General features: G+C 44.4%; 61 protein-coding genes, 1 riboswitch and 1 other annotated feature (2 of these 63 running past the window's edge). Of the genes, 19 read left to right on the forward strand and 42 right to left on the reverse strand.

Annotated elements, in window-relative coordinates; genetic code table 11:
• The 4 genes from bioA to AC0C66_RS07760 all read right to left on the reverse strand — a co-directional run.
• A protein-coding gene (gene bioA / locus AC0C66_RS07745) for an adenosylmethionine--8-amino-7-oxononanoate transaminase (protein ID WP_461845662.1) crosses the window boundary here: on the reverse strand, nt 1–1,291 show its 5' portion. 56 nt of this gene lie to the left of the window's left edge; only the first 1,291 of its 1,347 coding nucleotides appear in the window; the start codon lies at nt 1,289–1,291; the stop codon falls past the left edge of the window.
• Entirely contained in the window at nt 1,281–2,057 is a 777-nt protein-coding gene (bioW, locus tag AC0C66_RS07750) for a 6-carboxyhexanoate--CoA ligase (RefSeq protein ID WP_461845663.1), read from the reverse strand. Before bioW ends, bioA begins: the two co-directional genes overlap by 11 nt.
• 199 nt (nt 2,058–2,256) lie before the next feature.
• Nucleotides 2,257–2,757, reverse strand: coding sequence for a hypothetical protein (locus tag AC0C66_RS07755; protein WP_072181987.1), 501 nt, complete (start codon nt 2,755–2,757; stop codon nt 2,257–2,259).
• Between the two features lie 54 nt (nt 2,758–2,811).
• The gene (locus tag AC0C66_RS07760; RefSeq protein ID WP_461845664.1) at nt 2,812–3,711 is read right to left on the reverse strand and encodes a dienelactone hydrolase family protein; all 900 of its coding nucleotides are present in this window, start codon (nt 3,709–3,711) and stop codon (nt 2,812–2,814) included.
• A gap of 217 nt (nt 3,712–3,928) precedes the next feature.
• On the opposite strand from AC0C66_RS07760, the gene AC0C66_RS07765 reads away from it, so the two are divergent.
• From AC0C66_RS07765 to melA, 5 genes are read left to right on the forward strand one after another with little or no spacing between them, the layout of a single operon-like run.
• Entirely contained in the window at nt 3,929–4,963 is a 1,035-nt protein-coding gene (locus AC0C66_RS07765; protein WP_461845665.1) for a LacI family DNA-binding transcriptional regulator, read from the forward strand.
• 33 nt (nt 4,964–4,996) lie between these two features.
• On the forward strand, nt 4,997–6,274 hold the full coding sequence (locus AC0C66_RS07770; RefSeq protein WP_088679918.1) for an ABC transporter substrate-binding protein: 1,278 nt from the start codon (nt 4,997–4,999) through the stop codon (nt 6,272–6,274).
• Nucleotides 6,271–7,182, forward strand: a complete 912-nt coding sequence (locus AC0C66_RS07775) for a carbohydrate ABC transporter permease (RefSeq protein ID WP_088679917.1) — start codon at nt 6,271–6,273, stop codon at nt 7,180–7,182. The genes AC0C66_RS07770 and AC0C66_RS07775 overlap by 4 nt, the downstream gene beginning before the upstream one ends.
• Nucleotides 7,179–8,009: a carbohydrate ABC transporter permease gene (locus tag AC0C66_RS07780; protein WP_014114845.1), complete on the forward strand. Its 831-nt coding sequence runs from the start codon at nt 7,179–7,181 to the stop codon at nt 8,007–8,009. Before AC0C66_RS07775 ends, AC0C66_RS07780 begins: the two co-directional genes overlap by 4 nt.
• A gap of 19 nt (nt 8,010–8,028) precedes the next feature.
• On the forward strand, nt 8,029–9,327 hold the full coding sequence (gene melA / locus AC0C66_RS07785) for an alpha-galactosidase MelA (protein ID WP_088679916.1): 1,299 nt from the start codon (nt 8,029–8,031) through the stop codon (nt 9,325–9,327).
• A 21-nt stretch (nt 9,328–9,348) separates the two neighbouring features.
• On the opposite strand, the gene AC0C66_RS07790 is transcribed toward melA, so the two are convergent.
• The 3 genes from AC0C66_RS07790 to AC0C66_RS07800 form a co-directional block, all read right to left on the reverse strand.
• Nucleotides 9,349–9,660 (reverse strand): rhodanese-like domain-containing protein, encoded by a 312-nt coding sequence (locus AC0C66_RS07790; protein WP_088679915.1) that lies wholly within the window; start codon nt 9,658–9,660, stop codon nt 9,349–9,351.
• Between the two features lie 115 nt (nt 9,661–9,775).
• Nucleotides 9,776–12,190, reverse strand: a complete 2,415-nt coding sequence (leuS, locus tag AC0C66_RS07795) for a leucine--tRNA ligase (protein ID WP_472973523.1) — start codon at nt 12,188–12,190, stop codon at nt 9,776–9,778.
• Nucleotides 12,191–12,299: 109 nt separating this feature from the next.
• Nucleotides 12,300–12,514, reverse strand: a binding site (T-box leader).
• 103 nt (nt 12,515–12,617) lie between these two features.
• A complete protein-coding gene (locus AC0C66_RS07800) occupies nt 12,618–12,953 on the reverse strand; it encodes a DUF4257 domain-containing protein (RefSeq protein ID WP_003223352.1) in 336 nt (111 codons plus the stop codon).
• 392 nt (nt 12,954–13,345) lie between these two features.
• Between AC0C66_RS07800 and ytvA the strand changes: the two genes are divergently transcribed.
• Nucleotides 13,346–14,131: a YtvA family blue-light photoreceptor gene (gene ytvA / locus AC0C66_RS07805; protein WP_014114852.1), complete on the forward strand. Its 786-nt coding sequence runs from the start codon at nt 13,346–13,348 to the stop codon at nt 14,129–14,131.
• 30 nt (nt 14,132–14,161) lie between these two features.
• On the opposite strand, the gene AC0C66_RS07810 is transcribed toward ytvA, so the two are convergent.
• Nucleotides 14,162–15,355 carry an MDR family MFS transporter gene (locus AC0C66_RS07810; RefSeq protein WP_072181979.1) on the reverse strand — a complete coding sequence of 398 codons (1,194 nt, stop codon included), beginning with the start codon at nt 15,353–15,355 and terminating at the stop codon, nt 14,162–14,164.
• A 188-nt stretch (nt 15,356–15,543) separates the two neighbouring features.
• Here AC0C66_RS07810 and AC0C66_RS07815 point away from each other — a divergent pair, with 188 nt between their 5' ends.
• Nucleotides 15,544–16,290: an LMBR1 domain-containing protein gene (locus AC0C66_RS07815; protein WP_472973524.1), complete on the forward strand. Its 747-nt coding sequence runs from the start codon at nt 15,544–15,546 to the stop codon at nt 16,288–16,290.
• A 36-nt stretch (nt 16,291–16,326) separates the two neighbouring features.
• Here AC0C66_RS07815 and bceB read toward each other — a convergent pair whose 3' ends face one another.
• The 12 genes from bceB to AC0C66_RS07875 form a co-directional block, all read right to left on the reverse strand.
• A complete protein-coding gene (bceB, locus tag AC0C66_RS07820; RefSeq protein WP_072181977.1) occupies nt 16,327–18,267 on the reverse strand; it encodes a bacitracin ABC transporter permease BceB in 1,941 nt (646 codons plus the stop codon).
• Complete coding sequence (gene bceA / locus AC0C66_RS07825) at nt 18,257–19,018, reverse strand: bacitracin ABC transporter ATP-binding protein BceA (RefSeq protein ID WP_003223342.1); 762 nt, start codon at nt 19,016–19,018, stop codon at nt 18,257–18,259. Before bceA ends, bceB begins: the two co-directional genes overlap by 11 nt.
• 101 nt (nt 19,019–19,119) lie before the next feature.
• Nucleotides 19,120–20,124 (reverse strand): two-component sensor histidine kinase BceS, encoded by a 1,005-nt coding sequence (gene bceS / locus AC0C66_RS07830; RefSeq protein ID WP_014114857.1) that lies wholly within the window; start codon nt 20,122–20,124, stop codon nt 19,120–19,122.
• Nucleotides 20,117–20,812 carry a two-component response regulator BceR gene (gene bceR / locus AC0C66_RS07835; protein WP_014114858.1) on the reverse strand — a complete coding sequence of 232 codons (696 nt, stop codon included), beginning with the start codon at nt 20,810–20,812 and terminating at the stop codon, nt 20,117–20,119. Before bceR ends, bceS begins: the two co-directional genes overlap by 8 nt.
• A gap of 96 nt (nt 20,813–20,908) precedes the next feature.
• On the reverse strand, nt 20,909–22,219 hold the full coding sequence (ytrF, locus tag AC0C66_RS07840; protein WP_014114859.1) for an ABC transporter permease YtrF: 1,311 nt from the start codon (nt 22,217–22,219) through the stop codon (nt 20,909–20,911).
• Nucleotides 22,209–22,904: an ABC transporter ATP-binding protein YtrE gene (gene ytrE / locus AC0C66_RS07845; protein ID WP_014114860.1), complete on the reverse strand. Its 696-nt coding sequence runs from the start codon at nt 22,902–22,904 to the stop codon at nt 22,209–22,211. Before ytrE ends, ytrF begins: the two co-directional genes overlap by 11 nt.
• A 14-nt stretch (nt 22,905–22,918) precedes the next feature.
• Nucleotides 22,919–23,896 (reverse strand): cation-translocating P-type ATPase, encoded by a 978-nt coding sequence (locus tag AC0C66_RS07850; protein ID WP_072181976.1) that lies wholly within the window; start codon nt 23,894–23,896, stop codon nt 22,919–22,921.
• Between the two features lie 29 nt (nt 23,897–23,925).
• On the reverse strand, nt 23,926–24,912 hold the full coding sequence (gene ytrC, locus AC0C66_RS07855; protein ID WP_072181975.1) for an ABC transporter permease YtrC: 987 nt from the start codon (nt 24,910–24,912) through the stop codon (nt 23,926–23,928).
• Nucleotides 24,906–25,784, reverse strand: coding sequence for an ABC transporter ATP-binding protein YtrB (gene ytrB / locus AC0C66_RS07860; RefSeq protein WP_014114863.1), 879 nt, complete (start codon nt 25,782–25,784; stop codon nt 24,906–24,908). The genes ytrC and ytrB overlap by 7 nt, the downstream gene beginning before the upstream one ends.
• Nucleotides 25,777–26,169, reverse strand: a complete 393-nt coding sequence (ytrA, locus tag AC0C66_RS07865) for a GntR family transcriptional regulator YtrA (protein WP_003223328.1) — start codon at nt 26,167–26,169, stop codon at nt 25,777–25,779. Before ytrA ends, ytrB begins: the two co-directional genes overlap by 8 nt.
• Before the next feature lie 32 nt (nt 26,170–26,201).
• On the reverse strand, nt 26,202–26,339 hold the full coding sequence (locus AC0C66_RS07870; RefSeq protein ID WP_014114864.1) for a hypothetical protein: 138 nt from the start codon (nt 26,337–26,339) through the stop codon (nt 26,202–26,204).
• Between the two features lie 154 nt (nt 26,340–26,493).
• Nucleotides 26,494–26,766 carry a YtzC family protein gene (locus AC0C66_RS07875; RefSeq protein WP_003223324.1) on the reverse strand — a complete coding sequence of 91 codons (273 nt, stop codon included), beginning with the start codon at nt 26,764–26,766 and terminating at the stop codon, nt 26,494–26,496.
• Nucleotides 26,767–26,927: 161 nt separating this feature from the next.
• On the opposite strand from AC0C66_RS07875, the gene mnmL reads away from it, so the two are divergent.
• The gene (gene mnmL, locus AC0C66_RS07880; protein ID WP_072181974.1) at nt 26,928–27,896 is read left to right on the forward strand and encodes a tRNA modification radical SAM protein MnmL/YtqA; all 969 of its coding nucleotides are present in this window, start codon (nt 26,928–26,930) and stop codon (nt 27,894–27,896) included.
• Nucleotides 27,893–28,477 (forward strand): tRNA 5-(aminomethyl)-2-thiouridylate-methyltransferase MnmM, encoded by a 585-nt coding sequence (mnmM, locus tag AC0C66_RS07885; protein ID WP_014114866.1) that lies wholly within the window; start codon nt 27,893–27,895, stop codon nt 28,475–28,477. The genes mnmL and mnmM overlap by 4 nt, the downstream gene beginning before the upstream one ends.
• On the opposite strand, the gene tbcS is transcribed toward mnmM, so the two are convergent.
• Both tbcS and ytpA read right to left on the reverse strand, forming a co-directional pair.
• Nucleotides 28,467–29,573 carry a tetraprenyl-beta-curcumene synthase gene (tbcS, locus tag AC0C66_RS07890; protein ID WP_003223318.1) on the reverse strand — a complete coding sequence of 369 codons (1,107 nt, stop codon included), beginning with the start codon at nt 29,571–29,573 and terminating at the stop codon, nt 28,467–28,469. The genes mnmM and tbcS overlap by 11 nt on opposite strands.
• A gap of 20 nt (nt 29,574–29,593) precedes the next feature.
• Nucleotides 29,594–30,373, reverse strand: a complete 780-nt coding sequence (ytpA, locus tag AC0C66_RS07895) for a phospholipase YtpA (RefSeq protein WP_041521047.1) — start codon at nt 30,371–30,373, stop codon at nt 29,594–29,596.
• Between the two features lie 48 nt (nt 30,374–30,421).
• Between ytpA and AC0C66_RS07900 the strand changes: the two genes are divergently transcribed.
• Nucleotides 30,422–30,937, forward strand: a complete 516-nt coding sequence (locus AC0C66_RS07900) for a gamma carbonic anhydrase (RefSeq protein WP_041905866.1) — start codon at nt 30,422–30,424, stop codon at nt 30,935–30,937.
• Between the two features lie 259 nt (nt 30,938–31,196).
• Here AC0C66_RS07900 and alaP read toward each other — a convergent pair whose 3' ends face one another.
• From alaP to metK, 3 genes are all read right to left on the reverse strand, one after another.
• Complete coding sequence (gene alaP / locus AC0C66_RS07905) at nt 31,197–32,588, reverse strand: alanine permease AlaP (protein ID WP_014114870.1); 1,392 nt, start codon at nt 32,586–32,588, stop codon at nt 31,197–31,199.
• Nucleotides 32,589–32,724: 136 nt separating this feature from the next.
• The gene (asnB, locus tag AC0C66_RS07910; protein WP_014114871.1) at nt 32,725–34,623 is read right to left on the reverse strand and encodes an asparagine synthase (glutamine-hydrolyzing); all 1,899 of its coding nucleotides are present in this window, start codon (nt 34,621–34,623) and stop codon (nt 32,725–32,727) included.
• Nucleotides 34,624–34,771: 148 nt separating this feature from the next.
• Nucleotides 34,772–35,974: a methionine adenosyltransferase gene (gene metK / locus AC0C66_RS07915; protein WP_003229102.1), complete on the reverse strand. Its 1,203-nt coding sequence runs from the start codon at nt 35,972–35,974 to the stop codon at nt 34,772–34,774.
• 167 nt (nt 35,975–36,141) lie between these two features.
• Nucleotides 36,142–36,280: riboswitch (SAM riboswitch) on the reverse strand.
• A gap of 197 nt (nt 36,281–36,477) precedes the next feature.
• On the opposite strand from metK, the gene pckA reads away from it, so the two are divergent.
• Nucleotides 36,478–38,061 carry a phosphoenolpyruvate carboxykinase (ATP) gene (gene pckA, locus AC0C66_RS07920; protein ID WP_072181973.1) on the forward strand — a complete coding sequence of 528 codons (1,584 nt, stop codon included), beginning with the start codon at nt 36,478–36,480 and terminating at the stop codon, nt 38,059–38,061.
• Nucleotides 38,062–38,099: 38 nt separating this feature from the next.
• Here the strand turns inward: pckA and AC0C66_RS07925 are convergent, their stop codons facing one another.
• Together AC0C66_RS07925 and AC0C66_RS07930 are read right to left on the reverse strand one after the other, a co-directional pair.
• Nucleotides 38,100–38,342: a DUF2584 domain-containing protein gene (locus tag AC0C66_RS07925; RefSeq protein WP_014114873.1), complete on the reverse strand. Its 243-nt coding sequence runs from the start codon at nt 38,340–38,342 to the stop codon at nt 38,100–38,102.
• A gap of 51 nt (nt 38,343–38,393) precedes the next feature.
• Entirely contained in the window at nt 38,394–39,167 is a 774-nt protein-coding gene (locus tag AC0C66_RS07930; RefSeq protein ID WP_072181972.1) for an alpha/beta hydrolase family protein, read from the reverse strand.
• A gap of 149 nt (nt 39,168–39,316) precedes the next feature.
• On the opposite strand from AC0C66_RS07930, the gene AC0C66_RS07935 reads away from it, so the two are divergent.
• From AC0C66_RS07935 to AC0C66_RS07945, 3 genes are read left to right on the forward strand one after another with little or no spacing between them, the layout of a single operon-like run.
• Nucleotides 39,317–40,321: an ABC transporter substrate-binding protein gene (locus tag AC0C66_RS07935; RefSeq protein ID WP_014114875.1), complete on the forward strand. Its 1,005-nt coding sequence runs from the start codon at nt 39,317–39,319 to the stop codon at nt 40,319–40,321.
• Nucleotides 40,322–40,333: 12 nt separating this feature from the next.
• Nucleotides 40,334–41,116: an ABC transporter ATP-binding protein gene (locus AC0C66_RS07940; protein WP_327816326.1), complete on the forward strand. Its 783-nt coding sequence runs from the start codon at nt 40,334–40,336 to the stop codon at nt 41,114–41,116.
• On the forward strand, nt 41,091–41,903 hold the full coding sequence (locus AC0C66_RS07945; protein WP_079288141.1) for an ABC transporter permease: 813 nt from the start codon (nt 41,091–41,093) through the stop codon (nt 41,901–41,903). Before AC0C66_RS07940 ends, AC0C66_RS07945 begins: the two co-directional genes overlap by 26 nt.
• Before the next feature lie 25 nt (nt 41,904–41,928).
• Here the strand turns inward: AC0C66_RS07945 and ytkD are convergent, their stop codons facing one another.
• The 3 genes from ytkD to AC0C66_RS07960 all read right to left on the reverse strand — a co-directional run bounded on the left by ytkD (nt 41,929) and on the right by AC0C66_RS07960 (nt 43,627).
• Nucleotides 41,929–42,405, reverse strand: a complete 477-nt coding sequence (gene ytkD, locus AC0C66_RS07950) for an RNA deprotection pyrophosphohydrolase (protein ID WP_014114878.1) — start codon at nt 42,403–42,405, stop codon at nt 41,929–41,931.
• A gap of 211 nt (nt 42,406–42,616) precedes the next feature.
• Nucleotides 42,617–43,021 carry a phage holin family protein gene (locus AC0C66_RS07955; protein ID WP_090558270.1) on the reverse strand — a complete coding sequence of 135 codons (405 nt, stop codon included), beginning with the start codon at nt 43,019–43,021 and terminating at the stop codon, nt 42,617–42,619.
• A gap of 168 nt (nt 43,022–43,189) precedes the next feature.
• Nucleotides 43,190–43,627 (reverse strand): Dps family protein, encoded by a 438-nt coding sequence (locus AC0C66_RS07960; RefSeq protein ID WP_003219364.1) that lies wholly within the window; start codon nt 43,625–43,627, stop codon nt 43,190–43,192.
• A gap of 130 nt (nt 43,628–43,757) precedes the next feature.
• Between AC0C66_RS07960 and ytzI the strand changes: the two genes are divergently transcribed.
• On the forward strand, nt 43,758–43,898 hold the full coding sequence (gene ytzI, locus AC0C66_RS07965) for a YtzI protein (protein ID WP_003219363.1): 141 nt from the start codon (nt 43,758–43,760) through the stop codon (nt 43,896–43,898).
• Here ytzI and AC0C66_RS07970 read toward each other — a convergent pair.
• Nucleotides 43,892–44,332, reverse strand: a complete 441-nt coding sequence (locus tag AC0C66_RS07970; protein WP_327816325.1) for a FixH family protein — start codon at nt 44,330–44,332, stop codon at nt 43,892–43,894. The two genes, ytzI and AC0C66_RS07970, sit on opposite strands and share 7 nt — an antisense overlap.
• A 119-nt stretch (nt 44,333–44,451) precedes the next feature.
• Nucleotides 44,452–44,925, reverse strand: a complete 474-nt coding sequence (locus tag AC0C66_RS07975) for an S-ribosylhomocysteine lyase (protein ID WP_014114882.1) — start codon at nt 44,923–44,925, stop codon at nt 44,452–44,454.
• A 127-nt stretch (nt 44,926–45,052) separates the two neighbouring features.
• Between AC0C66_RS07975 and yidD the strand changes: the two genes are divergently transcribed.
• A complete protein-coding gene (yidD, locus tag AC0C66_RS07980; protein ID WP_014114883.1) occupies nt 45,053–45,280 on the forward strand; it encodes a membrane protein insertion efficiency factor YidD in 228 nt (75 codons plus the stop codon).
• Here yidD and AC0C66_RS07985 read toward each other — a convergent pair.
• Both AC0C66_RS07985 and AC0C66_RS07990 read right to left on the reverse strand, forming a co-directional pair.
• On the reverse strand, nt 45,277–45,840 hold the full coding sequence (locus tag AC0C66_RS07985) for a beta-class carbonic anhydrase (protein WP_061187207.1): 564 nt from the start codon (nt 45,838–45,840) through the stop codon (nt 45,277–45,279). The genes yidD and AC0C66_RS07985 overlap by 4 nt on opposite strands.
• 117 nt (nt 45,841–45,957) lie before the next feature.
• A complete protein-coding gene (locus AC0C66_RS07990; RefSeq protein WP_003219346.1) occupies nt 45,958–46,206 on the reverse strand; it encodes a type B 50S ribosomal protein L31 in 249 nt (82 codons plus the stop codon).
• A gap of 205 nt (nt 46,207–46,411) precedes the next feature.
• On the opposite strand from AC0C66_RS07990, the gene AC0C66_RS07995 reads away from it, so the two are divergent.
• The 3 genes from AC0C66_RS07995 to AC0C66_RS08005 are packed head-to-tail and all read left to right on the forward strand — an operon-like array spanning nt 46,412 to nt 49,038.
• Nucleotides 46,412–47,743, forward strand: a complete 1,332-nt coding sequence (locus AC0C66_RS07995; RefSeq protein ID WP_014114886.1) for a cytochrome ubiquinol oxidase subunit I — start codon at nt 46,412–46,414, stop codon at nt 47,741–47,743.
• 42 nt (nt 47,744–47,785) lie between these two features.
• Nucleotides 47,786–48,826, forward strand: a complete 1,041-nt coding sequence (locus AC0C66_RS08000; RefSeq protein ID WP_003219339.1) for a cytochrome d ubiquinol oxidase subunit II — start codon at nt 47,786–47,788, stop codon at nt 48,824–48,826.
• Between the two features lie 53 nt (nt 48,827–48,879).
• Nucleotides 48,880–49,038 carry a DUF1540 domain-containing protein gene (locus AC0C66_RS08005; protein WP_003219337.1) on the forward strand — a complete coding sequence of 53 codons (159 nt, stop codon included), beginning with the start codon at nt 48,880–48,882 and terminating at the stop codon, nt 49,036–49,038.
• An 18-nt stretch (nt 49,039–49,056) separates the two neighbouring features.
• Here the strand turns inward: AC0C66_RS08005 and mntD are convergent, their stop codons facing one another.
• The 8 genes from mntD to menH form a co-directional block, all read right to left on the reverse strand.
• Nucleotides 49,057–49,944, reverse strand: a complete 888-nt coding sequence (gene mntD / locus AC0C66_RS08010) for a manganese ABC transporter permease MntD (RefSeq protein WP_072182022.1) — start codon at nt 49,942–49,944, stop codon at nt 49,057–49,059.
• On the reverse strand, nt 49,934–51,241 hold the full coding sequence (locus tag AC0C66_RS08015) for a metal ABC transporter permease (RefSeq protein ID WP_014114889.1): 1,308 nt from the start codon (nt 51,239–51,241) through the stop codon (nt 49,934–49,936). The genes mntD and AC0C66_RS08015 overlap by 11 nt, the downstream gene beginning before the upstream one ends.
• Nucleotides 51,242–51,246: 5 nt before the next feature.
• On the reverse strand, nt 51,247–51,999 hold the full coding sequence (mntB, locus tag AC0C66_RS08020; RefSeq protein ID WP_014114890.1) for a manganese ABC transporter ATP-binding protein MntB: 753 nt from the start codon (nt 51,997–51,999) through the stop codon (nt 51,247–51,249).
• 18 nt (nt 52,000–52,017) lie between these two features.
• Nucleotides 52,018–52,938, reverse strand: coding sequence for a manganese ABC transporter substrate-binding protein/adhesin MntA (gene mntA / locus AC0C66_RS08025; protein WP_014114891.1), 921 nt, complete (start codon nt 52,936–52,938; stop codon nt 52,018–52,020).
• A 280-nt stretch (nt 52,939–53,218) separates the two neighbouring features.
• A complete protein-coding gene (gene menC / locus AC0C66_RS08030) occupies nt 53,219–54,334 on the reverse strand; it encodes an o-succinylbenzoate synthase (protein ID WP_087987971.1) in 1,116 nt (371 codons plus the stop codon).
• Nucleotides 54,331–55,791, reverse strand: a complete 1,461-nt coding sequence (locus AC0C66_RS08035; RefSeq protein WP_327816324.1) for an o-succinylbenzoate--CoA ligase — start codon at nt 55,789–55,791, stop codon at nt 54,331–54,333. Before AC0C66_RS08035 ends, menC begins: the two co-directional genes overlap by 4 nt.
• Before the next feature lie 90 nt (nt 55,792–55,881).
• The gene (menB, locus tag AC0C66_RS08040; protein WP_010329489.1) at nt 55,882–56,700 is read right to left on the reverse strand and encodes a 1,4-dihydroxy-2-naphthoyl-CoA synthase; all 819 of its coding nucleotides are present in this window, start codon (nt 56,698–56,700) and stop codon (nt 55,882–55,884) included.
• 31 nt (nt 56,701–56,731) lie between these two features.
• Nucleotides 56,732–57,148, reverse strand: the 3' portion of a protein-coding gene (menH, locus tag AC0C66_RS08045; RefSeq protein WP_088679904.1) for a 2-succinyl-6-hydroxy-2,4-cyclohexadiene-1-carboxylate synthase. It continues 408 nt past the right edge of the window; the window shows 417 of its 825 coding nt (coding positions 409–825); its start codon lies off the right edge, out of view; it ends in the stop codon at nt 56,732–56,734.

A 57,148-nucleotide genomic window follows, 5' to 3' on the forward strand; every position in this document is an offset into this window, starting at 1 on the left:
CCGCGAGCTCTTCAGCTGTGCTGGCGAGAGGAGGCAGAAATGCAATCACGTCCCCCAGCGGCCTTGTCAGCATGCCAAGCTCTCTCATTTTTAAGGAAACTTTGTAGCCAACCCGCCGATCAGCAGGGTAAGGCTTTTTGGTCTCCTTTGACTGAACAAGCTCTGCACCGCACATAAAGCCCAGCTGCCGAATATCTCCCACGTGAGGAAGAGTGTACAGATCTTGAAGAAGGAAATGGAGTTTTTCACTTTTTTGCGCGACTTGTTCCACAATGTTTTCAGATTCAAATAATCTCAGATTTTCAAGTGCAACCGCACAGCCGAGCTGATTTCCTGTGTAGGAATGACCGTGGAAAAAGGTTTTTTGGTTTTCATAATCATCATAGAATGCCTTATAGATGTCTTCAGTGGCAAACGTAACGGCGATTGGCAAATAGCCTCCTGTAATGCCTTTGCCGGCAGCCATCAGATCAGGCTGGACATTCTCGTGCTCACACGCAAACATTTTCCCGGTACGGCCAAAGCCTGTGGCGACTTCATCAACGATCATTAAGACATCGTATTTAGTACATAGCTCGCGCACGCCTGCCAAATACCCTTTGGGCATCACAATCATCCCGGACGCTCCTTGAACCATTGATTCAATGGAAAGTGCGGCAATGTCCTCATGATGTTCTTCGAGCAGCTGTTCAAGTTCTCGCAGGCACTCATCACGGCACTCATCAGGATCGCCGCTTTCAGAGCGATACACATAAGGAATCGGAGCTTTGTAACTATCAAACATTAACGGGCCGTATACGTGGTGGAACAGTTCAATTGAACCGACACTGACGGCGCCAATCGTATCACCGTGATAGCCATTTTTCATTGCGATAAATTTTTGTTTCTCAGGCTTTCCGATGTTCTTCCAATACTGAAACGCCATTTTTAGGGCTATTTCCATCGCTTCTGCACCGCTGTCTGAATAAAAGACTCGCGTGAGCTTATTTGGGCTGATGTCGATTAATGCTTCGGCAAGCTGGGTTGCTGGAACGTTGGTCATGCCCAATAACGTGGAGTGCGCAATTTTTCCGAGCTGCTTTTTTATCGCGTCATCTAATTCCTTTTTGCGGTGCCCGTGGACATTAAGCCAAACAGAAGAAAAACCGTCATAGTATTGCTTGCCGTTTATGTCTTTGACTTTGATTCCAGTGCCGCTTTCGATGATTAAGGGGTTTTCATCATAATCTTTCATTTGGGTAAACGGCAGCCAGAGGTGCTTTTTACTGTTTTCTATCAAATCATGAGTCATGCTCTTCCTCCCACTCTATCAAAATAGGCTGCTTCTCCAGATCATGTATGTACGTGTTTACATCTTCGGAGCCATCAATAAAAAAGATCCGGCAGCCCTCTTCAATCCCGTATTCTTTCATTGCTGTAATACGCTGATAGCCCATTTTCTTACCTGCTACGTAGCCTGTTATGTAATCAGGGTCATCTGACCAGCATAATTCTGCAACGGCTGCCAGGTGCCGGCTAACCTTTGAAGCGAGCGCAAGTGCCTCTTTTATTCTAGAATGTGCCGGCACGTGACAACGAAGCGCCCATTTTTCAAAATTAGCGTCCGGCCAATCCATTCTGGAGACACGCACCCCTTTTTCTTTTGTTTGATCAATCCGCTTGCCTGAGTGAATATCAAACAAAACAGCTCCCCTGACACCCGACCATGAAGGGATTTGTTCATATGCTTTTGCAATCACTTCTCGTGAAACGCCTTCTCTTTCCAACAACAATCGGGCAAGCTTTTGTCCCTCTTCCGGGGAGCTCACTTCGTTCGTATGCACTGGCAATGGCTGTATGGTTTTTATCGGTTCATGAACCTCTTCAAATTGAATTTGCATAAAATCAGGCTTTCCTCTTGAATGGGATAACCCTTTTTCTAATAAGGCATTGACTGTACGCTGCATCTCATGGAAAGGAATAAGCCGTTCTCCGCCAGATATATGCTTTCCGCCGTCTTCATGAGATCCATTCATAGATGCCCTCATTCTGACACTATAAAATGTTTCTTCTTGCATCCATTCTCGCCCTTTCACTAATAACTGAAGAACGTATATCACATCCTATTCTAATTGTTAACCAATTATAAATTAAAGTTAACAATTAGAATATTATTATTCACATACGATTCTGTCAATATAGGAAATCTTCATTTTGTTTTGGGGCTGGTCCTTGAAACGAGCAAAAAGACCGTTTTACAGTTAAACGGTCCTAGCCTTAGATGTCTATTCCTCTGCGTTTTTTTCGATTTCTATACTTGATGAACAAGCCGATCCCATTTACCATCATCAGCCCAAAAATCGTATTGCCTAACGGTGCCCAGCCATTCTCACCTGTGAAAAATAAGGACAGGGCCACCTTCCCAACAAGTGTCACATTCAATAGGATTAAACCAAATACAAGCGACCGCTTCCAGAAAGCAGCCAAAATAAAACCGAGAAAAACCATCATGAAAGCAATTGTTAAAACAGCCGAGACCGGACTGCTTAAAAGCATTTGCTCGAATTCCAGCACTTTTTTCATTTGCAGATCAATCTTCTTAGGTTCCGGAAACCAGACCATACTGCTCATCATCAATACAAAAGTGATGATGATGCCTTTCCAGCTGCGCTTATACGCAGCATAAACCAATACTAATAAAAAGAGGGGTCGGATATACCAGCTTAATGGATTGAGATGCCGCCGGAAAGCCCAATCCAAAATGTCTTGTAATTCCATTGGTTCCACTTCCTTCGCTCAAATCTGCGCCTTTCTGCCAGTTTCCTGTAACCGTCACAGCCACTTTTGCAAAAACCGGACAGCTTCATGCCTCATGACTGCTGTTTCGAAATGCCCTGAAGCGGAACGGACCACCCGATAGCACTCAGAAGCTCCCTGTCCAGCATACACAGCTGTCAATTCTTTTTCGATTTTGTTCACACCCTCAGCCGGCGTTAACCGGTCGTGTACACCAACAAGGCTAAGGTGCGGGCGCGGCGCGATCATGCTTTGGATCTCTGAGGCAGAAAAATGCTTAGCAAGCGACGGGACGTAATAATAAAAGCCGTGCCGGTCAAGGTTCTGTGTTTTCATCAGCACGTGATGATCTACCTGGCTGCATAAATCCACACACACCTTAATCCGGTCATCGAGCGCCGCTGTCCACCACGCCATCAACCCTCCCATAGACATGCCGATGGTCCCGATTCTGTCAGGCTGAACATCAGGGCGAGACTGCATATAATCTAACGCTCTTAAACTGTCATAAATCATCATGCCCCACATCACTCTTCCGGCAAGAAGCATTTCTTTAAAAATCTCGCTTTCCGTTTTTCCCCGCCGATCTCCAAATCCCCAATGATCAATCGCAAGCACGCTGTACCCAAGAGAAGTCAGCTCACGGGAAAAAGAAGGCGCTTTCAAATGATCCGCTCCTTCCATCAGTTCACTTTTTCCCCTGTCATACTGGCCGCCATGCGAATGTTGAAACAATACGGCTGGACACGGCCCTTCTACAGACTTCGGTTTCACAAAATAAGCGGGCACCTTTTCATGTCCGTTTAGATCGAGCAGGAGCGTTTCAATGATGTTTCCTTCTCTTTCTTCAATACGCAATGTCTCCGTACTGATTTCCCTCCGATCAGGCAAATCTCCAAGCAATCGAAACAGCTGCTTTCTTCTTTCCGTACTCATTCCCTCACCCTTCCTTATTCGCTTACTTCACATTTACGAGACGAATCTGGTTTCCCCTTTATTTTTCCAAAACAAATCGCATCATTTACTAAATATTTAGTGAATATAACGAAATATTCCGAAAATAATTATTGTAACCGCTTACTTTCATATGATAGTATCAATTTATCAAAAACAGATGAGTTAATATTTTACTAAATAGATGAGAGGGATAACCATGGTTAGGATTAAAGATATCGCCTTGAAAGCTAATGTTTCAAGTGCAACTGTGTCCAGAATATTAAATGAAGATGAGTCGCTTTCTGTTGCAGGTGAAACGAGACAAAGAGTCATCAATATTGCCGAAGAGCTTGGCTATCAAACGGTTGCCAAACGCCGGAAAGCCCGCGGGCACAAACAGCGGGCCCAGCCGCTGATCGGCGTACTGAGCTGTCTGTCCCCTGATCAGGAACGGCAGGACCCTTATTTTTCTTCGATTCGCAAAGGCATTGAAAAAGAATGCTTTGAACAGGAAATTTTCATTACAAATTCGATTCATCTCGGTTCCTTTCAGGAGCATATCTTTCGGGAACTGGATGGTGTCATTGTCATCGGCCGTGTTCATGATGAAGCGGTTAAGCATATCAACGGAAGGCTGGAACATGCCGTATTTATCAATCATTCTCCTGATCCACAAGCATACGATTCGATTGGCATTGATTTTGAATCCGCTTCACGCCAAGCGATTGATCACCTTTTCGGTCTTGGTTACAAACGGTTAGGCTACATTGGCGGACAGGAAAAAGAGCATACGCTGAAGGACGGCCAAAGCATTCGCAGAACGATTGAAGACAAACGGCTGACCGCCTTTTTGGAGTCCGCCGCCCCCCAGTCTGAGCATGTGCTGATCGGAGAATACAGCATGCGTGAGGGCTATCGCCTGATGAAGAAAGCAATCGCTCAAGGCAATCTGCCGGAAGCATTTTTTATCGCTAGCGATTCCATGGCGATCGGCGCATTAAAAGCGCTCCAGGAAGCCGGACTCCAAGTGCCGCGGGATACGGCGTTCGTAAGCTTTAACGGCATTGAAGAAGCTGAATTTGCCAGCACGCCACTAACGACGGTAAAGGTGTACACAGAGGAAATGGGCCGTACAGGCGTGAAACTGCTGCTTGACCGCCTCAATGGGCGTACGCTTCCTCATCATGTCACCCTGCCCACAACATTAATCGTGAGACAAAGCTGCGGATATACAGCTAAGGAGGTGACATAAACAAGCATTCATCACGATAATAAGGAGGAAAAGATGAAACACATTTTTGTTTTATTTCTCTCTCTTATTCTGCTTGTTCTGCCCGGATGCTCAGCAGAGAAAAGCTCAGCAGATACCGCAAAAAAGACGTTAACGATTTATTCTACAATGTCAACGGACAGTGAAAGAGATACGTTCAGAAAACTGGCGGCAGCGTTTGAAAAGGAACACAGAGACATCCGTGTCAGCCTTCATTTCCCAGGCAATGACTATGAAAATATGATGCGTGTCAGAATGGCAGCCAATGATTTGCCTGACCTTTTCGATACACATGGCTGGGGAAAAATCAGGTATGGAGAATATACAGCTGATCTCAGAGATATGGAATGGACCCAAGATCTCGATCCCAATTTAAACAGCATCCTCAAAAATAAAAGCGGAAAGGTGTATGCCTATCCGATCAATCAGGCAAAAGACGGTCTGGCATATAACCGCAATATTTTAGACCGTTACGGCATTAACCCGCCGGAAACCATGGATGACTTGATGAAAGCGCTGAGAACGATTAAAGAAAAGAGCAAGGGAAGCATTGTGCCCTTCTGGTTTGCCGGCTATGACAAAAGCTCATTCGCCCAATATTACGACCAATTCGCTACACCTCTTCTCATCACAGATCCTGCCCATAATGAAAAAAAACAGCTCACCAACGGCACTTTTCATTGGAGCAAATTCACTTATTTATCAGACATCCTTAAACAAATGCAGAAAGAAAAATTGATCAATATTGACGCCGTAACCGCAAAAAAATCACAGCTAATTGAATTAATGGCCCAAAACAAAATCGCCTTTACGATGCAAGGCGGCACGCTTGGCCAAGACGTTGCCCAGATCAATCCGAAGGTCAAGGTCGGCATTATCCCGACACCTGCCATACATGACGGTGATGATCCGATATGGATCGGCGGTGAACGCTACACACTTGCAGCATGGAAAGACTCCCCTCACGTAAAGAAAGCAAAAGAATTCATCGCATTTATGGCCCGTCCCGCCAATGCCAAACAAATGGCTGAAGCCACGTCGCTTCCTTCAGGACTGACCAATGTGAAAGCTGATATTTTCTACGCAAACGACTATGAGCATTATCAAGAAGTCAAAGTCGAGCCTTACTTCGACCGTTTATACCTGCCAAATGGAATGTGGGATGTCCTGGGCACGGCCGGGCAGGAGCTTGCGGCTGATATTTTGACGCCTCAAGAGATTTCGAAGAAGCTGGGAAGAGAATACAAACGACTCCGGGAGCAATCGGAAACACAGGGAGCTGAAGAACAATGAGTGAGATCGCAAGAGACGTTCATGTGAAACAGGTTAAGCCGAAAAAGCAGTCCTCACTTTGGTGGATGTATATTCCTGCTTTGCTCTCCGTTCTGGTCTTTATGATTTATCCGTTTGTGAAAGGCGCATTGATCACCTTTACGAACTGGAACGGCTTTTCACAAGTTTACCAATGGGTGGGATTCGCGCAATATGAAAGGCTGTTTTCTGATCCTGACACCTGGCACATCTTAAAAAACACGCTGCTTTACGGACTCGGCAGCACCTTTTTCCAAAATGCGGTCGGACTCCTGTACGCCCTGCTCTTGAATCAAAGCATCAAAATGAAAGCGATAACAAGAACAATTGTGTATTTGCCGGTCATGATCAGCCCGCTCATTATGGGCTATATTTGGTACTTTTTCTTCTCCTATGACGGAGGCGCGCTCAACGATTTGCTTGGTGTATTCGGCATCAGCCCGATCAATGCGCTCGCCAGTCCATCGCTCAATCCGTGGCTCATTGTCATGATTAACACCTATCAATATGTCGGGATCGCTATGGTTGTCTACTTAGCTGGCCTGCAAAGCATTCCGAAAGACTATTATGAAGCTGCGCAAATGGATGGCGCGAAACAAGGCCAGCAGTTTTTTAGCATTACGCTGCCGCTGTTAATGCCCTCGATCACGATTAATATGGTCATCAATATTATCGGAGGCTTAAAGCTGTTTGATGTCATTATCGCGCTCACCGCAGGCGGTCCCGGAAATGCGTCACAATCCATGTCCACTTTTATGTACGATTTGTATTTCAAACGGCAGGATGCCGGCTATGCCGCAACACAAGGCATATTTATGGCATTTGTCATTTTGATCATCAGCTTTTGTGCGCTAGCGTACTTTAAAAGAAAGGAGACGGAAATGTCATGAAAGCCGCCCGTTCAAAAAACATGCGGATCATTACGATTCTTGCCGCCATTGTGGCCTGTGCGCATTTTATTCCTTTTTACATCCTTCTGACCACTTCATTAAAAGCAAAAGGAGACTACAGTTCAAAATGGCTGTTTCCAGCCGACATCTCCTTTCACAATTTTTCAGAAGCGTGGGAGCGCGCTTCGTTAGGAAATTCATTTATAAACACCATCATCATCACAGGTTTTTCTGCCTTGTTATTGATTATATTCGGCTCACTTGCCGCCTACCCGCTTGCCCGGCGGGAAACAAAACTGAATAAAGCCGTTTTTGCCTTGCTGATTTCCATTATGATCATCCCTCCGTTAACGTCGATGGTGCCTTTGTATCGAATGGTCGTGGACGCCGGAATGGTCAATACACACGCCATCGCCATTTTGATCAATACAGCGGCTTATATGCCGTTAACCGTATTCTTGTATTCTGGCTTCATCCGTTCGACCATTCCAAAAGAGCTTGAAGAAGCCGCAAGAATAGATGGCGCAGGCATGCTGAAAATCTTTTTTACGATCGTGTTTCCTCTGCTGAAGCCGATCACTGCGACCATCTGTATTATTTCCTGTGTCTTCATATGGAACGACTATCAATTTGCGATTTTCTTTTTACAAGATCAAAAGGTTCAGACATTAACAGTAGCCATGGCAGGGTTTTTCGGAGAAAACGCCAACAATCTGCATTTAGTTGCCGCAGCCGCGCTTATGGCGATGCTGCCGATGGTTATTCTGTTTTTGGCGCTGCAAAAATACTTTATTGCCGGCCTGTCATCCGGAGCGGTAAAGGGATAACATTAAAGGAGGAAGCAATATGAAAAAGATTACATTTATCGGTGCAGGGAGCACCATTTTCGCCAAAAATGTTTTGGGAGACTGCTTGTTAACAGAAGCACTGAATGGATTTGAATTCGCCCTTTACGACATTGATCCAAAACGCTTGCAGGAATCCCAGTTCATGCTCGAAAATCTGAGAGACCGCTATAACCCGAGTGTGGCCATCAACAGCTATGATGACAGAAAACTCGCCTTGCAGAACGCAAGCTATGTCATCAATGCGATTCAGGTTGGAGGGTATAAACCGAGCACAGTCATAGATTTCGAGATTCCGAAACGGTACGGGCTGCGTCAGACGATCGCCGACACAGTCGGCATCGGCGGGATCTTCAGATCACTCAGAACAATCCCGGTCTTATTTGATATCGCAAAAGATATGGAGGAAATGTGCCCGGATGCGTGGTTTTTAAACTACACAAACCCAATGGCCTCACTTACAGGCGCCATGCTCCGCTATACGAACATCAAAACAATCGGGCTCTGCCACAGTGTTCAAGTGTGCACGAAGGATTTATTCAAATCTCTCGGAATGGAGCATGGCGGAATCGAGGAGCGCATCGCGGGCATCAATCATATGGCTTGGCTTTTGGAAGTCAAAAAAGACGGCGTAGATCTATATCCGGAAATCAAAAGGAGAGCAGAAGAAAAACAAAGAACAAAGCATCATGATATGGTGCGGTTTGAATTGATGGATAAGTTCGGCTATTATGTCACGGAATCATCCGAACACAATGCAGAATATCATCCATACTTTATTAAACGGAACTATCCCGAGCTGATCAGCGAGCTGCAAATCCCGCTCGACGAATATCCGAGAAGATGCGTGAAACAGATTCAAAATTGGGAGAAAATGCGGGATGATATCGTTAATAATAAAAACCTTACGCACGAACGCTCAAAGGAATATGGTTCAAGAATTATAGAAGCAATGGAAACGAACGAGCCGTTCACCTTTGGGGGAAACGTCTTGAATACAGGACTGATCACCAATCTTCCTTCAAAAGCGGTTGTGGAAGTGACATGCGTCGCCGACAGAAAAAAAATTACCCCGTGCTTCGCCGGAGAACTGCCTGAGCAGCTTGCAGCCTTAAACCGGACGAATATTAATACGCAGTTGATGACAATTGAAGCCGCTGTTACACGAAAAAAAGAAGCGGTTTACCAAGCGGCAATGCTTGATCCGCATACAAGCGCGGAGCTTTCCATGACTGACATCATCTCCATGTGTGACGATTTATTTGCAGCACACGGCGATTGGCTTCCGGAATACAAATAAAAAAACTAGGGGGCCTCTCCCCTAGTTTTTTGGTTTTGTTTCGCCTTCCCAAGCCATCATGCCGCCTTCAACATTGGCTGTTTTAAAGCCCTGCTCATCCAGGTACCTGCAGACATTCATGCTGCGCATTCCTGAGCGGCAGATAAATACGTACTCTTTGTCTTTGTCAAAGGTGTCCATTTTTTCAGGAATATCTCCCATCCGAATATGAACGGCTTGCGGGATCATGCCTTCCGCCACCTCTTCATCTTCTCTGACATCAATTAAATATAGTTCTTCATCCGCCTCAATTTTTTCTTTCAAAACGGCTGTGCTGATTTCTTTTATCTCCAAAGAAAACACTCCTATTCACAATGATCATGTTCAGTATATCAAAGTCAGCTGGACGATTGCTATTTACAGACTGATGAAAAAAATCCCCTTTTGGCAAAGGGGATTTTTTCTAGGCTTAGTTTGCCACAATATTGACAAGCTTGCCAGGCACCGCGATGATTTTTCGAATCGTTTTGCCTTCAAGCTGCTCTTTGATCTTTTCATCTGCTTGAGCAAGCTGTTCCAGCTGTTCTTTCGTCGCATCGGCAGGAACCTGTAATTTCGCTTTTACTTTTCCGTTCAGCTGAACAACGATTTCAACTTCATCATCCACAAGTTTCGTTTCATCATATTCAGGCCAAGCTTCGTATGCAATCGTGCCGGAATGGCCAAGCTTCTCCCAAAGCTCTTCCGCCAAGTGAGGCGCGACAGGAGAAAGAAGCTTCACAAAGCCTTCCATATATTCTTTCGGCAGCTCTGTTGCTTTATACGCTTCATTAATAAAGACCATCAGCTGGGAAATACCCGTGTTGAAACGAAGGCCTTCGTAATGGTCTGTGACTTTCATGACCGTTTCATGATACACGCGCTCCAATGTTTCACCATCGCCTTCAACGATTTTGCCATTAAGTTCACCGCTGTCTTCAACAAACAGGCGCCATACGCGGTCAAGGAAGCGGCGCGCGCCGTCTAATCCTGATTCAGACCAGGCGATTGAAGCATCAAGCGGCCCCATAAACATTTCGTACAATCTCAGCGTATCAGCACCGTGGGAGGCAACGATTTCGTCAGGGTTGACAACATTCCCTTTAGATTTACTCATTTTTTCGTTGTTTTCGCCGAGAATCATGCCTTGGTTGTACAGCTTTTGGAATGGTTCTTTCGTCGGCACTACGCCGATATCATAAAGGAACTTATGCCAGAAGCGGGCGTACAGAAGGTGAAGCACGGCATGTTCTGCACCGCCGATATACATATCAACCGGAAGCCATTTTTCCAATTTCTCTGGTGATGCCAGCTGATCCGGATTGCGCGGATCAATATAGCGCAAGAAATACCAGCAGCTTCCCGCCCATTGCGGCATTGTATTCGTTTCTCTTCTTCCTTTTTTACCTGTCTCAGGATCTGTGACTTCCACCCAATCTTTAATGTTCGCAAGCGGTGATTCGCCTGTTCCGCTCGGTTTGATTTCATCCGTTTTCGGCAAAATCAGCGGCAGCTCCTCTTCCGGCACAGCCGTTGATGTTCCATCTTCCCAATGAATGACCGGAATCGGTTCGCCCCAATAACGCTGGCGGCTAAAGAGCCAGTCGCGCAGACGGTACGTCACTTTCTTCTCGCCGTTTTTCGTTTCTTCCAGCCAAGCGATCACTTTCACAATCGCTTCCTGCTTGTTAAGGCCGTTGAGAAAATCTGAGTTCACGTGCTCGCCGTCGCCAGTGTACGCTGCTTCCTCAACATTTCCGCCTTTCACGACTTCCTTCACCGGAAGGCCAAATGTTTTGGCGAATTCAAAATCACGCTCATCGTGGCCAGGAACAGCCATAACAGCACCTGTTCCGTATGAAGCAAGAACGTAATCCGCAATCCAGATCGGCAATTTTTCTCCGTTTACAGGATTGATCGCATAAGCGCCTGTGAAAACGCCTGTCTTTGTTTTCGCAAGATCTGTACGCTCAAGATCACTCTTTGATTGAATTTCTTTGATATATGCTTCAACAGCTTCTTTTTGCTCTGCCGTTGTGATGTTTTCCACCAATGCGTGTTCCGGAGCAAGCACAGTGTATGTAGCGCCAAACAGCGTATCTGGTCTTGTCGTAAACACCGTAAAGGATTCAGCATGTCCATCTACAGCAAAATGAACGTGCGCGCCTTCAGAACGGCCGATCCAGTTGCGCTGCATATCTTTAATGCTTTCCGGCCAGTCAAGCTCTTCCAAGTCTTCAAGAAGCCTGTCCGCATATGCTGTAATTTTCAGCATCCACTGCTTCATCGGGCGTCTCTCTACCGGATGGCCGCCGCGTTCACTCTTGCCGTCAATAACTTCTTCGTTGGCAAGAACCGTACCGAGAGCAGGGCACCAGTTTACAGGCACTTCGTCAACGTAAGCAAGGCCTTTTTCGTAAAGCTTTAAGAAAATCCATTGCGTCCATTTATAGTATTCAGGGTCAGTCGTATTGATTTCACGATCCCAGTCATATGAGAAGCCAAGCGACTGAATTTGGCGGCGGAAATTATCGATATTCTGCTTCGTAAACACAGCAGGATCGTTCCCTGTGTCAAGCGCGTATTGTTCAGCCGGCAGGCCGAATGCGTCCCAGCCCATTGGATGTAGGACATCATAGCCCTGCATGCGCTTCATGCGGGACAGGATATCCGTAGCTGTATATCCTTCAGGATGGCCGACGTGCAATCCCGCTCCTGACGGATAAGGAAACATGTCCAGCGCGTAAAATTTTTGTTTTTCATTATTATCAAGAGTGGCAAATGTTTTGTTTTCGAGCCAATATGTTTGCCATTTCTTTTCTATCTCTTTGTGCTGAAAACTCAAAGTAAAAACCTCCTTCTGATTGAATACGGCGTTTATGGTTCAAGTATTGACGGGAAGGAGAGGATTATATTCAGAATATTCCCAAACTAAAAAAAACTCCCTCATCCCTAAAAGGGACGAGAGACTTTCGTTTTCCCGCGGTACCACCCTCGTTAGCGCGGCATGCGCCGCACTCACTTGATACTTTTAACGCAGTTATGCGTCAGCGGCTTTTCACCGCTGCAACTCTGAGGTGAGTTCGGAAACAAACTTGATTGACTTTCACCAGCCGTCAACTCTCTGCAACAATATCTGCTTCTTACTGCTCCTCTTCATTGTTCTTATCGCAACCGTAATCTTAACTGTATTTTATAGAATTCTGTTCATAAGTGCAAGCAGGTTTGTATACAATGGGAATGTACCCTGAACGGGCGAAGATTGAGGACAATTATTCGGGTGGAGTTTTGGTTTGACGTTTGGACTCGGCCGGTTCGCCTCCGCTGTTCATTTCTCTCACAAAGTCAAAACTTCTGAGAACAGCTTCACCGCCGTAGCCTGAGATAATGGATAAGATGACAAGTTGAATTCCTGAATCGGGGTCAGCGGATAATACAAGTAAAATGGAAGCTGTCATTCCGATAAACCAATCTTCCAAAAATCCAAGGTAGATAAACCGCTTCGTCATTCTGGGCTTCTCCAGCCTGCCTCTCTTTTTCACATGACCGAGAATCCCCATGATTCCTCCAATTACACAAGCAATAAGTACCTGATGCAGCATCTTCATCATCACCTTCCTAAAGCCCTTATTTCGTAAAGCGACTTCAGGCCATCCAGCCCCCTTAAACGATTCCGATGATTTTCGATATCTACATACTGGCAAATCTGAAAAAAGCTTGTTTCTTCCATTATATGTGAACACATGATCGGTAAGCTTGATGCATTGGATTCATTTTTCACCCAGTGACATTGACCTAGTCACTCATTTAGCTACTTCCGTTCATATGTTCAATCTCTGTTCTTATTTTTAGTGTATACGAGGACAAGCCTTGATGACAAACAACAAACTGCGCTTGCTTGAATCAGAACATGTGTTGTGCTACGGTTACTGTAGAATTCATTAAAAAAGGGGAATACCAGGCTTTCGCACAGTTAGCTGACAGCCTAAGGGGGATTTATATGGCTAGTTTTCAATCATTTGGAGTACAAGGACAGCTGGAAGTCATCAAAAAAGCGCTTGATCACGCGCGAGTCGGTGTGGTAATTACAGATCCTGCACTTGAAGATAATCCTATTGTCTACGTAAACCAAGGCTTTGTTCAAATGACCGGCTATGAAGCCGGAGAGATTTTAGGAAAGAACTGCCGCTTCTTACAGGGGAAACACACAGACCCCGCTGAAGTAGACAACATCAGAATCGCTTTGCAAAATAAAGAACCGGTTACCGTTCAGATCCAAAACTACAAAAAAGACGGAACGATGTTCTGGAATGAATTGAGTATTGATCCGCTTGAGATCGAAGACAAGACCTATTTTGTCGGAATTCAAAAAGACATCACCCAGCAAAAAGAGTATGAAAAACTTCTCGAGGATTCCCTCACAGAAATTACTGCACTTTCAACGCCTATTGTCCCGATTCGCAACGGCATTTCGGCCCTTCCGCTAGTCGGCAACCTGACAGAGGAGCGATTTAATTCCATCGTCAGCACATTGACGAATATCTTATCAACATCCAAAGATGATTATTTGATCATTGATTTATCAGGATTAGCCCAAGTAAATGAACAAACCGCCGACCAGATTTTCAAGCTGAGCCATTTGCTGAAATTGACCGGAACCGAATTAATCATTACCGGCATTAAGCCAGAATTGGCTATGAAAATGAATAAACTGGACGCCAATTTTTCATCGCTGAAAACATATTCAAATGTAAAGGATGCCGTTAACGTGCTTCCGATTATGTAAAAAGATCCCGCTCATCCGGCGGGATCTTTATTATGAAGAGATTGATGCTTGCTTATTTGTTTCTTTAGCCGGTTTTATCCGTTTGTCATATAAAAGCGTCGTGGCAATACTGATCAACAGCAAAACCAAAAGAGATAAGACAAGAGCCTGAATGCCGAAATGATCGACAAGCAAACCGCCGAACAACGGACCAATCATTCTGCCGCCTGTCGCCGCGCTGTTGACAAAGCCTTGGTAAAATCCTTCCTTCCCTTTAGGGGCAAGCTGGTTGGCAATCGTCGGCACCGCAGGCCAGACAAGCATTTCCCCTATGGTCAGGATCACCATGGCAGCCAGAAACATCGGGAAATGCTTTGCCGTCAGCAGCATGCTGAAGGATACAATGAAAATGATAAACCCGATGACCATTTGCGCTTTCAGCGACTCCGCCCATTTTTTCACTACAAAGCTGACAAGCGGCTGGCCAAGCACAATTAAAATCCCGTTAACCGTCCACAGCACGCTATATAAGGAAAGAGATATTCCAATGCTTTGTGTGTACGAAGCAATTGTGGTAGACCACTGAGAATAAGCCAGCCATCCAAGTACATAGCCGCTGCTTAATATGATGAGCGCGGCAAATTTTGCTTTGCTGTTTACGGCATCATAATCAAGCACCGATGTTTGAGACGCATCCTTCGTCTGAATATTTCGAAATCCGAAATATACGATAAAGAAAAAGGCCAGATACAATGCAGCATTCGCCAAAAATACGTATGAAAATGAGAAAGACGCCACTACACCGCCAAGCGCTGACCCAACGGCCACACCCGCGTTTTGCGCAACATATATCGCATTAAATGCCTTCCTTCCCCCTTCAGGCCACACCGATCCAGCCATTGCGTAGCTGGCCGGAAAAACAACACCGGAACCAAAGCCCACAATCGTCAGCAGCACAATATAGGCCGGCCACTCATGAAAAAAGACAAGGCCCATCAGGCTTGCTAACGTAATCGCAATCCCAAGCATAATCGATTTAAAGCCGCCGATTTTATCAAACAAAAAACCGCCGCATAAATTTCCTGCCACACTGGCGCCGGAATTCAGCATCAGCACAAGTCCGGCTACTGTTAATGACTTTCCTAAATGATTATGGATATAAATCGTATTCAGCGGCCATAAAAAAGAAGCACCCGTCACATTAATAAACATTCCAATGATTAAAATTTTAAGAGCACGCGGCACACTAATCCCCCTTTCTTACCTAAAAAAGCTCATGAAAAAAACGAAACCTAAAACGGCTCCGTACGAATCGAGTTATCATAGCACATTCATTCTATCTGTCTATCTCACATTTTTCAACTGATGAGCGTGAAAAAATCTAACAAATATTGTTCAGAAATTGTAAAATAAATAGAAAAAGGGGGCATTTTATGGAAATGACATTAGCATTTTTAGGTTTTCTTGCATGTCTCATTTCGCTTGGCTATGGATTGTATCACCTCGTCAGATATGTGCTGAAAAAGGAAAAACGTTTCTCTAAGAAACTCTTTTGGCCGCTTTTGATAGGAGGTCTGGTGCTGCTCTTCACCGGAGCAGGATTGTCAGAACCTGATGCTGCTGCAGCAAATGCTGAGAAAAAATATTCAGCGCTAAACGCCGAATATAAAAGTCTCACAAAAGAGCATGAAGCACTTGAGAAAGAATATAAATCTGTCAGCTCAGAAGCAAAGAAATTGAAAGACAACACAGAAGCTCAAGACAAGCTTGAGAAGCTTAAAAAAGAAAATAGCGAACTAAAAAAGACTCAGAAATCATTAAAAGCTGAGATTAAAGAGCTTCAAGAAAATCAAAAACAGCTCAAAGAAGATACAAAAACGGTTAAGGCTGAAAATGAAACACTCCAACAAGATAACACAAAGCTTGAAAAGCAATTGAAAGAGGCAAAAAGCCAAACTGCCAGTTCTCATGAAGACACTGGAAATTCTTCAAGCCATACCTTTAAAAATGATGAAGCCAAAACAGCTGACACAGCAGAAGGCTGTAATATTAAAGGAAGCAAAAACGGCATCTACCACACGCCGGGCAGTACATACTATGACCGGACAACCGACCCGGCTGAAATGTTTTGTTCAGTTGAAGAAGCTGAAGCCGCCGGTTACCGGGCGCCAAAACGATAAACAAAAAGCTCCAGAATCTCTGGAGCTTTTGCTGTTTCACAACGACGATTTAATAACCTTCTTATAATAAAGAACTGACAGAAAACCAAAAATCGAGTAGAGCGCAGTATATAACACCATCACCACTATCATCGGCGTCCAGACCTCAGATCCGAATAAGAACCAGCCGGATTGGACGGCAAAGTAGCTGTGGAAGAGACCGACAACCAGTGGAATGCCGAAGTTGTACATTTGTTTGATTCGTATCCCCTTTATCAGGTCGCCCTGCGTAAAACCGAGTTTTCTCAAAATCGTATAATTCGGTTTTTCATCTTCACTTTCACCCATTTGTTTAAAGTAAAGGATACACCCCGAGGTGATGAGAAATGTTAATCCTAAGAAACCAACGATGAACATGACCATACCAAAAAGAGATTTTTGCGCAATACTTGTATCCAGCCTTGATAAATGCAGATCTTTCTTGTTCACCTTTTGAAAAAGCTCATTTGCTTTTTCAAGCTGATCTCCATGTTTCATATTAATGCCGATAAATTCAGATTGCGCCAGCTGAATGCGAGGGTCTTTATCTTTATTCAGCTGTTTAAACAGATTGTCATCCACTATGACTGCGGGCAGTCCCCCGCTTGTAAACGTGTAGGATACAAGAAACTCATCTCTTAATCCTTTATAGTGTAATGGTTGCGTTTCATGCTTGCTGTTTACTTTAATGCTGCCCGAGTCTTTTAAAACCATTATTTTTTGCAGCAAGTCGGTGTATCCTGAGAAAACCGCCTCCCCAGCCGCCACATCGACTCCGTTTACATCTTTGTCGCTAACAACAGCAAGCTGTAATTTGCTAGGATCCCCCTGCATCTCTTTCGGGGTTCCATCCATGATATTTGTGACATCAAAAGACGATTGCAGGACAGGCATTTCTTTTTTGACGTACGAAATGTCATTTTCACTCAAACTGCTTTCAAATCGTTTGGCATCTTTCTCATTCATGAATGAAAAATCCGCCGCTACATTTTGTTCAGCAGTTTTTTCTGCCGAGTAATACGAGATGTAAGCAAGAGATAACAGCCCGATGGCGAGCGCTGAAACGGTTGTAATAATCGTCAGCAGCAACGCGTTCGATTTCATTCTGAACATGATTGATGACAGTGACAGGACCTCAGAAATATTTAAGTAGCCGCCCTTGCTTTTTCGAATGATGTTCGAGATAAACGTAACCGATCCTTTATAAAACAAAAACGTCCCGATAATGACGCTCCCCAGGATGAAGCTCATCGCACCAAACAGTTCATTAATGGTCTTAAATTTTCCGCCAAACAACTCAGAAGATACATAGTATCCTGTCAAAATCAGCACGATGCCTAAAGCGCCGATCAGCATCTGGAAAAATGATATTTTCTTCACTTTATCTTCAGTGGAAGACGCCACTTTAAATAAAGATAATATACTTTGTTTTTTGATAAACGTATAATTCATGACCATAATCAAAAGGTAAATGCCGCAGAATACAATGATCGTTTGGATCAATGCTTGCTCGGAAAAATGCAGTTTCGCATCAGCTTTGACATCGACAATTTTGAACAGAATCATCAGGACAAGCTTCGATATCGAAAACCCAGCCACTACCCCCATCGCTAGGGAACCGAAATACAGCATGATATTTTCTGCACTTAAGATACGAAAGATTTTATGCTTCGTCATTCCGATTAATTGAAACAGCCCGATTTCTTTACTCCGTCTTTTAATAAAAATCGTATTGGCATATAAAATGAAGATTGCCACTACAGCCACAAGCAAAATCGAAGCAGTTTTAATGGCCGCGGCTCCCTTGATTGAAGCCTTCACTTCGTTAATCGCAGGATCATATTGGAGCGTGACAAAAGCGAAATAAAGCGCCACGCTAAAAATGAGCGCAAACACATACAGATAGTAATTCCGAAGGTTCTTTTTCAAACTTCGCAGGATGAGCTGATTAATGTTCATGCTGCACCCCGCCTAACACGCCTTGCGTTTTCATGATATCCTGGAAAAACGTCTGTCTGTCTTGGCCTCCTTTATTCAGCTGTGTATACATTTGCCCGTCCTTAATAAAAATGACTCTCCCGCAGTAGCTTGCGGCGACGGGATCATGGGTGACCATAATGATCGTGGCGTTGCGTTTCTGATTGAGCTGACTCAGCTTGTTTAATAGATCAGAGGCTGATTTCGAATCGAGCGCTCCGGTCGGTTCATCAGCGAAAATAATGCTCGGGTCATGTATAAACGCTCTGCCGGCCGATGTTCTCTGCTTCTGGCCTCCGGAAATTTCATTCGGGTACTTATCCCGCAATTCATAAATTCCCAATTCCTTTGCAACTTCCTCAAATTTGCGATTGGCTTCCTTTTTTGATAGTTTCGTGATCGATAATGGCAGAAGGATATTCTCTTTCACTGTCAATGTGTCTAACAAATTGTAATCTTGAAAGATAAAGCCTAAATGCTGTTTTCTAAATTCAGCCAGCTGCTTTTCCTTCATAGAAGTCATTTCATTTCCGTTAATGTTGATCGTTCCGTGACTGACCTGATCAATCGAAGACAGCACGTTAAGCAATGTGGTTTTCCCGGACCCTGATGCCCCCATAATACTGACAAATTCGCCTTTTTGGATATGGATATCAATGCCTTTGAGCACTTCTTGTTTATTCAGTTTGTTTCCATAGCTTTTTCGAATTTTATTTGCTTGTAAAATCATCATTTCTATAATCTCCTTTATATTGGATAATCTCATTATAAAAAGGAATGCCGGGCTTTTCCTTCGATACTGCGAACAAAAAAGAAAAGCATGTGACATTTTCGTCACATGCTTATGACACGTTCAAATTGATTCCGTTTCGGAAAGGTTAATGTAAAAACGGTCCCCACACCGAACTCCGAATCAACATCAATATGGATCAATAACGGCGCCGCGGCTTTTTTCGCCAAGTACAGCCCCATGCCTGTGGACGCTTGATCATGGTGGTCCGTTGTAGATGTAAATCCTTTATCAAAAATACGCGGCACATCTTTTTGATCAATGCCCCTGCCACAGTCTTTCACTTGGAGCTGCGTCCGTTCCCCTTTTTGAGTGCTTTTGATTTCTATCTCAGAGGCTTCGCTGTATTTCACCGCGTTTGTCAGCAGCTGTCTGATGATAAACGCCAGCCATTTTGCATCGCTCAGCACTTCTTCAGCCTCCAGCTGAATATCAAAGCCGATCCCTTTTTGGATACACCACGATTGTAAATCTTTGATTTCCTTGAAGATCAAAGGCTGAAGCTGAATAAATTCCACAGACAGATCGTTTTCAATAAATGATATGCGTTTTTGATGAAGCTGCTGATCTAAAAGCAGGTGAATACGCAGCCATTCATATGATAGCTGGGATTTCAAAGCTTGGTTTTCCATTCTATCAATGATTAAATGCATCGCTGTCAATGGGGTTTTGACCTCATGGATCCATGCCATCAGCTCATCTTTTTCATTTTCCAATGCCAAGCGATGCCGGGCAGCGGTTTGCTTCAAGTGTTCCGTTTGTCCGGTAATGCTTCTTTCAACCATCGATTCAAACGGCGTTTCCGGTTCATTTATCGCTGTCACATCAAGATGATTCTCCCATGTTTGCAGGCTTTTATAAAACGCCGTTTCTTTCCGATAGCGGAACCAAAGGAATATGATAAAAAACAAGCCACACAAATACACCATATAAAGAACATTTTCAAATGAAATGGAAGGATCAACAAAAGCAATGACTAACATCAAAGCCTGCTGAAACAAAAACACGGCAATCCAGCTTCGCCTTTCAGTGAGGAATGCTTTAATCATAGAAATGATCTTCTTCCTTCGCCATGTAGCCTTGGCCGACCTTTGTCTCGATATACGTGCCAAGCTGCAGGGCATCCAGTTTTTTCCGCAGGCGGTTGACATTGACGGTCAGCGTATTATCACTCACAAAACGCTCATCGTTCCACAAGCTTCTGATCAGCTCTTCCCGGCTGACGATCTTGTTTTTTTGTTCTATTAGCTGTTTTAAAATGAACATTTCATTTTTAGTCAGTTCAACAGAGCCTTTGTCATTGCTGACGAGGTTCTGCTCTGCGTCTATGGCAGCACCGCACCATGTTTTGATCGTGCTCGGCTCCGTATTATAATGATGCACGCGCCGGAAAATCGCTTGGATTTTCGCAATCAGAACATCAAAGTGAAATGGCTTTTGAATAAAGTCGTCTGCTCCGAGCTGCATAGACATCACCATATCAGCAGGATGATCACGGGAAGATAAAAAGAGAATCGGAACATTTGACCGGGAGCGGATCAGCCGACACCAATGAAATCCATCGAATTTAGGCAGCTGGACATCAATAATGACACAATCAGGCTTAACTGCCGCAAATTCCTGCAGCACTTGACTGAAATCCTGAATGCCGTATACATCATAAGACCATCCCGTTAAACGATCCTTGATTTCATGAAACAGCGATTCATCATCTTCAATCAGCAAAAGTTTAAACAATCGACTCACCGCACTTTTTCCTTTTTTATCAAGTGTATAGCAAAACACCTTCATACGCTATAGAGAAAGCCGGCTGTCTCAGCCGGCTCGTACGCATTATAATTCTCTTCTCAACGCAGTCAGCACGTTGGTTTTAGTCGCTTTTCTTGCCGGGTTCATACCGGAAATCACCGCAACCCCTCCGCAAATCACAACGGCAATGATCACAAGGCTGCCCGGGATATACGAGAATGTGTAATTCAAATCGCCCGCTTCGCCTCCGCTTGTCGCCGCGAGAATCATTGGAACGGCCAGGTTGACAAGGTAGCTCACGCCGTAAGAAATGATAATCCCAATCACACAGCCTAAAATCCCGATATACGCGCTTTCCATCAAGAACATTCGGCGAATAATAGACGGACTCGCTCCAATCGCTTTCATAATGCCAATCTCCTGCGTTCTTTCTGTAACTGCCATCGTCATCGTGTTAAAAATGCCGATTGCTGAGATGATAACAGCAATACATCCGACAAAGATCAGGCCGATTTTGAAGACCATGAAGAAGGTGTTGACTCCTTCAAGCTCGGTCGTAACTGATGTGACATAGTATCCATCATCTGTCAGATCATTTGTCAGCTGTTCCACGTTCTCAAATTTATCAGCAAAAACGCTAATGTTATTTTCAACATTTCCGCCTTTAAAATCTAAGAATTCCGAAAAATCCTTCTTGAATTGATCACTGATGAAAATGTTTGAGTCCTCCATCCAATCTTGAGATGGCTTTTTTGCAATACCGACAATTTTAAAGTCATATGTTTTTGTTTTTTCAACATCCCCTGTTTTAGGATCTGTTTTTGATACACTTAATTCAATCGTTTTGTTCAGAATATCTTTCGTATAGCCTTCTGGTTCTTTTATATCTTCCGGGTTTCCTTTTGCTTCCTCGATTTTTTTGTTATACTCTTCCGATTCTTTTTTCGTCAATAATCTCTTTGCAAAGTCGTATCCTACTACGATTTCATTTTCCGACTTTGCGACTCTTCCTTTTTCCAACTCCATATTGGCCTTTAGTTCATCATTCATATTGGTAAAGATTAAATTAGAGCTTTCATTTGTACGATTGCCTAAAGTTGCTTTGTTTGGTTCATACACTTGCGTTCTTTCTACAACTGACCTTACATGATCGTACTTCTCTAAATCAGCTTTTTTAATGGGCTTATCGCCTTCCTTGCCCATTACACTGACTTTAGTCACAACCTGCTGGCTCATTGTGATATCCGTAATCGTCTTTTGAATGCCGAATCCAACCGATGACAGCACCACTAAAAACGCACATGCCATTGTTGTCGCAAGAATTGTCATAAAGACACGCAGCCTGTTTTTCTTCATATTTCTTCTGATAAAATGAACCTGATCCTTAAACCTCAACGGTAATTCCCCCTTTTAACACACCGTCATGAAGCTGAAATTTTGAATGTCCGATGGAAGCCACTTCATCATCGTGAGTAATAATCACAAATGTAATGCCCCGCTCACGGTTTAGCTGTTGAATCAAATTCAGCACTTCCTGTTCCGTTTCTGAATCAAGGCTTCCCGTCGGCTCATCCGCTAAAATAATGGATGGGTTTAAAATCAATGCTCGCGCAATACTGACACGCTGCTGCTGGCCGCCCGACAGTTCATTCGGATAATGAGCGGCATGGTTTTCAAGACCGACGCGTTTCAGCATGTCCTGCACCTTTTGCTTGCGCTCAGATGGTTTAATCCCTTTTAACGCCAGCGGCATTTCAACATTTTCATACGTCGTTAACCCCGGGATAAGCTGAAAGCTTTGAAAAATAAACCCGAAATGGTCAAGCCGAAATTGCGCCCATTCCTTTTCATTAAATCCCGTAACATCAGTGCCATTAATGACAATCCGTCCTTTTGACGGCGATATGTAACCGGAAATTAAATTCAGAAGCGTGGATTTTCCTGAGCCGCTTCGCCCGACAATACAGGCGATTTCACCTTTCGCCACGCTTAAGGAAACACCCTTCAATACTGGAACTTCATTCTCACGGCCCTTTTTTCCGATCGTGAAAGAATGGTCGATATGCTGAACATCAATCATATATTCTCTCTCCCTTACAACTGTTTTGTTTTTTTATAAATCGCAAAATAACTGATGAAGAAACCAATCACAGCGCCTGCAGCCATGCCAAGGAGATAGCCGGCAAAGCTCTCGCTTGCAGCGTATCCAAAGTAGCCGAAGCCCAAAATGCCAATAATAATGACGATCACTTGCACCGGGCGATCCAATGCTTTCCACAAAAAGAAATATCCATTTCGTTCATTAGACAGTTTGACGAAACTGATGTAGCCGATGATGTAGAACATGATGCTCATCACAGCTGGAATCACTAAATAATGCGGTGAATCCTCAACCCAGTTTGGAACAACATATGTGATCGGAAATATATACTGCATCCATTCAGGTATAGGGTAATCTAAAAATCCCGCTCTCCCGCCAAAAAGGATATCCATATTAATCGCAGGAAGGGTAATCACTAAAAAAGGCAAGATGGTGACAGTAAATGAGACCAGCAGCTGTGCAAAAATATGGCCTGTCAAAGCTCCTCCAGCCATAACCAAAGAATAAGCCAGCATGCTGATGATGATCATTCCAAGGCTGTAGTGATGAAAATTAGCAACCTGATCAGGCTTCAAAAGCATAACCAGCAAAACAGCTAATCCATACCCCGTGATTTGTGAAACCACAATCACCATTCCGCCCATCATAAACTTTGCGTTAAATATCTGCCCACGTGTATAAGGAAGGCTTAATGTAAAATCAAACAAGCCCTTGCTTCGTTCAATCCCAAGCTGGCTGACCGCCAAAACGACACCCCAAATCCAAAATAGTGAGATAAATGTGCCGTTTAAATAGTTAATCGTAAATACGCAGGTTCCGATCCACTCGTTCTGATTAGCCACGCAGCCCTGATATGAGATGTACGTATTTAAAACGGTAAAAGGATTGCTAAGCATAAATACCAAAAAAATCATGATGAGCAGAGCTTTATTTTGCTTCCACTCTTTATAAAACAGCCCGGAATCCGGCACATCACTTCCCTCCAAACCGAAAGATGATCTTAATTTTTTGTTTTCTTATAAATGGAGAAGTAGCTCACAAAGAATCCAACCACCGCTCCAATGACCATTCCAAAAATATAACCAATAATGGACTGTCCGGCAGAGTATCCAAATAAACCAAAACCAAGAATACCGAAAGCCATAACCAGAATTTGTACAGGACGGTCTAATCTGTTCCAAAGGAAAAAGTGTCCGTTTCGCTCACTTGGATGCTTTTTGAAGCTTATATAGCCAATCAAATAAAACAGAATGCTCATAGCAGCTGGAATCATTAGAATATATTTACTATCGATAAGCCAGTCACTTGCAACATAACCAATGGGCACAAGATATAATAAATTGCTTGCCAGAGAGAAATAAGTTTCAGGAGAAGGGAACATTTCCCATATACTAACACCAAAAACAATTTCAAAGTTTCCTACCGGCAAAGCAACAATTAAATACGGTAATACCGCTGCAGCAAATGCCGTTAATAACTGGGCAAAAACATTCCCCGTTAATGCACCAGCGGCCATCAACATACAATAAGCCATAAAACTAATCACGATTACTCCAACACTGCTGTGCTCAAAAAAGTAGACGTGTTCAGGGTTATAGACAAGAATCAGCAGCCATGCGAGTAGAAAGCCAATCAATTGCGACAGCACAATCACAATACCGCCTAACCAAAATTTCGTCTGAAAAATTTGGCTTCTGTTATAAGGGAGGCTTAATATAAAATCCATCGTGCCTTTCGAACGTTCCATTCCCAGGAAGCAAACCGCCAAAATGACACCCGGCACCCAGTTGATATCTATCAGATTGCTCCTATGATAATTTACAATAAAATCACAATATTGCGGGTCTTGATGAGCCAGACACCCTTGATAAGACAAATACGTATTAACAATAGAAAGCGGATTTGCCAGCACTAAAAACACAATACTTAACAAAATCAACACTTGATTCTGCTTCCACTCTCGATAGAGGAGACCTCGGTCTACCATCTCCGCTTCCCTCCAAACTTCGCAATGAATACTTCTTCCAAGTTGACAGGAAGCTCATTCCACACTTTTGGCTTCAGTTCTCTCAAAAAGCTCTTGTTCTCCTCATCGCTTTTCGGGATCAGCACCGTGTAAAACACACCGGCCTGATCGAGCATCGGAATGTTTTTCTCTCTGATGGCCAAATTGACATCTGTATCAAACGCCATTTGAATTTTAATGTATTCTTCTTTTAACTCATCAAGATCCATGACGTTGGTCAGTCTGTTATCTTCGAGAAAACCGATTCGGTTGCACATCCGCTCTATGTCCTCAAGCCTGTGAGAGGTGATCAGAATGCTCGTATCACGCTCAGCCACTTCATCGACCATCAGCTGCAGCACATCATGTCTTGTCACCGCGTCTATTCCATCCGTCGGCTCATCAAGAAGAATCAGCGCCGGTCTTGCTGCAAACGACAGAACGAGCGACAGCTGTTTTTTCAAACCTGTCGACAGCTCGCGGTATTTTTTCGTTTCTGGAATTTCATATCTGTTCATCAGCTCATTCGCGTACGTCACATCAAATTTCGGATAAATTCTTCTTAGGATATCGACTAGCTGCTTGTATGTATACTTGTCGTAAAAAGGATTTTGAACAGGCATGTAGATGATATTCTGTTTGACCTTCGGATGCTTTTTGATTTCTACGCCATCAAACAAAATCGTCCCGCTGTCGGCGAAAATGATTTGCTGGATTAAGCGAAGCATTGTCGTTTTGCCTGACCCATTGCGGCCGAGCAGCCCGAAGATTTCTCCTTTTTCAATTGTTAATGAAACATCTTTTAATACTTGATTTCCGTCAATCGTTTTTGACAGCTGCCGTAGTTCAATCATTTTCTACGCCTCCCTTCACATCAGCGCTGATTTCCTTTATCCATTCTTGCAGTTTCTCCAGCTCAACCCCTGCATAGTGTGCATCGATGATGAGCTGTTTGAGTTGCTCTTTAATCATCGTCATCTTCCCTTCAACCAGTGTCGTTTTTGCATTCTCCGATATATAGGTCCCTCTGCCCCGAAGCGTTTCAATAATCCCCTCTCGCTCAAGCTCTTTATACGCTTTGCTGACAGTGTTCGGATTCGCAATAATGATCGTCGCCAATTCTCTGACAGAAGGAAGCTTATCACCAGGCTTCATGATCCCTTTCAAACAAAGCTCTTTCATCTGCTGAATAATTTGTTCGTAAATGGGTGTTGAGCTTCTTGGATCGATTTGAATCATTTACTTCCCTACTTTCTATACGATCTGAACCTTTATAAATAAAACTGATCAATTATACTTTTTTGCCATTCAAAACCGATCATCACAAGTACAAGAAAAAAAGAACAAGCGATCACAGATGCAGCGATCAGCATCGGCAAGTTACGTTTGCTTCGTTTTTTATGTTTCATAACTGCCTCCCTTTAATTTCAATATATAAATGACTTTTCATCAGCGTCTATAGTGTATTACTTCAATTAGTACACTTAATACAATAAATACTTTGATCCACAAAGTCAATCCCTTTTTACAAAAAAACGGACCCTTATCAAAAGGGTCCGTTTCTTACACATCAAGAGGTTGCTGCAGGATCATATTATTTTGCAAAGCTTGAAGCTGAAGTCTCATTCTGTACAGCTGTTCTCTCTGCTGATCATTTGACGACAGCCACAGCTTATTTAAGGCATTTACCGCATTTTCAAGCTGCATTTGTGCATCACTGTATTCTTGGTCATTATAATGCTCTTGTTTAGAAGCGATTGTCAGCTGTTCTTCAGCATAATCATATGCCTGCATACATTGCTGGAGATGTTCATCTACTGATTGTCTTGTTGCCACAGTAACCCCTCCTCTTGGTAATGGAAATAATCCATCATTCATATTGTAGCCCCATCTCACTTCGTTCAATAAAGTAATTTATGGTCGATATTCATTTGTTCTCTTGTGAAATGCGTGCTACAATTTTAGGATGCAATCGTACGCAAGGAGGCACATGAATTGTGATGCAGAACAATCCTTTTCCTTATTCAAATACGGAAAAACGCTATCATACATTGAATTATCATCTCAGAGAACATTTCGGCCATAAGGTGTTTAAAGTGGCGCTTGACGGCGGTTTTGACTGTCCGAACCGGGACGGCACCGTTGCCCACGGCGGCTGTACATTTTGCAGTGCAGCAGGCTCCGGCGATTTTGCCGGGAACCGGGCCGATGATTTAATTACGCAATTCCATGACATCAAAAACCGTATGCACGAAAAATGGAAGGACGGCAAATACATCGCTTATTTTCAGGCTTTCACCAACACGCACGCGCCGGTTGAGGTGCTTCGTGAGAAGTTTGAATCTGTCCTCGCGCTTGATGATGTGGTCGGCATTTCGATCGCCACACGTCCGGACTGTCTGCCCGATGATGTCGTTGACTATTTGGCAGAGCTGAATGAACGCACGTATTTGTGGGTGGAGCTTGGGCTTCAAACGGTTCATGAACGGACTGCTCTTCTGATCAACCGCGCACATGATTTTAACTGCTATGTGGAAGGCGTCAATAAATTAAGAAAACATGGCATACGTGTCTGCTCGCACATTATCAACGGATTGCCTTTGGAAGACCGGGACATGATGATGGAAACTGCTAAGGCCGTCGCAGATTTGGACGTCCAAGGCATTAAAATTCATCTGCTGCACCTATTGAAAGGCACGCCGATGGTCAAGCAATATGAAAAGGGAAAGCTGGAATTTCTTTCTCAAGATGATTATGTTCAGCTCGTCTGCGATCAGCTTGAAATCATTCCGCCTGAAATGATTGTCCACCGCATTACAGGTGACGGACCGATAGACTTGATGATCGGGCCGATGTGGAGCGTCAACAAATGGGAAGTGCTTGGCGCCATTAATAAAGAGCTTGAAAATCGTGGCAGCTATCAAGGGAAGTTCTTCCAGCATCTTGAGGAGGAATCAGCCCTATGATTTTGAAAAAAATTCTTCCTTACAGCAAAGAACTGCTGAAAATGGCCGCGGGAGAAGGAGATATTGCCGTAGATGCAACGATGGGCAACGGGCATGATACGCAGTTTTTAGCGGAGCTTGTCGGTGAAAACGGCCATGTGTACGCATTCGACATCCAAGAATCAGCCGTGGCCAATACGAAGGAACGGCTCGGTGAGACATATCAAGCGCGAACAACGTTATTTCACAAAAGCCATGACAAAATTGCTGAATCCCTTCCGCCGGAAACACATGGCAAAGTGGCGGCCGCTGTATTTAACCTCGGCTATCTGCCGGGCGGGGACAAATCGATTACGACGAACGGTAATTCAACAATCAAAGCAATTGAACAGCTTCTCAGCATCATGAAAGATGAAGGCCTGATTGTTTTGGTCGTCTATCATGGTCACCCGGAAGGCAAAGCTGAAAAAAACGACGTGCTTGACTTTTGCCGGAACTTGGATCAGCAAGCAGCCCGTGTCTTAACATACGGATTTATCAATCAACAAAATGACCCGCCATTTATTGTCGCCATTGAAAAAAAAGCTCAAATCAGCAAATGATTTGAGCTTTTTTCTTTGAGTTTTTCATCCAGCCCATTTTTTGAAATTTCCGGTAGGCTCTGCCGTTTATATAAAAGAAAAAGGAGGTTTTTCCGCTTGCTTTGATCAGCTTCTTCGCGAGCCGGCCCATTTCCTTTTGGCCAGCCACTTTATCATCTGACAAATAAACGCCCAGCAAGCCGCGATTGATTAAACGATGGAAGTTTTCATGCGGAATGCCTTGTAAATGTTCGTCGGCTTTTTGGATAAAGTGTTCAAGCCGCTTCATCATTTCTTCATGCGACTCGTAATACGAGCAGAAATTTAAGTCCCCTTCCAGCAAGTCCTCCTCTTGATCAATCAAATAATCAAGCAGAATGTGAAGCCCTTGTATGTAAGGAAAATAACTATTGCGGATTTTTTTAGCGGTGTTTTCTGTGAAATCAGGCTGGAACGAATACGCAACAAGACAGAATATGCCTAACGTAGAGCCTGCACAGGCTGAAAATTCATACCATTCCATCTTCTCAGGCAGCTCAGATTCATATTGAGTAAACCACTTCTCAAGCCGCGGAACACGCTCATGCTCAATGACATGCTTATGCACCTGCAAATCGCAATAATAGCCACACAGTTCAAGCAGATAAGGTTTAATCATGTCGTAGTGCTCAATTGAACCAAGAACACGCTGGCACGTTTTGACCAGTTCATGCAAATATCCGCTGTCATCCTGTTCTTCTCTGAATTGATAATAATTTTGCGGTTCCGCTCCCACTGTCAGTGCGTCCTGCATTGAGGTGTGGAGCATCCGAAAATCCTGCGGGTCAAGTGAGGTGCTGCGGTCGCACAGATTGTCCAGATAATCACTGATCGTTTGATACGCGATGATAAACTCGACGCATTTCTGCTTTTGATTGCCTGACAATAAGGCAAGTATGCCGCCGCCCTCACAGTGGAACGTTTTGTCTCGAATACTTGCGGTTGCCTGTGCTTTTAATTCACTGTTATAAATTGATTCTGATTTTTGCTTCCAAATGTCCAGCTCTTGATGAACGAGCGGAAATATATCTCGATATACTTTTGCCATCAGTCCAAAAGGATGTTCTGGTACTGTCAACACATGCACCCCCAACTAGTTCAAATATATTGATCAGTAAACGCTCTTGCTGCTTTAAAGACATCTTCTCTTTCGGGTTCATTAAATATTTCATGATAAAGCCCTTCCCACTCTCTGTACGCTTTATTATGGGAAGCTACACCTGAAAACCACTTAATGACCATCGTTTTGTCAACAAGCTTATCGTCACCGGCCTGCATCACAAGAAGCGGCACTCTTAAAAACGCATCTGTCGGCACCATCGCTGACTCAATAGTTTTTAAAAGCTCTCTGTACCATCTGACAGAAACTTTCCTGACGTATAACGAGTCATTTTGGTCGGCCTCGATGACGTCCTCATTACGCGTCGCCATATCAATTGATAATCCCGAATCAACCTTAAGCGACGGAGCGATGACATTCAGGCCTCTGGATGCAAGGTCAAGCGCTTTATTGACTTTAATTTGCAGTCCGAGACACGGTGATGATAAAATAATTCCCGTAATACGGGGATTTCTTTGCTGTTTAAACCATTCAATCGCGACCAGGCCGCCCATGCTGTGACCGAGAAGAAAAACCGGCAGCTCAAAGGTTCGTGCTTTATCTATCCAAGTATCTACTTCATCAATGTATTCTTGAAATGAGCGAATATGACCTCTGGCCCTTGTGGTTGTCCCCTGACCCGGCAAGTCGCCCATGACAACGTGATAACCCGAAGATCTCCACATTTCAATCAGCCATTTATATCGTCCGTGATATTCACTTGCCCCGTGAATCATCACAATCACGGCAACAGGTCTGTCTGCTTTCCAGGTCCACATGCTCTTCACCTCATACGAAATTTAAATAGAGAAAGAAGGATGAATACTATGATCTACCCTTATAAGGAACACATGCCAGATATCCACCCAACAGCCTTTGTAGCTGATAATGCAACCATTACCGGTGATGTCGTTATCGGAGAACAGTCCAGCATTTGGTTTTCTGTTGTCATAAGGGGAGATGTCGCGCCGACTAGAATCGGAAACAGAGTCAATATCCAAGATTTAAGCTGCCTCCATCAAAGCCCGAACCGGACGCTTCTCATTGAAGATGACGCCACGATAGGCCATCAGGTTACACTTCATAGCGCTGTTATCCGCAAGAACGCCTTAATTGGTATGGGCTCAATCATCTTAGACGGAGCCGAAATTGGCGAAGGCGCCTTTATTGGTGCCGGCAGTCTTGTCCCGCCGGGAAAGATCATTCCGCCTGGCCATCTCGCTTTTGGCCGTCCTGCAAAAGTCATACGCCCTTTGACCGAAGAAGACCGACAAGATATGCAAAGAATACGGTCGGAATATGTAGCAAAGGGCCAATACTATAAATCACTTCAACAAACATAAGACCTGCTTCGTCTTACTTTACCATTTTTCAAATTATGTTTGAAAGCAATAACCATTGTTTACCCGGACGTCATGACAGTTCGGGTTTTGATTTCTCCATAAAACGTTCACATACGGCATCAAACGTATGACTTTTATCTTATCATAAAACTTGTTCCGCAACTGTAAGCTGTCCCTGCAAAAAAATATGTTCCTATTCTTTCCTGTTCTCTATTTTCTATGACCACACACAAAAAGAGCCCGCTGGGAGCTCTTTTGGTCAGCTGATATTTCGTTCGTTGGCAGCAGCCGCATTTTTCTTATGAAAACCTTTTCCATAATACACGGCAAGTAAGATAAGAAACCAAATCGGCCCGACAATCACGGCTACCCTTGTATCGGGACTGTAAGCCATAAGAATAACGACAAATGCTAAAAATGCCAAAGATACATAAGACGTAAACGGAAAGAAAGGCATTTTGTATTTTAAGTGTTTCTTTTCTTCCGGCCGCAAGCTTTTCCGGTATCTAATTTGAGAAAGCAAAATGATCGCCCACGTCCAAATCGCTCCGAAAGTTGCAATGCTTGTGACCCAAGTAAACACCTTTGCAGGTACAACATAGTTTAACAGCACTCCGACTAATAAAGCGCCCGCTGAAGCCAGAACAGCTTTACCCGGGATGCCGCCTTTCGTCAGCTGCCCGTATGCTTGTGGTGCCTCACCCTGCTCCGCTAAGTTAAACAGCATCCGCCCTGTGCTGAAAATGCCGCTGTTGCATGAAGACAGCGCAGCCGTCAAGACGACAAAGTTAATGATGCCTGCTGCCGATGGAATGCCCACTTTTTCAAATGTGAGGACAAACGGGCTTCCTTGTGAGCCAATTTCCTGCCATGGGTAAATAGACATAATAACAAATAAAGCGCCTACATAAAAAATCAAAATACGCCAAAATACCGTATCAATTGCTTTGGCCAACGATTTTTGCGGGTTTTTCACTTCACCAGCCGTTACCCCGATCATTTCAATCCCTAAATAGGCGAACATCACCATTTGAAGTGACAATAAAACCCCTTTTATTCCATGTGGGAAAAATCCTCCGTTGTTCCACAAGTTGCTGATTCCGGTTGCAATGCCTCCATTGCCGACCCCTGCGATGATCATCAATAAACCGACAGCAATCATTGATAAGATTGCAACAATTTTAATCAAAGCGAACCAAAATTCCAGCTCTCCGTAAGCTTTGACAGCCAAGAAATTAACACCCGTCATAATGACCAGCGCCGATAATGCCCAAATCCAGTTTGGCACGTCCGGAAACCAGTACCCCATATAAATCCCGACAGCAGTGATTTCGGCCATACAGGTGACAACCCATAAAAACCAGTAGTTCCACCCTGTTAAATAACCTGCAAGCGGTCCCAAATAATCACGGGCATAGCGGCTGAAGGAGCCAGCGACCGGTTTTTGAATGGCCATTTCTCCAAGCGCTCTCATAATAAAAAACATGACCAGGCCGCTTATGGCATACGCTCCCAAAATACCCGGCCCTGCTAATTGAATAGCTGATGCGGAGCCGAGGAACAATCCCACTCCTATAGCAGCCCCTAAAGACATTAAAGAAATATGCCTTTCTTCGAGTCCGCGGTGCAGCTCTTGTTTTTGTTTTTGCATGCTTTCTTCTCCCCTAGAAAAAAATATCAATAAATTATTTTTCTGAATTTTCCGTGTGGATTGGGTAAATCAATGATGATGGAGAAATAAAAGGATAATAACAAGGCTTTCGACGAATCGAAAGCCTTGTTGTCTGTTACACAAAGATGACTTCTTTAGGCTGATGGCTCAGCTCTTCAGGCATATACCGTTTTTCGATATTGATGCTGTGCCAGATCATAAAGATCAGTACAGTCCATATTTTACGGCTGTTATCAGCCTTGTCCGCACAATGGTCTTCAAGAAGCTGAAGAACATAATCCTTGTGGATATAAGCATCCGTTTGGCTTTCCTGAATCATGTTCCGCACCCATTCGTTCATTTCGTTTTTCAGCCAATGACGGATCGGTACAGGGAAACCAAGCTTTTTGCGGTTTAATACGTGCTCAGGCACAATTCCTTCAGCGGCTTTGCGAAGAAGATACTTCGTCGTGCCGTTCTTCGTTTTCAGCTCATCAGGAATTTTTGAAGCGACGTCAAATACGACTTTATCCAAGAACGGCACACGCAGTTCCAAAGAATTCGCCATCGTCATTTTATCCGCTTTTAACAAAATATCGCCGCGCATCCAAGTATGGATATCGACATACTGCATTTTGTTGATATCGCTGTATGAGCTGCTTTCTGTAAAGTAAGTTTTTGTCACATCACGATATGAAAGATTCGGATTATAATGCTTCAGCAGCTGTTTTTTAACAGATTCCTCGAAAATTTTCGCGTTACCGATATAACGATCCTGAAGCGGAGTACAACCGCGCTCAAGCAGGCTCTTTCCTCTCATACCTTCAGGCATAACAGCCGCAACGTGCAGAAGCATCTTTTTTAGGCCTGACGGAATGCGTTCAAACGGTTTAAGCGAAAGCGGCTCACGGTAAATGTTATATCCGCCGAAGAGCTCATCCGCACCTTCACCTGATAAAGCAACCGTTACATGTTTTTTCGCTTCTTTTGCAACAAAGTACAACGGAATCGCTGCAGGATCAGCAAGCGGATCATCAAAATGCCATACGATCTTCGGAAGCTCGTTCATGTATTCCTCAGGCGAAATGACTTTACTGATATTTTCAATGCCAAGTGCCGCTGCAGTTTCTTTCGCTACATCGACTTCACTAAAGCCCTGCTGTTCAAATCCGACAGAGAATGTTTTTAAGCTTGGATGAAATTCCTTCGCAACGGATACAATAAAGGAAGAATCAATTCCGCCAGACAGGAATGAACCGACAGGAACGTCACTTCTCATATGAACGTTTACAGAGTCATAGATCGCGTCTCTGACTTCTTTCACAAGCTTATCTTCTTCAGTCTGAACTGGCTTAAAGTTCGCTTTGAAATACGTTTTGAATGTGATATCGCCGTCCGGGCGGATTGTGAACTGTGAACCCGGCTCTACTTTTTTCACATTGGCATCAAGCGTGTTTGGTTCAGGAACGAATTGGAAAGACATGTACTGCTGCAATGCCTCTTTATCTATTTCAATATCATTCTGAGCAACCATTAAACTTTTTCTCTCTGAGGCAAAATAAACCTGATCATTGATCGTTGTGTAGTACAACGGTTTAATGCCGAATGGATCTCTTGCTCCATAAAGCACATGATCGTTTTTATTCCAAATCAGAAAGGCAAACATACCGCGGAGTTTGGACGCCGCTTCTTCTTTGTAGTGACGGTAAGTCGCAAGAAGAACCTCTGTGTCCGAATCCGTGTTGAATGTATACCCCTTTGCTTCAAGTTCTTCTCTCAATTCAATATAGTTATAGATTTCTCCGTTAAAGATAATCCAATATGTTTCATCTTCATATGATAAAGGCTGTCCGCCATTTTCTACATCAATAATGCTGAGCCGTCTGAATCCGAATCCAACGTGCTCATCATGGAAATATCCATCACTGTCAGGACCGCGGTGAACGATCATTTGGTTCATTTGTTTGATTAGTTCTTCTTGATCAGCGGTTTGAGCTAACGGATGCTTGTTAAAAACCCCGACAAATCCACACATAGTATTGCCTCCATAATTAAAATTGTCATCATTGAACCCCTATTTATAGACGCTGTGAATAGTATTTGGTTTCACGGTTATGTAAAAAAATAAACATGAATACAACGTGAAAAAGGGAAAGCCGCTTAACGAGTAAGCGGCTATAAAGTTATTCTCCTAACGCTTCTTTACGCAGCTGCTCCGCTTTGTCTGTACGTTCCCACGGAAGATCAACATCGTGGCGTCCAAAGTGGCCGTACGCAGCAGTTTGTTTGTAGATCGGACGGCGTAAATCAAGCATTTTGATAATGCCGGCAGGTCGTAAATCAAAGTTATTGCGAACAACTTCAATCAGTTTTTCCTCAGAAGCTTTACCGGAACCGAATGTGTTGATTGAGATTGATACAGGCTGTGCAACACCAATCGCGTAAGCAAGCTGTACTTCGCAAGAATCAGCAAGCTCAGCCGCAACGATGTTTTTCGCAACGTATCTTGCTGCATAAGCCGCAGAACGGTCTACCTTCGTTGCATCCTTACCTGAGAACGCTCCTCCGCCGTGGCGCGCATAGCCGCCGTAAGTATCAACGATGATTTTGCGTCCTGTAAGTCCCGCATCCCCTTGAGGGCCTCCGATAACGAAACGTCCTGTAGGGTTGATGAAATATTTTGTTTCTTCATCAATCAGCTCTTCAGGAACAACCGGATTGATAACATGTTCTTTAATGTTGCGCTGGATTTGCTCAAGCGTAATTTCAGGGTGGTGCTGAGTTGAAATAACAATCGCGTCAATGCGGACAGGTTTGTTATTTTCATCGTACTCAACCGTTACCTGTGTTTTGCCGTCAGGGCGAAGGTATGGAAGAATATCTTCTTTACGGACTTCACTCAGGCGGCGGGCTAATTTATGAGCAAGTGAAATTGGAAGAGGCATAAGCTCTTTCGTTTCGTTGCACGCGTAACCGAACATTAAACCTTGGTCACCCGCACCGATCGCTTCAATTTCTTCGTCGCTCATTGTGCCTTCACGGGCTTCAAGCGCTTGGTCTACACCCATTGCAATATCAGCAGACTGCTCGTCAATTGATGTTAAAACCGCACAAGTTTCCGCATCAAATCCGTATTTCGCACGTGTGTATCCGATTTCTTTAATGGTTTGGCGAACCGTTTTCGGAATGTCAACATACGTAGATGTTGTGATCTCTCCGCTGACAAGCACCAAACCAGTTGTCACAGACGTCTCACAAGCAACACGCGCGTTAGGGTCTTTCTTTAAAATTTCATCTAAAATGCTGTCAGAAATCTGGTCACAGATTTTATCCGGATGCCCCTCCGTAACAGATTCTGATGTAAATAAACGACGATTTTTACTCATGATTTGCTTCCTCCTGCACAAGGCCTCCCGAAAGACCTTGTATATATGATACGGAACTCGCTCCCTCTTATACAATGTAACGTTATATTAGAGAATGTTAATTGGCATATTTATGAAATAAAAAAACCTTTTCCATCGAGGAAAGGGTTTGGTCTTTGTGCCTTTCACTCTTATCGCTCAAGGAATCATACAACCTTGCAACAGGTTAGCACCTTGGTTGTCTCACACAGTTGAACATAATAAATAACAGAGAAACCGGTTGCTGGGCTTCATAGGGCCTGTCCCTCCGCCAGCTCGGGATAAGAGTATCCGCTCAATGAAATATCTTATCGTAAAAGGGTTTGCAATGTCAATATGATTCAGAAGAAATAGGCACCTATATCGAGGGAAAACATTGGAAAACGCACACACAAAAAACAATAAATAGTATAGACTATTTGAAAATATATGTTATACTAATTCACAATTAGCAAAACACAAAAAACGATAAAGGAAGGTTTCATATGAACTCAGTTGATTTAACCGCTGATTTACAAGCCTTATTAACAAGCCCAAATGTGCGTCATAATTTATCAGCAGCACAGCTTACAGAAAAAGTACTCTCCCGGAACGAAGGCATTTTAACTTCCACGGGTGCTGTTCGGGCGACAACAGGCGCTTATACAGGACGCTCACCTAAAGACAAATTTATCGTGGAGGAAGAAAGCACGAAAAATAAGATCGATTGGGGGACGGTGAATCAGCCGATTTCAGAAGAAGCGTTTGAGCGGCTGTACACGAAGGTTGTCAGCTATCTGAAACAGCGAGATGAGCTGTTTGTTTTCGAAGGATTTGCCGGCGCAGATGAAAAATACAGACTGCCGATCACCGTCGTAAATGAGTTCGCATGGCACAATTTATTCGCAAGACAGCTGTTTATCCGCCCGGAAGGCAATGATAAGAAAACAGTTGAACAGCCGTTTACCATTCTTTCTGCTCCGCATTTCAAAGCGGATCCAAAAACAGACGGCACACATTCCGAAACCTTTATTATTGTCTCTTTCGAAAAGCGGACGATCTTAATCGGCGGAACAGAGTATGCCGGAGAAATGAAGAAGTCCATCTTCTCCATTATGAATTTCCTGCTCCCTGAAAGAGATATTTTATCCATGCATTGCTCTGCCAATGTCGGTGAAAAAGGCGATGTTGCCCTTTTCTTCGGACTGTCTGGAACAGGCAAGACCACCCTTTCAGCCGATGCTGACCGCAAACTGATCGGCGATGATGAACACGGCTGGTCTGACACAGGCGTCTTTAATATTGAAGGCGGATGCTACGCCAAGTGTATTCATTTAAGCGAAGAAAAGGAGCCTCAGATCTTTAACGCGATCCGCTTCGGGTCTGTTCTCGAAAATGTTGTTGTGGATGAAGATACACGTGAAGCCAATTATGATGATTCATTCTATACCGAAAACACGCGTGCGGCTTACCCGATTCATATGATTGACAACATCGTGACACCAAGCATGGCAGGCCACCCTTCAGCAATTGTATTTTTGACGGCTGATGCATTCGGAGTCCTGCCTCCGATCAGCAAACTGACGAAGGAGCAGGCGATGTATCATTTCTTGAGCGGTTATACGAGCAAGCTTGCCGGAACCGAACGCGGTGTGACATCTCCTGAGACGACGTTTTCCACATGCTTCGGCTCACCGTTCCTGCCGCTTCCTGCTCACGTCTATGCTGAAATGCTCGGCAAAAAGATCGATGAACACGGCGCAGACGTTTTCTTGGTCAATACCGGCTGGACCGGCGGCGGCTACGGTACAGGCGAGCGCATGAAGCTTTCTTACACGAGAGCGATGGTCAAAGCAGCGATTGAAGGCAAATTAGAGGATGCAGAAATGATGACTGACGATATTTTTGGCCTGCATATACCGGTCCATGTTCCTGGCGTTCCTGATCATATCCTTCAGCCTGAAAACACGTGGAGCAACAAGGAAGAATACAGAGAAAAAGCTTTCTACCTCGCAAATGAATTCAAAGAGAATTTTAAAAAGTTCGCACATACAGATGCCATTGCACAGGCAGGCGGCCCTCTCGTTTAAAAAGCAAAAGCCAAGAGCAATTACGCTCTTGGCTTGTTTTAATTGACAGAATGCAAAGAAGTCAGCTTGTACGTAATGATGGTCCGGCCGTCTTCCCATTGAAGTTTCTGCACTTCAGCTGTGCCTGACTTTTCGCCGAACTTTGTTTTGCGCACATCCATCGGAATCTCCATCGGATATACACGGTATCCGTCTTTCTCTAACGTAAATATATTTTCATCTATTCGAACTTCTTGTCCTTTTGTCACAATCAGTGTATTAAATTCAACAGGCATTCCCAAAGTGAAATCCCCTTTCGTTCTCTTTTTTCTTTATCATAACATATTTCACCGTCAGCGGTTTTTCATCCATTGCGTGAGCTGCCGCACGATACGCCGGTTTTCTTTTGGCGGGAAATAATGTGTGAATGTACTGTAATACCATGTCTCCACCGGCTTATGCAGCTGTTTTAGCTTCTCTTCAAATAAATAGGAATGCTGAATCGAAACATTTTGGTCTTTTTCTCCATGGATTAATAGCACGGGTGCCTGAATTTTGTTTACTTGGTCAAACGGTGTTCTCCATTTGTATTCCTCAGGCACCTTTTTCGGTGTTCCGCCGATGACTCTTTTCATCATTCGCCGCAAATCCTGCCGCTCCTCATATGTAAGGATCATATCACTGACGCCTCCCCAGGAAACGAATGAAGCTGCATGCCGGCCCATTTCAATCGCAGTGAGCATTCCCATAATTCCGCCGCGGGAAAAACCGAAGATATGGATTCTGTCCTTCTTAACATTTGGATGCTGCTGAAGCAGGCGAAAAGCGGAAAAAGCATCCTCTCTGTCTTCCCCGGCAAAATCCTCGTTGCCTTCTCCTCCTTGATTTCCTCTGTAAAAAGGAGCAAACACAACAAACCCTTGGGTTGCAAACTGGATAATCCGGCCAGGCCGAACCATGCCCACGCTTTTAATCCCGCCGCGCAAATATAAAAATCCGTCATATTGTCCCGGTGCCGCCGGCTCAGCCAAAAGCCCCTTTACCCGTAAGCCATTTGAAAGATAGCAGATCGTATACAGACGCACATGCTGGCTTGGCGACGGAAATCTTCTTTTCTCAACAATCAAAGCAGCCGCCTCCTTTTTCTATATGCTTTCCTTACTCCAAAATTACATCCTGAGAACCTGACTAGGCATTCACACATTTTTATACCCATCATACGATATGTAAAGCAAAAAAGGATATAAACTTGATGCTAAATAAGGAGGTTGTCTATGTGAACAAATGGTTAAGGCTGGGCTGCGCCTGTGTCGGCAGTATATTTCTGATGATCGCCCTAGCGGCTTGCAAGCAGGAAGAAACGCTCACCAAAGTCAAAGTAGCTGAAGTGACCCATTCGATTTTTTACGCGCCTTTATATGTTGCTGAGTCTAAAGGATTTTTCAAGGAAGAAGGGCTTGATGTCGATGTAAATACGACCTGGGGCGGCGACAAAACGATGACATCGCTTCTTTCAAACGGCTCAGACATCGCACTTGTCGGGTCAGAAACATCTATTTATGTCGAAGCGCAAGGAGCTAAAGACCCTGTCATTAATTTCGCCCAGCTGACTCAGACAGACGGAACGTTTCTTGTCGCGAGAGAAGATGTTAAACAGTTCGACTGGGATCAGCTGAAAGGAAAAACGTTTCTCGGCCAAAGAAAAGGCGGCATGCCGCAAATGGTCGGTGAGTATGTGCTGAACAACCATAAGATTGACCCGCATAAGGATATTGACCTCATCCAGAACATAGACTTTGCCAATATCGCCAATGCATTTGCTTCTGGAACCGGCGAGTATGTGCAGCTCTTTGAACCGCAAGCTTCTCTCTTTGAGAAAAAAGGCATCGGCCATATCGTGGCTTCGTTCGGAGAAGAATCAGGCCAGGTTCCTTACACAACTTTCATGGCAAAACAAAGCTATCTGAAAAAACATGAAGACACAGCCGTCAAGTTTACAAGAGCTATTTATAAGGCGCAACAGTGGGTGGAAAATCACTCAGCGAAAGAAATCACAGACGCCATTAAAGATGAATTTGATGATACCGATCCAGAAGTCATCGAAACATCCATTGAACGCTATAAAAAGCAGCATTCGTATTCGCCAGACCCTCTTCTCAACGAAAAAGAATGGGAGCTGCTCCAAACCATTATGGATCAATCGGGAGAACTGCCGAAGCATATTCCATACAATCAGCTTGTAAATAAACAAATTGCCGAAAAAGTCACCTCGGAAAAATAGGAGGCGCCATCTATGTCTTTCTTACATGTCGACCATGTAACCCATACTTATTTTTCTGTTAAAGAAAAAACGACGGCCGTACAGGATATTCATTTCGATGCCGAAAAAGGTGATTTCATCTCATTTCTCGGCCCAAGCGGCTGCGGAAAAACAACACTGCTTTCCATTATTGCCGGCCTGATTGAGCCCTCGGAAGGCAGAGTTCTGATTGAAGGCCGTGAGCCGAATCAAAAAGAACATAACATTGGCTACATGCTTCAGCAGGATTACTTATTTCCCTGGAAATCTATCGAGGAAAATGTGCTTCTCGGTTTAAAAATCGCCGACACGTTGACGGAAGAAAGCAAGGCTGCTGCGCTCGGTCTATTGCCGGAGTTCGGCCTCATAGATGTGGAGAAAAAATATCCGAAGGAGCTGTCGGGCGGAATGCGCCAGCGGGCCGCGCTTGCAAGAACTCTTGCGCCAAATCCAAGTCTGCTTTTGCTGGATGAGCCATTTTCCGCGCTTGATTTTCAGACAAAGCTGTCACTTGAAAACCTGGTTTTCCGTACATTAAAGGAGTATCAAAAAACTGCAGTGCTTGTCACACATGATATTGGGGAAGCGATAGCGATGAGCGATACGATCTTTTTATTTTCAAACCAGCCGGGCACCATCCATCAGATTTTTACCATTCCTAAGGAATTGGCCGCGATGATGCCTTTTGACGCCCGCCAGGAGCCATCCTTCCAGACGCTGTTTCAAACGATATGGAAGGAGCTGAATTCTCTTGAGAAACAGCAAAGAAACGATTGATCTGCTTCACGAGCAATATCAATTCAAACAGAAAAAAGAAAAATGGAATGTCCATTCCTTTCAGCTTGCCATATTTATTCTCTTTTTCTCGGGTTGGGAAATCTCCAGCAGGCTCGGCTGGATCGATCCGCTGATCTTCAGCTCTCCGTCAGCTGTTTGGCATTTATTGCTGGAGAAGATCGGTGACGGGTCTTTACTGTCACACATCGGCGTCACTTTATTTGAAACGGTGCTTGGCTTTTTGCTTGGAACGTTTATGGGCACGTGCCTCGCTGCCTTGTTATGGTGGTCCAACCGGCTTGCCAGGATTTTAGATCCGTATCTTGTGATTTTGAATGCAATGCCGAAAGTGGCTCTGGGCCCGATCCTGATTGTCGCGCTCGGTCCCAGTTTGATCAGCATTATTGCGATGGGGGCCATCATCAGCGTTATTATCACAACCATCGTTGTGTACACCGCTTTCCAGGAGGTTGACGAAAACTATATAAAAGTCATGAAAACATTCGGCGCAAAAAAATGGGTCATTTTTAAAGAAGTGATTCTGCCCGCATCCTCCCCCGCTATTATTTCAACACTAAAAGTAAATGTCGGTTTATCATGGGTTGGCGTCATTGTAGGAGAATTCCTTGTTTCTAAGGTCGGATTGGGATATATGATTATTTATGGTTTCCAAGTCTTCAATTTTACACTCGTCTTCTTAAGCCTGCTGATCATCGCCATATTCGCCACTTTGATGTATCAGGGCGTAGAGCTGCTGGAAAAGAAATGGACGAAGGGCAGGACATAAAAAAAACCGGCAAATGCCGGTTTTTTTATTCGATCCATCCAGCTTCTTTCAGTTTTTTCAAACTGATTGGAAGAACGGAATCCTTCATAATAAAGCTGAATTTTTTATTGCGGGAAAGGTTCTCCGGAAGCTCATGAAACAAAACCGGGCCTTTCGTTTCAAAGTAATCAGCTTGCTTTTCAAGCTTTTCTATAACTGCAAAATATATATTCTTCACAATCACTTTTTCTTTACCGAGAACTTTATACTGTCCGAGGTACTTGAGGCTTTTCACTCTCGCACCCGTCTCTTCCTTTACTTCCCGGAGCGCCGCCTCTTCTGCGCACTCCATCGGCTCTACTTTCCCGCCCGGAAACTCATAGCCTCTGTCCTCATGTTCTGTTAAAAGCCATTTGCCGCCAAAACGGCAAATCACCCAGACATGCTTCGGGCTATCCGAGAAAGGCTGATCGTCAAAGGAAAGCTGAACAGTATTCTGATAATAATCTTTAAACTCGTACATGTTTATCCCTCAAATCCGTTCCTAGCTATCTTCCATACATCATACCACAGTTATATTTCTTCGGAAGCCTTTAATCAAAAAATAAGGGAAACCCAGCACGCCATCAAGGGCTAAAGCATGCAGACCAGCTCGTACAGTTTTTTGCCGTGCCTTTTGCCAGAATGTGCGACTGACGCTCTGGGCTTTATTATGACCCGTGAACAGGTAAAAGTTACGGTTTGCGTTTGAATTTATTTTTTAACATTTCTAAAAGATCGACAAGCATCTGAGGAACCGGTATGCCGAGAGAGCTGGCTGTCACTACAATTTGCACAGATTCATAAAGAATATAAAACATAATAGCCAAGTCACGTATTGACCCCTGTGTATTCAGCAGCTGATCAAAAAAGTGGCATACAGAGATCAGAGCCAGCGTGACTAATTTTTTGACAAGCCGGGCAAATACCTTTTTAAACGCCAATTTGTGAATAATCGTTTCCTTCAAGGTCGTACTGATAAATTCAATTGCCATAAGAGAGAGCAAAATCAGAAATGAATACTGAAAACCTCCGAAGAAAAACCCCGCTGCTGAAACGCTGACTGCTAAAAACGAAAAGATGCCAAAGTCTCTATCCATTTATCCCAACATCCTTTCACAGAAACGGCCTTACGATATTCTATGGAAAACAAGCCGAACGGATTGGATTTTTCAGAAAAATGGACTGGTTGTCGCCTATTTTTTTGGGGCGTAAAATCAAAAGCCGGACGTCTTTTATAAGACATCCGGCCTTTCTTTTTTTTGGATCTAACCCAGGTAAGCTTTCAGCATCCAGTTGTGTTTTTCAATATTTTGATGGATCGCAAGAAGCATGTCCCCTGTTGTTTCGTCACCGACTTCATCAGCTAAATCCATGCCGTTTTTCAGCTCTTCCGCAATGATTGTGAAATCATCATATACGCTTTGAACCATTTGTTCAGCCGTTTCATTTCCTGCCGCTTCTTTTACAGAAGCCGTTTCCAAGGATTCCTTCATTGTCGCAATCGGTTTTCCGTCCAGCGCCAAAAGGCGCTCTGCTAAGTCATCAATATAAGTTGCCGTTTCGTTATACAGCTCCTCAAACTTTTCATGAAGAGTGAAGAAATCTTTCCCTTTCACATACCAGTGATAATTATGTAGTTTCACATACATGACTGTCCAGTTGGCTACTTGTTTGTTCACTGCTTGAATCAATTGTTCTGACATGATTATCTTCCTCCTTGTTATATGACTATGTATACCCTTTATATCGTACGTTAAAACCTCTTTTTTACCCTTATCTGTCACGATTTCTTTTACTATGCTACAATTGTTAAAAAACGGGAGGTGGAATGTCATGACGCTTCTCATTACGATAAGTATTTTGATTGTGTTGGCTGTTTTGCTTGTCACCATTTGGACGACTGTCAAAGCCTATAATGTAAAGCACACCATTGATCCTCCGCAAGAAACTCGTTCTGATTCAAAAAATCAATGATTGTGTGAATGCTCGTCTTCAGACTGATTGCTGGCAGCATTGGCGTCACCGACTTGGACTTTTAAGGTCGGCATGCTATGCTGTTTTTTTGCTGTGACATGCGATTGGACAGTGTAGACACCATCTTCCTTAAACGTTGTTTCCAATCGGTATACGCCCTTTTCTTGTTTCGCTTTAAACATTTGGCTGGCGCCTTTTTCTCCTTCTTTCCACACTTCAAACTCCACTTCATCGGCATCCGTCACCGCTTCGTCACCATATGATACCGCTGCTTCATATGCGGCGCTTTCTCCGGGATTTACTTTTTCAGGGCCGGTCAGCTTGACATCCAATACCTCAGGCGTCTCAGCTGCAGTATTTGCTTTGTTTTCACCAGATCCGCATCCATTAAGCAAAAAAGCAGAAAACAGCAGAACAGCTAACATCTTTTTCATGCCATCACCCTTTCATCGTTTACCTAAATAGTAGCAAACGCTTACAGCAAATGGTACATAAAAAATGATACGTCACAAAAAAGACCTTTTTGCATAAGCGCAAAAAGGTCCCTTCCTGTTTAGCCAAATACTTTTAGCAATTCTTCTTTATCCTGTGACAGCCAGAAACGCATTAAACGTTTAGCGCCTTCCAGATCATGAAGTTTCGCTTGGCCGCACTGCTTTTCATTCGCAGCCGGAATTTCGGTAATTTCAACCGCTTCCTTCATTGTGTCTTCAAGCAGATCAACGATTTCCGCTGGTGTCGGCTCTCCGCTCACAACAAGATAATAGCCTGTTTGGCAGCCCATTGGAGAAATATCAATGATATCAAAATGATCGTATTTCTCAGCGTGAGAACGAATCGTAAACGCGAGCAAATGCTCAAGTGTGTGAATGGTGTCAGGCTTCATCGCCTGTTTATTTGGCTGGCAAAAACGAATATCAAATTTATTTACAACGCCGTCTGTTCCTACTTTATGCACGCCGCAATGTCTTACATATGGAGCAACAACCGCATTATGATCAAGCTCAAAACTTTCTACTGAAGGCATAATGGCACTCTCCCTTTTTTAAAAATGTACATTCATTATAACACACCTTTCCGATAAGAATTATCGAATAACTTTTCAATTTGTGTTTTTTTTCTTATACTTGCATCAGAAAGGTTGCTGAAGACATATGAAAACCCTATTTATCGCTCTGATCAGAGGATATCAAAAATTCATCTCGCCCTTGACGCCCCCAACATGCCGCTTTTATCCAACTTGTTCACAATACGGAATCGAAGCGATTAAAACGCATGGCGCTTTAAAAGGCGGCTGGCTGACAATCATACGGATTTTGAAATGCCATCCGTTCCATCCGGGTGGAGTCGACCCTGTTCCTGAAAAGAAACAAAAACATTAATCGTTATACCCGTTTACGACAAGATCCAGTTTTCCGGTTTTAGGATCAATGACTAAACCATGGACAGGAACATTTTCCGGGAACAGCGGGTGATGCTTAATAACGTCTACGCTGTCTTTTACACTTGCTTCAACTGAATCAAAGCTTTTAAACCATTGATCAAAGTCTACACCGGAGTACTTTAATGTTTCGATGCGTTCTTCCGGAATTCCTCTTTCTTTCATTTTATCAAGCATGCTTTCGCTGCTGATTTTGCTCATGCCGCAATCGTGATGCCCGATCACACATACCTCATCTGCGTTCAGCTCGTACACTGCGACGAGCAAACTTCTCATGATGCTTCCGAATGGGTGTGTCACAAGTGCACCGGCACTTTTAATGATTTTCACGTCACCGTTTCGCATATTCATTGCATGCGGCAGCAATTCAACCAAACGAGTGTCCATGCAAGAAAGAATCGCCATTTTTTTATCTGGGAATTTTGATGTTTGATACTTTTCGTACTCCCTTTGTTCAGTAAATGTCTTGTTAAAATCAAGAATATCATTTAATAGGCTCATAGCTAGCTGTATCCTTTCTTGGTCTTTTTACTCTCCAATATATCACAGCATTTGACTTTTCGTCATCTTATCAAAAATCAAACTGGGCAAAAAAAAGACAAACCCTCAGGGTCTGCCTCATTTCCCCATATTATAACGTTTTTTGAACTGCTCCACTCTTCCGCCTTTTTCATTGAATTTCTGGCGGCCTGTATAAAACGGATGCGTGTCAGAGCTGACCTCTACTTTAATGACCGGATATGTGTTGCCGTCTTCCCACTCTGCTGTTTCATTAGATGTTTTAGTAGAGGTGCTGAGAAAACGGTAGCCGCTGTTGACATCCTGAAATATGACTTTGTGGTTCTTTGGATGAATTCCTTCTTTCATGTATATCTCCCTTCCTTAAATCGTAATAATTACGCTTTATTTTATATCCTCACAAACGTTTTGTCAATCTTCTTACATCCTTCCCTGCGTTTTCGCATTGTAAACCTCATCGCATTTAAGAATAGGAAGAATAATCTAACCGAGGAAGCAAATAATAAACCCAAAATACATACAGGACGTCTTTTTAGAAAGGTGGTTTACGATTGTGGATGATTTAGTTTTGGCCAGAAGCCTTTTTGGCACGACAATGGGCTTTCATATTATTTTCGCAACGCTTGGAGTCGGTCTGCCGCTCATGATTTTAGTGGCAGAATTGATCTATCAAAAAACGAAAGATGACCATTATGCGATCATGGCGAAAAGATGGACGAAAGCACAAGCGGTTTTGCTGGGGGTCGCCATACCGACCGGGACGATTGCGGGCACTCAGCTCGCGCTTTTATGGCCGGGATTTATGGAAGTCATCGGCCGGGTCATGTCCCTGCCGTTTCAAATTGAAATCTATGCTTTTTTTGTTGAAGCCCTTTTCATGTCCATTTATGTATACGCCGCAGACCGCTTGTCACCGGCAATGAGGATTGTTGCCGTTTTCTTTGTGTTAGTCGGGGCAGCAGCGTCAGCTGTTCTGATCACGAATGTCCATGCCTTTGAAGGAACGCCGGCCGGTTTTAAAATTTCAAACGGGAAAATTACAGATGTTGATCCGTGGGCTGCATTCTTCAACCCAAGCTTTTTTATCACCGCAGGCCATGTCGTTTTATCTGCATTTATGACGGGCGCGTTTATCGTTGCTTCTGTTGCTGCATATAAAATGATCCGGTCGAGAAAAAAAGAAAAGGTCTATCGCTTTCACCGGAAAGCCCTTTTGCTCGCACTGACGATCGGCGGTATTTTTTCACTGCTGACCGCTTTGAACGGACACGAATCCGCACAGATGCTGTACGAATATCAGCCCGAAAAATTAGCAGGCGCTGAAGGCTTGTTTGAAACAAGATCTCACGCCCCTCTTGCTATCGGCGGTTTTACCGACCCGAATGAAGAAAAAGTAAAGTGGGCCATCGAGATTCCATGGGCGTTAAGCTTTCTGGCAGCGAACCGCTTTGACACTGTTGTAAAAGGATTAAATGCATTTCCGAGAGACGAATGGCCGCCGCTGTTCATTCACACGCTGTTTAATGCGATGGTGGGGGTAGGCATGCTGCTTATTCTTTATTCCATTATCGGTGTGGTCTGGAGAAAGGTGCTCAAGAAAGACCGTTTCCCAACGTGGCTTTTGGTCATTTTCATGACAGCAGGCCCTTTTAGTCTCATCGGCATTGAATTCGGCTGGATTTTCGCCTGTACGGGGAGGCAGCCTTGGGTCATCTATCATCTCCTCAAAACGTCAGATGTCGTGACAACGACTGGCTCGATCGGGGTGCTCTTCTTATTTTTCACATTTGTTTACGCCGTATTAGGCGCAGCTGTCGTCTACGTGCTGCTGTACTATTTCCGCAAGCACCCGGTTGACGAAGATTTAAATACAGCGGAGTCGTAATGGCTCCGCAAACAGGAAACCAAATGGAAGGAAGATCGACAAATGGACATTTCAACTGACGCTCTGATCGCCATCTCAATTATCTGGGGCTTTGTGTTTATTTACGCCGTCATGGCGACAATGGATTTTGGAGCGGGATTTTGGTCTATGATCTATTTAAACAAGGAGCACATGAAGGCCACCGATATTGCGAACCGCTTTCTGTCCCCGACTTGGGAGGTCACAAACGTCTTTATTGTGGCCATCGTCGTGGCGCTTTTCAGCTTTTTTCCTGGCGCGACATTTGTGCTCGGAACCGTTTTATTAATTCCCGGCAGCATGATTTTACTGTTTTTAGCGATTCGAAGCGGATTTCTCGTTTTTTCAAACACAGCAAAGGAGCGGAAAATGCTAAGATATATTTCCGGCATCTCCGGCTTTATCATCCCTGCTATTTTAATATTGGTGCTTCCTGTGACACACGGAGGTTTTATAGAAAAAACGGACGGAATCTATAACTTGAACATGTCCAAAATCTTTTCAAGCCCCAATGCCTACTCATTTATCGGGTTTGCGATTTTAAGCACTTTGTTTTTGTCTTCGCTGCTGCTTGCTGATTTTTCAAATGTGGCGGAGGAACAGGATGCGTACCGCGCCTACAGAAAAAGCGCCTTGATTACCGGTCCGATTTCACTCCTGTTTGCTGTTTGCATTATGCTGACACTGCGGAATGAAGCAAACTGGCTGTACAGCGGAATGATGAATGATTTCTCTTGGATTATTGCATCGTTCATTACATTTGTCATCGCGGGAATCGCTCTTTTTCTGCCTAACAAGAGCTTTGGCCAAAACATCGGAAAGCCGCGGCTTGCACTTGTCGCGATTGCGATCCAGTATTTTCTGGCAAGCTACGCGTACGGGCGGGCGCATCTCCCGTATATGATTTATCCCGATGTGACAGTCATGTCGGGCTTCACAGAGCCAGCAACGTTCAGAGCGCTGTTTGCTACGTATATCGTTGCATTTATTATTCTCTTTCCGGGCTTCTATTTTTTCTGGAAAATGTTTATGCGAGACAAACGGTATATCCGCCAGGAGGAATAGAGGACAATCCCGACGGCTATACTAAGCCAGAACCTTTATAAGGAGGGGATGGCATGGAGCAGAAAATTCTATGCGAAGTCAACAACTGTTCTTATTGGGGCAAAGGAAACAAATGCACCGCTGATGCCATTTATGTTGTCAGCCATACTGGTGAAACGGCTGAAAACAGCCAGGAAACGGACTGCAAAACGTTTAAGCCGCATGATTTGTAATCAAAAGAAAGAGCTGCATCAGCCAGCTCTTTCTTTTTGCATGTTCAATGTTCTCAGCTTTTTTGTCATGACCCCGTTTGCAGGCGAAAACAAAAAGGCGCCAGCATAACATACACCTGTCATGGCCGCCATCGCTCCGGAAATTGAAACATTAAGCCATGTTGCGAAGAAATAGCCCATAACCGCCGACAGCCCGCCAATCAACGCGCTGAGAATCAACATATAAAGCAGCCGGTCTGTCAGCAAATGGGCCGCAGCAGGCGGGACAATCAGCATGGCTACAACCAATACAGCACCAACCGAATCAAAGGAAGCGACGGTCGTCAGCGACAGCATGCCCATTTGCACATAATGAATCAGCAAAACCGGTATTCCCAGAGCTAAAGCCATTTGCGGATCAAACGAAGCGATTTTGAACTCCTTATAGCTCACACTGATCAACAATATATTTAAAACCAGAACAGATGCCAGCATCCAAAACGCTTTCGGCCCGATGTCAACTCCGAATATCGAGATCGTATTCCACGGCACAAAAGCGATTTCTCCCATTAACGAGTGCTCAATATCGAGATGAACATTCGCTCCGTACACAGAAAGCAAAATGACGCCCACCGCAAATAAGGATGTAAAAACCACCCCTATGGCGGCATCAGATTGAACCCCCTTGCTGTGGAGAAGCTGAACCAAAAATGCCGTTAACAGTCCAGATACGGCCGCGCCGATAAACATAGGAATCCCGTCAAGACTTCCTGTCACAAGAAAAGCACCGACAATGCCAAGCAACACTGTATGGCTGATCGCGTCGGCCAGCATCGCCATTTTTCTCAACACGAGAAATGTGCCGATCAATGCGCAGCTTACACCGACTAATACACCGGTAGCTATAATCCATGCTTCAAAACTCATTTGCGATCTGTCCTTTCTCGGCATCAGGAGCCGACTTCTGAAGCTCAGGCATCCGGCCATACAGCTTTAAGAGTGAAAGAAGCCGCTCTCTTGTTTCCCCAGGCAAACGATCCGGGTCAAAATGATCCTGATCAATTTCTAGATTCGCAAGCTCCATTTCGTGCATGAGGTACATTTCATACATCCGATGCTTTAAAGCCATGTGATAGCCTTTTTCTATCCCAGTACGTGTCATTTGCCAAATCCCATTTTCAACATGCACGATGCACCTCTCTTTTTCCAATCCATTCAATACCTTATGGCATAATGAAGGGGATAGCCGCCTTTTCTTTCTTACACTTTCAGCCGTTACATAAAGATCGTTCTTTTCATACTGCTCATAAATCGTCAGCAACACCTGCTCCCTGCTTGTTTTGCGCCGCAGCTTGATCAGCCTTATTGCTTTTGCAGCCAATCCCCGCTTAGGCGCGCAAATCATTGAAAATAGAAAAATCACTGTTGCTGATAAGATCATCAATGGCCCTGTCGCCATCCCCTTCATCGTCGTGCTCAGCAAGGTTCCGGCCACGCCGCTAACCCCGCCTGTGACCCCGGCAATGACCATCATTCCGGTTAACCGCTCGGTCCAATACCTTGCAGCTATGGCAGGCGTAATCAGCATAGCTGCCATTAATATCACACCAACTGTCTGAAGCCCGATGACGACAGCACAGACGATAAGGCAAGCCAAAAGCCCGTTTAAAAAACGCACCGGCAGTCCCAATCCCTTTGCAAACGCGAGATCGAAAGTAATCACCGTAAACTCCTTAAAGAAAACAATACAAAGGAGCAATAGAACAGCGGATATTCCTGCAATCAAAATGATATCCTGTCTGACCAATGAAGCGGCCTGGCCGAATAAAAAAGAATCAAGCCCGCTTTGGCTTCCCGCCCCCTGCTGCTGAATATATGTCAGCAGTATGATCCCGACGCCAAAAAACACTGAGAGAACAATCCCAATCGCTGAGTCCTCTTTTGTTTTTGAAAGCCGCGGAATCAGCTGAATACACCACGTTCCGAGCAGCCCGGCAAGCGCTGCCCCCAGCAAAAAGAAAGGCAGTGATTTTTGCCCGGTGAACAGAAAAGCGAGACACACTCCCGGCAGAGCTGAATGGGCCATTGCATCGCCGATTAAACTTTGCTTTCTCAGCAGCACAAAGCTGCCCAAAACACCGCTTGCCGCTCCCAGCAAAAGCGTACCCGCAAGCACCCACTGTGTATTCGGGTGCTGGAGCTGCAGCCACAAACTTTCAAACAACGCGCTCACCCCTTATGTCCTTCTGCCAGCACTTTATCTTTTAGAAATGTCAGCCTTCCTCCATACGTTTTTTGCAGGTTTTCGATCGTAAAAACGTTTTTCGCAGGTCCGAAAGCGATTTTTCTTAGATGAAGCAGTAGAATCCAATCGAAATAATCCTCGGCAGTCTGCAGATCATGGTGGACGACAAGCACTGTTTTTCCTTTTTCTTTGAGTTCGGCCAAAAGCGTCATAATTGCCCGCTCCGTCGCTGCATCAACGCCGGCAAACGGTTCATCCATAAAATAAATGTCAGCGTCCTGGCATAGTGCCCGGGCAAGAAACACCCGCTGCTGCTGGCCTCCTGACAGCTGGCTGATCTGCCTTTTCGCATAATCAAGCATCCCGACTTTTTCTAAAGCAGCCTTCGCCATATCCACGTCGGCTTTTTTTGGCCTTTTCAATAAGCCAATCCGGCCGTATCTTCCCATTAGCACGACATCGAGCGCGTTTGTGGGAAAATCCCAGTCAACCGAGCCTCGCTGCGGAACGTATCCGATTCTTGTCCGCTGATCCTTATAGTCTTTGCCGTAAATAGAGATGTCTCCTGAAGCTCTGGGCACAAGACCGAGAATGGTTTTGATCAAGGTTGATTTTCCCGCGCCGTTTGGACCGATAATGCCAATCAGTTTTCCTTCAGGCACCTGCAGCGTAATTTCCTGCAGAACAGGCTTTTTATGATAAGCGACCGTTACATTATTGAGCTCAACAGGGAACATTTCCTTCACCTCTTTTCTTTATTTAAGCGCTTTAGTAATTGTGTTAATATTGTGGCGGAACATTCCTTCGTATGTGCCTTCTTTTGTGCCCTTTTCACCCATGGCATCCGAATAGAGCTGACCGCCGATTGTGACTGTATGGCCTTTTTCTTTAGCCCCTTCCACCACTGCATTTATTGATTTTTCAGACACGCTGCTTTCTACAAAAACAGCTTTTATTTGTTTTTCTGTTAGGAGATCGACAAGCTCCTGAACATCCTTCAACCCGTAATCCGAATCTGTGCTGAGTCCCTGCAGGCCTTTCACCTGAAAACCATACTCTTTCCCAAAATACGCAAAGGCATCGTGAGCCGTAACAAGCACACGGCTTTTCTCCGGAATGTGTGCGATCTCCTGCCGCGACCACTTATCTAAGTATTGCAAATCTTCTTTGTATTGTTTGGCGTTTTTCTTGAAATCATCTGCGTGCTCAGGCATCGCTTTACTGAATTGCGCTTCGATTTCATCCACCGCATAGATCCATAGCGGAATGCTAAACCAAACGTGGGGATCAAACGTCTTGCCTTCTCCGGCAGAAATAAGCTTGCTTTTCGGTATGGCCTCAGCAATTGCCGCTGCTTGTTTTTGTTCGCCTATTTTTTGGAGAACATCCTCCATTTTCCCTTCCAAATGTAATCCGCTGTACAGCACAACATCGGCTGACATTAATTTTTTCGTATCACCTTGTGAGGCTTTGTAAAGATGCGGATCGACCCCCGGTCCCATTAAAGAGGTGACTTTTACATGCTTTCCTCCAATGTTTTCGGCTGCATCGGCAATTTGGGATGTTGTTGCCGTTACCTGTAACCGCTGATCGGCGCTTTTTCCGGCTGAACCGGTACCGCATCCTGTTAAAGCAAAACAGGCAAAAAGCACTGCTGCCATCAGTCCCTGTTTCATATTTTCCCTCCTCTTTGCCATCAATGTCCGATTGTATTATCTTATGTTTTTATTTCTTAGACATGTGACATTAAATTAGCCAAAAGCATATTTTATTTAGATAGGACAAAAAGTTTCCTTGGTGCAAAAATATCGCGTTTGTCCACTTTTGTCAAGCAACAATTGCATAAAAAAACCGGCTGGGTTAGCAGCCGGTCCAAACGAGAAGGGATGTATTCAACGAACGCTTTTACTATAACAGCACACTGACATTCTCTCAAAATGGCAAAATGCTTTTTTCTTATCCATGCTGTGTGAAAACATCCATTTTGGTCACATATTTTCGCATAATGTCCTGATTCACTTCAACCCCTAAACCAGGCTGTTTTGACACAGAAATAAATCCATTATCAATATGGATATCAGGGGTCACAATATCCTCATCCCAATAGCGTGAAGATGATGAAATATCACCGGGTATTGTGAATTGCGGCAGTGAAGCTAGCGCCACGTTTTGCGCTCTGGATATGCCTGTTTCCAGCATACCGCCGCACCAAACCTGCATATGGTGCTCTCTGCACAAATCATGAATTTTTAAGGCTTCTGTTAAACCGCCGACACGGGAAGGCTTAATATTAATGATTTTGCAGCTTCCGAGCTCAATCGCCCGTCTCGCATCATCGGCTGAACAAATGCTTTCATCAAGGCAAATGGCCGTTTTCAAATGTTTCTGCAAGTGGCGGTGGTCAACGATATCGTCAGCTTGGAGCGGCTGCTCAATCATCATTAAATGATAGTCATCAAGCTCCTTTAAACGGCTGATATCTTTCAGCTCATAGGATGAATTGGCATCAGCCATGAGCGGGATATTCGGAAATCGGCTGCGGATGGCCTTGACCAATTCCACATCCTGCCCAGGCTGAATTTTTATTTTTATTCTTTGATACCCTTCTTTTTGATAACTCTCAATTTCCTTCAGCATATCGTCAAGGGGCGCCAGGCCGACAACCACCCCGGCAGGCACTTTATCTCTTGTCCCGCCCAATGCCTCGGCGAGGGATATGCCCTTCTTTTTCGCATAGATATCCCAGACAGCCGATTCAAGTCCCGCTTTTGCCATCCGATTTCCTTTATAGCGCGCCAGACTGTCCGGCACGTCGGAAGGGTGATTGAATTCACGTCCCACAACATTGGGAATAAAAAAATCCTTTAACATGTGCAAACATGTTCCAATGGTTTCCTCGGTGTACCAAGGCGAAGAGAACGCAGACACTTCTCCCCAGCCTGTGACACCGGATGTATCAATAGCTTCCACGACCAGAAATTTACGCTCTTGAAGCGTTTCAATACTGTTTTTGAACGGTTTCTTTAAATTCATGCTCAAATGGTAAAGCGTAATTTTCTCTATTTCGATCATAGCAGTTCTCCTTTACGCGCATCCTTCAGCTGATTTCGCATGAGCTTATTAGACGCATTGCGCGGCAGGCTGTCCAGTACAAAGAATTTTGCAGGAATTTTATACTTCGCCAAGCGTTCTTTGCAGTAGGCGGTCAATTCTTCTGCGCTCACAGGCTTGTGAAGGACAAGATAGGCGTGGGGCACTTTCCCCCATTTTTTGTCCTCTGCCCCTGAAACACCGGCTTCGGCTACAGCGGGGTGTGAAAGCAGCACTGACTCCACTTCAGCCGGATAAATGTTTTCTCCGCCTGATATGATCAGATCTGAACGTCTGTCTAATACATATAAAAAGCCTTCGCTGTCCAAATACCCAAGATCACCTGTTTTCAGCCAGCCATTTTGAAAGGATGATTCGTTTGCGCTCTCCCGGTTAAAATAGCTTTTCATCACATTCGGGCCTTTGACCAAGATTTCACCGTGTTCAAACGGTTCACACGCCTGTCCGTCCCGCTCTATTTTGATTTCGCATGAAAACAGCGGTTTACCCGCAGATCCGAGTTTTTCCATACTGAATTCCGGCGACAGGGTAACAATTTGTGAGCATGTCTCTGTCATTCCGTATGACTGAAAGACAGGGAATCCTTTCTCGCGGCACTCCTCAAGCAATGGCAGCGGTGCAGGGCCTCCGCCGAGCAGAATGCATCTGATGGATTCAGGGCAGCGGCTTGTTTCTTCCAAAAGACTGGCCAGCATTGTCTGCACCGCAGATATCATTGTCACTTGATGCCTGCTGATAGAATCCAGCACATCGCTTACAGAAAAACGCTGGTGAAGCACGACAGTCATTCCATAGATCACAGATTTAAATAACGCGGACAATCCGCTGATGTGAAAGAGTGGCAATGCGATAAGCCAGCGGTCTTGTTCTGTTATACCCAAATTAAGCGCGGATGACACCGCACTGAAATAATGGTTTCCGAACGTTTGCTGAACTCCCTTGGGCTTGCCTGTCGTACCCGAGGTATACATTAGCGTCGCCGTTTCATCCAATTGCATATAAGACTGGATCTCAATTTCCTCTGCGGCTTCTTTCATCAGTTCGTCCACATCAATGGTTTGAACGGTATGCTCATAATCTTGCTGGTCAAAGTTTGAATCTGTCAGTAAAAAGCGTGCACCGGAATCCTTCAGCTGAAACAGCCTTTCATGTGTTGACAGCTTCGTATTCAGAAGCACCGCCTTCACACCAAGCAAAAAACAAGCGTGAACGGCGTATACCATTTCTGCACGGTTTTGGAGCAAAATAGCCGCAGTATCTCCTTTCCGAACCGAATGAGCACCAAGCTGCGCCGCCATACGCTTAGACGCTGCAAACAATTCTGCAAATGTCACGGTTTGGTCTCCATAGATGAGAGCGATTCTCTCAGGTGTCAGCTGTGCCCGCTGCATGAGCCAATTGGGCTGTTCTGTCAGCATGTCATCATCTCCGAGGTAAAATGTCTGTATTGAAAAGAAAACAGCTTGGACCGCAAAGTCTCAAGCTGTTGGTTTACTAAGTATTGCTGATCACGGGAAACGAGGGAACTGTCCGAAATCAGGTTTGCGTTTTTCCTTAAAGGAATCACGGCCTTCTTTTGCTTCATCTGTTGTGTAGTAAAGAAGGGTAGCATCCCCTGCAAACTGCTGAATTCCAGCAAGTCCGTCTGTGTCCGCGTTAAACGCAGCTTTAAGAAAACGAAGTGCGGTCGGGCTTTTTTCAAGCATTTCTTCACACCATTTAATCGTTTCTTCTTCAAGTTGTTCCAAAGGAACGACTGTGTTGACAAGACCCATGTCAAGCGCTTCCTGTGCGTTGTACTGGCGGCACAGGTACCAGATTTCACGGGCTTTTTTATGTCCTACAATTCGAGCCAGGTAGCCAGAACCGTAACCAGCGTCAAAGCTTCCCACTTTAGGGCCTGTTTGTCCGAAAATCGCGTTGTCGGCAGCGATTGTCAGATCACATACGATGTGAAGCACATGGCCTCCGCCGATCGCATATCCGGACACCATCGCAACAACCGGTTTCGGGATAACGCGGATTAAACGCTGAAGATCCAGTACGTTTAATCGCGGAATTTGGTCGTCTCCTACATAACCGCCGTGACCGCGCACTTTCTGGTCTCCTCCAGAACAAAAGGCTTTGTCTCCGGCACCAGCAAGCACGATAACGCCGACATTTTGATCGTCTCTCGCGCGAGCAAACGCATCAATCATTTCAGCAACCGTTTTGGGGGTAAACGCGTTATGTACCTCAGGGCGGTTGATTGTTATTTTTGCAATACCATTATACGTTTCATACAATATTTCATCGTATGTCCGTTCAGTTTTCCATTCTACAGCCATGATATGACCTCCTCTATTTTTCTATGTGCAGTTATAAGCTTGTCAAAAACTCACTCACTATTTTACCAAAAAAACGCGGCTGTTCCACATGCACCGTATGGCCGGCTTTTGGAACAATCTCTATTCTACTAGATGGAAGCTTCTTATGCACCTCTTGATTGATGGCGCAAAACTTTTTGTCCCACTCCCCGCAGATTAGAAGCACAGGCACGGCTATTTCTTGTACACGGCTCCACAAGGAAGGCTGTGAACCGGTGCCCATGCCCGTTAAACTATTTGCAAGCCCAATCTTATTGTTTCGCAGACGGCCGTACCGTATCCTGTGCCGAATATCTTCAGCCAGCCGCTGCTGGGATGAAAACAAAGGAATGTTCTCCCAATACTCTACAAATGCTTTGATCCCGTCACGCAAAATAAAATCGGCAAGCTTCCGGTCCCGCATGATCCG

Source organism: Bacillus sp. VA13 (assembly GCF_055710085.1).

Excerpts from the sequence above, each read along its gene's own strand:
- bioW (WP_461845663.1), bottom strand. The coding sequence starts at position 2,057 with ATGCAAGAAGAAACATTTTATAGTGTCAGAATGAGGGCATCTATGAAT.
- AC0C66_RS07755 (WP_072181987.1), bottom strand. The coding sequence starts at position 2,757 with ATGGAATTACAAGACATTTTGGATTGGGCTTTCCGGCGGCATCTCAAT.
- AC0C66_RS07760 (WP_461845664.1), bottom strand. The coding sequence starts at position 3,711 with ATGAGTACGGAAAGAAGAAAGCAGCTGTTTCGATTGCTTGGAGATTTG.
- AC0C66_RS07765 (WP_461845665.1), top strand. The coding sequence starts at position 3,929 with ATGGTTAGGATTAAAGATATCGCCTTGAAAGCTAATGTTTCAAGTGCA.
- AC0C66_RS07770 (WP_088679918.1), top strand. The coding sequence starts at position 4,997 with ATGAAACACATTTTTGTTTTATTTCTCTCTCTTATTCTGCTTGTTCTG.
- AC0C66_RS07775 (WP_088679917.1), top strand. The coding sequence starts at position 6,271 with ATGAGTGAGATCGCAAGAGACGTTCATGTGAAACAGGTTAAGCCGAAA.
- AC0C66_RS07780 (WP_014114845.1), top strand. The coding sequence starts at position 7,179 with ATGAAAGCCGCCCGTTCAAAAAACATGCGGATCATTACGATTCTTGCC.
- melA (WP_088679916.1), top strand. The coding sequence starts at position 8,029 with ATGAAAAAGATTACATTTATCGGTGCAGGGAGCACCATTTTCGCCAAA.
- AC0C66_RS07800 (WP_003223352.1), bottom strand. The coding sequence starts at position 12,953 with ATGAAGATGCTGCATCAGGTACTTATTGCTTGTGTAATTGGAGGAATC.
- ytvA (WP_014114852.1), top strand. The coding sequence starts at position 13,346 with ATGGCTAGTTTTCAATCATTTGGAGTACAAGGACAGCTGGAAGTCATC.
- AC0C66_RS07815 (WP_472973524.1), top strand. The coding sequence starts at position 15,544 with ATGGAAATGACATTAGCATTTTTAGGTTTTCTTGCATGTCTCATTTCG.
- bceB (WP_072181977.1), bottom strand. The coding sequence starts at position 18,267 with ATGAACATTAATCAGCTCATCCTGCGAAGTTTGAAAAAGAACCTTCGG.
- bceA (WP_003223342.1), bottom strand. The coding sequence starts at position 19,018 with ATGATGATTTTACAAGCAAATAAAATTCGAAAAAGCTATGGAAACAAA.
- bceS (WP_014114857.1), bottom strand. The coding sequence starts at position 20,124 with ATGATTAAAGCATTCCTCACTGAAAGGCGAAGCTGGATTGCCGTGTTT.
- ytrE (WP_014114860.1), bottom strand. The coding sequence starts at position 22,904 with ATGATTGATGTTCAGCATATCGACCATTCTTTCACGATCGGAAAAAAG.
- ytrC (WP_072181975.1), bottom strand. The coding sequence starts at position 24,912 with ATGGTAGACCGAGGTCTCCTCTATCGAGAGTGGAAGCAGAATCAAGTG.
- ytrB (WP_014114863.1), bottom strand. The coding sequence starts at position 25,784 with ATGATTGAACTACGGCAGCTGTCAAAAACGATTGACGGAAATCAAGTA.
- ytrA (WP_003223328.1), bottom strand. The coding sequence starts at position 26,169 with ATGATTCAAATCGATCCAAGAAGCTCAACACCCATTTACGAACAAATT.
- AC0C66_RS07870 (WP_014114864.1), bottom strand. The coding sequence starts at position 26,339 with ATGAAACATAAAAAACGAAGCAAACGTAACTTGCCGATGCTGATCGCT.
- mnmM (WP_014114866.1), top strand. The coding sequence starts at position 27,893 with ATGATTTTGAAAAAAATTCTTCCTTACAGCAAAGAACTGCTGAAAATG.
- ytpA (WP_041521047.1), bottom strand. The coding sequence starts at position 30,373 with ATGTGGACCTGGAAAGCAGACAGACCTGTTGCCGTGATTGTGATGATT.
- AC0C66_RS07900 (WP_041905866.1), top strand. The coding sequence starts at position 30,422 with ATGATCTACCCTTATAAGGAACACATGCCAGATATCCACCCAACAGCC.
- alaP (WP_014114870.1), bottom strand. The coding sequence starts at position 32,588 with ATGCAAAAACAAAAACAAGAGCTGCACCGCGGACTCGAAGAAAGGCAT.
- asnB (WP_014114871.1), bottom strand. The coding sequence starts at position 34,623 with ATGTGTGGATTTGTCGGGGTTTTTAACAAGCATCCGTTAGCTCAAACC.
- metK (WP_003229102.1), bottom strand. The coding sequence starts at position 35,974 with ATGAGTAAAAATCGTCGTTTATTTACATCAGAATCTGTTACGGAGGGG.
- pckA (WP_072181973.1), top strand. The coding sequence starts at position 36,478 with ATGAACTCAGTTGATTTAACCGCTGATTTACAAGCCTTATTAACAAGC.
- AC0C66_RS07940 (WP_327816326.1), top strand. The coding sequence starts at position 40,334 with ATGTCTTTCTTACATGTCGACCATGTAACCCATACTTATTTTTCTGTT.
- ytkD (WP_014114878.1), bottom strand. The coding sequence starts at position 42,405 with ATGTACGAGTTTAAAGATTATTATCAGAATACTGTTCAGCTTTCCTTT.
- AC0C66_RS07955 (WP_090558270.1), bottom strand. The coding sequence starts at position 43,021 with ATGGATAGAGACTTTGGCATCTTTTCGTTTTTAGCAGTCAGCGTTTCA.
- AC0C66_RS07960 (WP_003219364.1), bottom strand. The coding sequence starts at position 43,627 with ATGTCAGAACAATTGATTCAAGCAGTGAACAAACAAGTAGCCAACTGG.
- ytzI (WP_003219363.1), top strand. The coding sequence starts at position 43,758 with ATGACGCTTCTCATTACGATAAGTATTTTGATTGTGTTGGCTGTTTTG.
- AC0C66_RS07970 (WP_327816325.1), bottom strand. The coding sequence starts at position 44,332 with ATGAAAAAGATGTTAGCTGTTCTGCTGTTTTCTGCTTTTTTGCTTAAT.
- AC0C66_RS07975 (WP_014114882.1), bottom strand. The coding sequence starts at position 44,925 with ATGCCTTCAGTAGAAAGTTTTGAGCTTGATCATAATGCGGTTGTTGCT.
- yidD (WP_014114883.1), top strand. The coding sequence starts at position 45,053 with ATGAAAACCCTATTTATCGCTCTGATCAGAGGATATCAAAAATTCATC.
- AC0C66_RS07985 (WP_061187207.1), bottom strand. The coding sequence starts at position 45,840 with ATGAGCCTATTAAATGATATTCTTGATTTTAACAAGACATTTACTGAA.
- AC0C66_RS07990 (WP_003219346.1), bottom strand. The coding sequence starts at position 46,206 with ATGAAAGAAGGAATTCATCCAAAGAACCACAAAGTCATATTTCAGGAT.
- AC0C66_RS08000 (WP_003219339.1), top strand. The coding sequence starts at position 47,786 with ATGGACATTTCAACTGACGCTCTGATCGCCATCTCAATTATCTGGGGC.
- AC0C66_RS08005 (WP_003219337.1), top strand. The coding sequence starts at position 48,880 with ATGGAGCAGAAAATTCTATGCGAAGTCAACAACTGTTCTTATTGGGGC.
- mntD (WP_072182022.1), bottom strand. The coding sequence starts at position 49,944 with ATGAGTTTTGAAGCATGGATTATAGCTACCGGTGTATTAGTCGGTGTA.
- mntB (WP_014114890.1), bottom strand. The coding sequence starts at position 51,999 with ATGTTCCCTGTTGAGCTCAATAATGTAACGGTCGCTTATCATAAAAAG.
- mntA (WP_014114891.1), bottom strand. The coding sequence starts at position 52,938 with ATGAAACAGGGACTGATGGCAGCAGTGCTTTTTGCCTGTTTTGCTTTA.
- menC (WP_087987971.1), bottom strand. The coding sequence starts at position 54,334 with ATGATCGAAATAGAGAAAATTACGCTTTACCATTTGAGCATGAATTTA.
- AC0C66_RS08035 (WP_327816324.1), bottom strand. The coding sequence starts at position 55,791 with ATGCTGACAGAACAGCCCAATTGGCTCATGCAGCGGGCACAGCTGACA.
- menB (WP_010329489.1), bottom strand. The coding sequence starts at position 56,700 with ATGGCTGTAGAATGGAAAACTGAACGGACATACGATGAAATATTGTAT.